49 protein-coding genes (2 of these 49 cut by a window edge) are annotated in these 57,671 nt (G+C 51.4%); 28 read left to right on the forward strand and 21 right to left on the reverse strand.

Translation table 11 applies throughout. From position 1 onward, the window contains the following. The 3 genes from B4923_RS16655 to B4923_RS16670 all read left to right on the forward strand — a co-directional run. Window positions 1-165, forward strand: partial view of a methionine ABC transporter ATP-binding protein gene (locus tag B4923_RS16655; RefSeq protein WP_109055491.1) — the final stretch only. 852 nt of this gene lie to the left of the window's left edge; only the last 165 of its 1,017 coding nucleotides appear in the window; the start codon falls outside the window, past its left edge; its stop codon occupies window positions 163-165. Next, the gene (locus B4923_RS16660; protein WP_109055492.1) at window positions 158-817 is read left to right on the forward strand and encodes a methionine ABC transporter permease; all 660 of its coding nucleotides are present in this window, start codon (window positions 158-160) and stop codon (window positions 815-817) included. Before B4923_RS16655 ends, B4923_RS16660 begins: the two co-directional genes overlap by 8 nt. Before the next feature lie 475 nt (window positions 818-1,292). Next, entirely contained in the window at window positions 1,293-2,498 is a 1,206-nt protein-coding gene (locus tag B4923_RS16670; protein ID WP_109055494.1) for a serine hydrolase, read from the forward strand. Between the two features lie 188 nt (window positions 2,499-2,686). Here the strand turns inward: B4923_RS16670 and B4923_RS16675 are convergent, their stop codons facing one another. After that, entirely contained in the window at window positions 2,687-4,375 is a 1,689-nt protein-coding gene (locus tag B4923_RS16675) for an aspartate:alanine antiporter (RefSeq protein ID WP_109055495.1), read from the reverse strand. A gap of 667 nt (window positions 4,376-5,042) precedes the next feature. On the opposite strand from B4923_RS16675, the gene B4923_RS16685 reads away from it, so the two are divergent. After that, window positions 5,043-5,432 carry an inner membrane protein YbjM gene (locus tag B4923_RS16685; protein ID WP_109055497.1) on the forward strand — a complete coding sequence of 130 codons (390 nt, stop codon included), beginning with the start codon at window positions 5,043-5,045 and terminating at the stop codon, window positions 5,430-5,432. A 66-nt stretch (window positions 5,433-5,498) separates the two neighbouring features. Here B4923_RS16685 and B4923_RS16690 read toward each other — a convergent pair whose 3' ends face one another. Beyond that, window positions 5,499-5,765: a GrxA family glutaredoxin gene (locus B4923_RS16690; RefSeq protein ID WP_109055498.1), complete on the reverse strand. Its 267-nt coding sequence runs from the start codon at window positions 5,763-5,765 to the stop codon at window positions 5,499-5,501. A gap of 241 nt (window positions 5,766-6,006) precedes the next feature. Between B4923_RS16690 and nfsA the strand changes: the two genes are divergently transcribed. The 9 genes from nfsA (at window position 6,007) to rlmC (ending at window position 14,949) form a co-directional block, all read left to right on the forward strand. After that, on the forward strand, window positions 6,007-6,726 hold the full coding sequence (gene nfsA / locus B4923_RS16695) for an oxygen-insensitive NADPH nitroreductase (RefSeq protein ID WP_109055499.1): 720 nt from the start codon (window positions 6,007-6,009) through the stop codon (window positions 6,724-6,726). 115 nt (window positions 6,727-6,841) lie between these two features. Continuing rightward, entirely contained in the window at window positions 6,842-7,753 is a 912-nt protein-coding gene (gene rimK / locus B4923_RS16700; protein WP_109055500.1) for a 30S ribosomal protein S6--L-glutamate ligase, read from the forward strand. A 203-nt stretch (window positions 7,754-7,956) separates the two neighbouring features. Further along, window positions 7,957-8,436, forward strand: a complete 480-nt coding sequence (locus B4923_RS16705; protein WP_109055501.1) for a type III secretion system chaperone family protein — start codon at window positions 7,957-7,959, stop codon at window positions 8,434-8,436. A 377-nt stretch (window positions 8,437-8,813) separates the two neighbouring features. Next, window positions 8,814-9,923, forward strand: a complete 1,110-nt coding sequence (gene potF, locus B4923_RS16710; RefSeq protein WP_109055502.1) for a spermidine/putrescine ABC transporter substrate-binding protein PotF — start codon at window positions 8,814-8,816, stop codon at window positions 9,921-9,923. 154 nt (window positions 9,924-10,077) lie between these two features. Continuing rightward, window positions 10,078-11,211, forward strand: coding sequence for a putrescine ABC transporter ATP-binding subunit PotG (gene potG / locus B4923_RS16715; protein WP_109055503.1), 1,134 nt, complete (start codon window positions 10,078-10,080; stop codon window positions 11,209-11,211). A gap of 14 nt (window positions 11,212-11,225) precedes the next feature. Next, entirely contained in the window at window positions 11,226-12,191 is a 966-nt protein-coding gene (potH, locus tag B4923_RS16720) for a putrescine ABC transporter permease PotH (RefSeq protein ID WP_109055504.1), read from the forward strand. After that, window positions 12,188-13,033 carry a putrescine ABC transporter permease PotI gene (potI, locus tag B4923_RS16725; protein WP_109055505.1) on the forward strand — a complete coding sequence of 282 codons (846 nt, stop codon included), beginning with the start codon at window positions 12,188-12,190 and terminating at the stop codon, window positions 13,031-13,033. The genes potH and potI overlap by 4 nt, the downstream gene beginning before the upstream one ends. 207 nt (window positions 13,034-13,240) lie before the next feature. Then, the gene (locus tag B4923_RS16730) at window positions 13,241-13,693 is read left to right on the forward strand and encodes a YbjO family protein (protein ID WP_109055506.1); all 453 of its coding nucleotides are present in this window, start codon (window positions 13,241-13,243) and stop codon (window positions 13,691-13,693) included. 125 nt (window positions 13,694-13,818) lie between these two features. Continuing rightward, entirely contained in the window at window positions 13,819-14,949 is a 1,131-nt protein-coding gene (rlmC, locus tag B4923_RS16735; protein WP_109055507.1) for a 23S rRNA (uracil(747)-C(5))-methyltransferase RlmC, read from the forward strand. Window positions 14,950-15,007: 58 nt separating this feature from the next. Here rlmC and artJ (B4923_RS16740) read toward each other — a convergent pair whose 3' ends face one another. The 5 genes from artJ (B4923_RS16740) to artP all read right to left on the reverse strand — a co-directional run bounded on the left by artJ (B4923_RS16740) (window position 15,008) and on the right by artP (window position 18,831). Continuing rightward, entirely contained in the window at window positions 15,008-15,739 is a 732-nt protein-coding gene (artJ, locus tag B4923_RS16740; protein WP_109055508.1) for an arginine ABC transporter substrate-binding protein, read from the reverse strand. Between the two features lie 215 nt (window positions 15,740-15,954). Beyond that, window positions 15,955-16,623, reverse strand: a complete 669-nt coding sequence (gene artM, locus B4923_RS16745; protein ID WP_109055509.1) for an arginine ABC transporter permease ArtM — start codon at window positions 16,621-16,623, stop codon at window positions 15,955-15,957. Then, the gene (gene artQ / locus B4923_RS16750; protein WP_109055510.1) at window positions 16,623-17,339 is read right to left on the reverse strand and encodes an arginine ABC transporter permease ArtQ; all 717 of its coding nucleotides are present in this window, start codon (window positions 17,337-17,339) and stop codon (window positions 16,623-16,625) included. The genes artM and artQ overlap by 1 nt, the downstream gene beginning before the upstream one ends. Before the next feature lie 11 nt (window positions 17,340-17,350). Then, complete coding sequence (artJ, locus tag B4923_RS16755) at window positions 17,351-18,082, reverse strand: arginine ABC transporter substrate-binding protein (protein ID WP_109055511.1); 732 nt, start codon at window positions 18,080-18,082, stop codon at window positions 17,351-17,353. 20 nt (window positions 18,083-18,102) lie between these two features. Then, a complete protein-coding gene (gene artP / locus B4923_RS16760; protein ID WP_211313970.1) occupies window positions 18,103-18,831 on the reverse strand; it encodes an arginine ABC transporter ATP-binding protein ArtP in 729 nt (242 codons plus the stop codon). 146 nt (window positions 18,832-18,977) lie between these two features. On the opposite strand from artP, the gene B4923_RS16765 reads away from it, so the two are divergent. Both B4923_RS16765 and B4923_RS16770 read left to right on the forward strand, forming a co-directional pair. Then, on the forward strand, window positions 18,978-19,301 hold the full coding sequence (locus B4923_RS16765) for a heavy metal-binding domain-containing protein (RefSeq protein ID WP_109055513.1): 324 nt from the start codon (window positions 18,978-18,980) through the stop codon (window positions 19,299-19,301). Between the two features lie 49 nt (window positions 19,302-19,350). Continuing rightward, entirely contained in the window at window positions 19,351-20,181 is an 831-nt protein-coding gene (locus B4923_RS16770; protein ID WP_109055514.1) for an N-acetylmuramoyl-L-alanine amidase, read from the forward strand. A gap of 2 nt (window positions 20,182-20,183) precedes the next feature. Here the strand turns inward: B4923_RS16770 and B4923_RS16775 are convergent, their stop codons facing one another. From B4923_RS16775 to B4923_RS16790, 4 genes are all read right to left on the reverse strand, one after another. Then, entirely contained in the window at window positions 20,184-21,617 is a 1,434-nt protein-coding gene (locus tag B4923_RS16775) for a DUF2867 domain-containing protein (RefSeq protein ID WP_109055515.1), read from the reverse strand. A 143-nt stretch (window positions 21,618-21,760) separates the two neighbouring features. Beyond that, window positions 21,761-22,768: an NADH oxidoreductase gene (hcr, locus tag B4923_RS16780; protein ID WP_109055516.1), complete on the reverse strand. Its 1,008-nt coding sequence runs from the start codon at window positions 22,766-22,768 to the stop codon at window positions 21,761-21,763. 60 nt (window positions 22,769-22,828) lie between these two features. Continuing rightward, entirely contained in the window at window positions 22,829-24,481 is a 1,653-nt protein-coding gene (hcp, locus tag B4923_RS16785; protein WP_211313971.1) for a hydroxylamine reductase, read from the reverse strand. 189 nt (window positions 24,482-24,670) lie between these two features. Then, on the reverse strand, window positions 24,671-25,570 hold the full coding sequence (locus tag B4923_RS16790) for a LysO family transporter (RefSeq protein WP_109055517.1): 900 nt from the start codon (window positions 25,568-25,570) through the stop codon (window positions 24,671-24,673). Window positions 25,571-25,867: 297 nt separating this feature from the next. Here B4923_RS16790 and B4923_RS16795 point away from each other — a divergent pair, with 297 nt between their 5' ends. Continuing rightward, complete coding sequence (locus B4923_RS16795; protein ID WP_109055518.1) at window positions 25,868-27,532, forward strand: ATP-dependent endonuclease; 1,665 nt, start codon at window positions 25,868-25,870, stop codon at window positions 27,530-27,532. Between the two features lie 118 nt (window positions 27,533-27,650). On the opposite strand, the gene cspD is transcribed toward B4923_RS16795, so the two are convergent. After that, complete coding sequence (cspD, locus tag B4923_RS16800) at window positions 27,651-27,872, reverse strand: cold shock-like protein CspD (protein ID WP_109055519.1); 222 nt, start codon at window positions 27,870-27,872, stop codon at window positions 27,651-27,653. Between the two features lie 343 nt (window positions 27,873-28,215). Between cspD and clpS the strand changes: the two genes are divergently transcribed. After that, the gene (gene clpS, locus B4923_RS16810; RefSeq protein ID WP_109055520.1) at window positions 28,216-28,536 is read left to right on the forward strand and encodes an ATP-dependent Clp protease adapter ClpS; all 321 of its coding nucleotides are present in this window, start codon (window positions 28,216-28,218) and stop codon (window positions 28,534-28,536) included. A gap of 29 nt (window positions 28,537-28,565) precedes the next feature. Further along, on the forward strand, window positions 28,566-30,845 hold the full coding sequence (gene clpA, locus B4923_RS16815) for an ATP-dependent Clp protease ATP-binding subunit ClpA (protein ID WP_109055521.1): 2,280 nt from the start codon (window positions 28,566-28,568) through the stop codon (window positions 30,843-30,845). Window positions 30,846-31,145: 300 nt separating this feature from the next. Here the strand turns inward: clpA and infA are convergent, their stop codons facing one another. The 5 genes from infA to trxB all read right to left on the reverse strand — a co-directional run bounded on the left by infA (window position 31,146) and on the right by trxB (window position 36,959). After that, window positions 31,146-31,364, reverse strand: a complete 219-nt coding sequence (infA, locus tag B4923_RS16820; protein WP_002211347.1) for a translation initiation factor IF-1 — start codon at window positions 31,362-31,364, stop codon at window positions 31,146-31,148. 116 nt (window positions 31,365-31,480) lie between these two features. Then, window positions 31,481-32,185 carry a leucyl/phenylalanyl-tRNA--protein transferase gene (gene aat, locus B4923_RS16825; protein ID WP_109055522.1) on the reverse strand — a complete coding sequence of 235 codons (705 nt, stop codon included), beginning with the start codon at window positions 32,183-32,185 and terminating at the stop codon, window positions 31,481-31,483. A 35-nt stretch (window positions 32,186-32,220) separates the two neighbouring features. Then, entirely contained in the window at window positions 32,221-33,987 is a 1,767-nt protein-coding gene (gene cydC / locus B4923_RS16830; protein WP_109055523.1) for a heme ABC transporter ATP-binding protein/permease CydC, read from the reverse strand. A 1-nt stretch (window position 33,988) separates the two neighbouring features. Next, window positions 33,989-35,755 (reverse strand): heme ABC transporter permease/ATP-binding protein CydD, encoded by a 1,767-nt coding sequence (gene cydD, locus B4923_RS16835; RefSeq protein ID WP_109055524.1) that lies wholly within the window; start codon window positions 35,753-35,755, stop codon window positions 33,989-33,991. Window positions 35,756-35,996: 241 nt separating this feature from the next. Next, window positions 35,997-36,959 (reverse strand): thioredoxin-disulfide reductase, encoded by a 963-nt coding sequence (trxB, locus tag B4923_RS16840; protein WP_109055525.1) that lies wholly within the window; start codon window positions 36,957-36,959, stop codon window positions 35,997-35,999. 527 nt (window positions 36,960-37,486) lie between these two features. Here trxB and lrp point away from each other — a divergent pair. The 6 genes from lrp (at window position 37,487) to B4923_RS16870 (ending at window position 46,490) form a co-directional block, all read left to right on the forward strand. After that, window positions 37,487-37,981 carry a leucine-responsive transcriptional regulator Lrp gene (gene lrp, locus B4923_RS16845; protein ID WP_109055526.1) on the forward strand — a complete coding sequence of 165 codons (495 nt, stop codon included), beginning with the start codon at window positions 37,487-37,489 and terminating at the stop codon, window positions 37,979-37,981. Window positions 37,982-38,097: 116 nt separating this feature from the next. After that, window positions 38,098-41,481, forward strand: a complete 3,384-nt coding sequence (locus B4923_RS16850; protein ID WP_109055527.1) for a DNA translocase FtsK 4TM domain-containing protein — start codon at window positions 38,098-38,100, stop codon at window positions 41,479-41,481. Between the two features lie 173 nt (window positions 41,482-41,654). After that, window positions 41,655-42,266 (forward strand): outer membrane lipoprotein periplasmic chaperone LolA, encoded by a 612-nt coding sequence (gene lolA, locus B4923_RS16855; protein ID WP_109055566.1) that lies wholly within the window; start codon window positions 41,655-41,657, stop codon window positions 42,264-42,266. Window positions 42,267-42,273: 7 nt separating this feature from the next. Then, window positions 42,274-43,617 carry a replication-associated recombination protein A gene (locus B4923_RS16860; RefSeq protein WP_109055528.1) on the forward strand — a complete coding sequence of 448 codons (1,344 nt, stop codon included), beginning with the start codon at window positions 42,274-42,276 and terminating at the stop codon, window positions 43,615-43,617. Window positions 43,618-43,723: 106 nt separating this feature from the next. Continuing rightward, entirely contained in the window at window positions 43,724-45,019 is a 1,296-nt protein-coding gene (serS, locus tag B4923_RS16865) for a serine--tRNA ligase (RefSeq protein WP_109055529.1), read from the forward strand. 319 nt (window positions 45,020-45,338) lie between these two features. After that, a complete protein-coding gene (locus B4923_RS16870) occupies window positions 45,339-46,490 on the forward strand; it encodes an MFS transporter (protein ID WP_109055530.1) in 1,152 nt (383 codons plus the stop codon). 102 nt (window positions 46,491-46,592) lie between these two features. On the opposite strand, the gene pflA is transcribed toward B4923_RS16870, so the two are convergent. The 4 genes from pflA to ycaO form a co-directional block, all read right to left on the reverse strand. Continuing rightward, a complete protein-coding gene (gene pflA / locus B4923_RS16875) occupies window positions 46,593-47,333 on the reverse strand; it encodes a pyruvate formate lyase 1-activating protein (protein WP_109055531.1) in 741 nt (246 codons plus the stop codon). A 349-nt stretch (window positions 47,334-47,682) separates the two neighbouring features. After that, complete coding sequence (gene pflB / locus B4923_RS16880; protein WP_109055532.1) at window positions 47,683-49,965, reverse strand: formate C-acetyltransferase; 2,283 nt, start codon at window positions 49,963-49,965, stop codon at window positions 47,683-47,685. Between the two features lie 64 nt (window positions 49,966-50,029). Further along, window positions 50,030-50,887, reverse strand: a complete 858-nt coding sequence (gene focA, locus B4923_RS16885) for a formate transporter FocA (RefSeq protein WP_109055533.1) — start codon at window positions 50,885-50,887, stop codon at window positions 50,030-50,032. Between the two features lie 465 nt (window positions 50,888-51,352). Then, a complete protein-coding gene (ycaO, locus tag B4923_RS16890; protein ID WP_109055534.1) occupies window positions 51,353-53,116 on the reverse strand; it encodes a 30S ribosomal protein S12 methylthiotransferase accessory factor YcaO in 1,764 nt (587 codons plus the stop codon). Window positions 53,117-53,406: 290 nt separating this feature from the next. On the opposite strand from ycaO, the gene serC reads away from it, so the two are divergent. The 4 genes from serC to rpsA form a co-directional block, all read left to right on the forward strand. Next, a complete protein-coding gene (gene serC, locus B4923_RS16895) occupies window positions 53,407-54,492 on the forward strand; it encodes a 3-phosphoserine/phosphohydroxythreonine transaminase (protein WP_109055535.1) in 1,086 nt (361 codons plus the stop codon). 89 nt (window positions 54,493-54,581) lie between these two features. Further along, window positions 54,582-55,868 (forward strand): 3-phosphoshikimate 1-carboxyvinyltransferase, encoded by a 1,287-nt coding sequence (gene aroA / locus B4923_RS16900; protein WP_109055567.1) that lies wholly within the window; start codon window positions 54,582-54,584, stop codon window positions 55,866-55,868. Window positions 55,869-56,040: 172 nt separating this feature from the next. Further along, window positions 56,041-56,718: a (d)CMP kinase gene (gene cmk / locus B4923_RS16905; protein ID WP_109055536.1), complete on the forward strand. Its 678-nt coding sequence runs from the start codon at window positions 56,041-56,043 to the stop codon at window positions 56,716-56,718. Between the two features lie 119 nt (window positions 56,719-56,837). Further along, a protein-coding gene (gene rpsA, locus B4923_RS16910; protein WP_109055568.1) for a 30S ribosomal protein S1 crosses the window boundary here: on the forward strand, window positions 56,838-57,671 show its 5' end (the start). It continues 840 nt past the right edge of the window; only the first 834 of its 1,674 coding nucleotides appear in the window; the start codon lies at window positions 56,838-56,840; its stop codon lies beyond the right edge, outside the window.

Here is a 57,671-nt window from a genome sequence, read left to right on the forward strand (position 1 = left end):
GGCGTCTCCGTTAATATCCTGCATGGCAAAATTGAATATATTGGCACCCGCGCGTTGGGCATTCTGGTGGCATTGTTAACGCATAATGCCGAGCCGGCCAAGGTTGAGGAAGCGGTGAAATACATTCAGGCAAGAACGGCTAACGTGGAGGTGCTGCATGGCTGATTTATGGGTCGATCTGATTGCCGCTTTCGGGGAGACATTCCAGATGGTGGGCATCTCAACGCTGCTTGCCATTATTGGTGGTTTACCGCTGGGGTTTCTTATCTATGTCACCGATCGTCACCTGTTCTGGGAGAACCGTGCGATTTATCTGCTCAGCACGGTGTTGGTGAATATCATTCGTTCTATCCCGTTCGTGATTTTGCTGGTGCTGCTGTTACCGCTGACGCAGATTTTGCTGGGTAATACCATTGGCCCGATTGCGGCGTCAGTACCGATGTCTGTCGCGGCCATCGCGTTCTATGCCCGGCTGGTGGATAGCGCGCTGCGTGAAGTGGATCCGGGGATTGTCGAGGCGGCAGAGGCGTTTGGCGCCAGTCCGTTGCGCATTATCTGCACCGTGTTATTACCAGAGGCTAAAGCCGGTTTATTACGCGGCCTGACGATCACGTTGGTGAGTCTGATCGGGTATTCGGCGATGGCGGGTATTGTGGGTGGTGGCGGCGTCGGCGATCTGGCGATTCGCTTTGGCTATTACCGTTATGAAACCCAGGTAATGATTATTACCGTTATCGCGTTGGTAGTGCTGGTACAGATTGTACAAACGCTGGGTGACTGGCTGTCAAAACGCGCGGACAAACGTGAACGGCGATAAGCTCGCGGTTTGGTGTATCGCTCCAGGCGATTTTTAATTCGCCCCATCTCTGGGGCTCACCCTTGAGGGCCGTCGCAAGCGACGTTGAAAATCGCTCCGGGCGATTTTTAATTCGCCCCCATCCATGGGGCTCACCCTGCGGGCCGTCGCAAGCGACGTTGAAAATCGCTCCCGGCGATTTTTAATTCGCCCCATCCCTGGGGCTCACCCTGCGGGCCGTCGCAAGCGACGTTGAAAATCGCTCCCGGCGATTTTTAATTCGCCCCATCCCTGGGGCTCACCCTGCGGGCCGTCGCAAGCGACGTTGAAAATCGCTCCCGGCGATTTTTTAGACCTTTTCATTTCTTTGACTATCTTTACAGATTGAATGGTTTCCCTGAGGGACATGACACGTTACCTTAAGATGTTGCTAAGGTTTTCAAAACATATTGAAAATTAAGTGTTTTTAACAACTTATGGATATCGCGGCGATCTCATGAAGACAACTATTTTCCTAACCAGGCTGAAATCCTTTACGGCGGGAACAGTATTACTCGTGGGGCTGTCCCCGACATTGCAGGCGGAGCAATTGCCCGCCGCGCCTCAGATTGAGTCTAAAGCCTTTATTTTAATGGATTATCACAGCGGCCAGGTGCTGGCGGAGTCCAATGCCGATGAGCGCCTTGATCCTGCCAGCCTGACAAAAATTATGGCGAGCTACGTGATTGGACAGGCGATTAAAGGCGGGAAAATTCGCCCGACGGACGAAGTCACGGTAGGTAAGGATGCCTGGGCGACAGGTAATCCGGTTCTGCGCGGTTCCTCGCTGATGTTTCTCAAACCAGGCGATCGAATCCCGGTGTCTGAGCTCAATAAAGGCATCATCATACAGTCCGGCAATGATGCCAGTATCGCGCTGGCGGATTTTGTTGCAGGCAGTCAGGATGCGTTTGTCAGTCTGATGAACAACTATGTCAACGCATTGCAGCTTACCAACACCCATTTCCTCACGGTGCATGGTCTGGATGCGCCGGGTCAGTATAGTACCGCCCGTGATATGGCTCTGTTGGGGCAGGCGCTAATCCGTGATGTGCCGGAAGAGTATGCGTTGCACAAAGAAAAGGAATTTACATTCAACAATATTCGTCAGCCGAACCGTAACAGGCTGCTGTGGAGCACAAATCTTAACGTAGACGGCATCAAAACCGGCCATACCAGCGGGGCGGGACACAATCTGGTGGCGTCCGCGACGGAAGGCGATATGCGTTTGATTTCCGTGGTGCTGGGAGCTGCGACCGACGGCATTCGCTTCCGTGAAAGCGAAAAACTGCTGACCTGGGGCTTTCGTTTCTTTGAAACGGTCACGCCAATAAAGGCCGGAGCGACTTTTACCACCCAGCGCGTCTGGTTTGGCACAGAGAAAGAGGCTCGGCTGGGCGTCGCTAATGACGCGGCTCTGACGATCCCTAAAGGGCAGATGAAAAACCTGAAGGCCAGTTTTACGCTGCTGCAACCTCAACTGTCTGCGCCGCTGACAAAAAATCAGGTGGTGGGCACCATTGATTTCCAACTTGATGGCAAAAGCATCGGACAGCGTCAACTTGTGGCGCTGGATGATATCCCAGAGTCCGGTTTCTTCAGCCGATTATGGGACACGGTGATGATGAAACTGCAACAATGGTTTGGCAGTTGGTTCGGCTAGTTGTCGGCGTGTAATTTATTCTGGCTTGGAAAAAGAAAAGGCCCATCGTTCTTGAACCTCAATGGCGTGAACGACGGGCTCCTCAATATGGGGATATCAAAGAAAAGCAGTGGCACTTATTCAGACTGCGACGCTAAGAAAAAGTTCTGCCTTTTCTGAGAAATGTTGGCGATTTTTTACATTCTCTATTAGCCTGGCAGCCCCGGCCAAATGATAACGATCAGTGAACCCGCCAGCGTCAATAAAACGTTGGCGATAGCGTAGGTTCCCGCATATCCCAACGCGGGAATATTACTGCGTGCGGTGTCGCTGATAATGTCCATGGCGGGAGCGCAGGTACGAGCTCCCATTATCGCACCAAACAACAATGCGCGGTTCATGCGCAGCACATAGGCCCCGAACAGAAAACAAACCACCACGGGCACCAGGCTGACAATCAATCCGGATACCAACATTTGTGCGCCGACATCGCCAAAGCTGCTGCCAATCGTGCTGCCTGCGCTTAATCCGACGCCTGCCATAAATACCATCAGACCGAATTCTTTCACCATATTCAGCGCGCCTTGCGGAATATAGCCGAACGTCGGGTGGTTGGCCCGCAGAAAGCCCAGCATGATCCCGGCGAACAGCAGACCGGCGGCATTGCCAATGCCGAAGGTAAAATTACTGAACTGGAATGTAATCAGGCCAATCATGATACCAATGATGAAGAAAGCACAAAAAGCCAACAGGTCGGTCATCTGACTGTGAATAGAAATAAAGCCGATGCGATCGGCGATGCTTTTTACCCGGCGAGCGTCGCCGCTAACCTGTAGCACATCGCCCTTGTTCAGTACGACGCCATCATCGATGGGCATCTCAATCTGGCTGCGGATAATGCGGTTGAGGAAACAGCCGTGGTCGGTCAACTTAAGCTGGCTGAGGCGTTTACCGACGGCATTATGGTTTTTCACCACGATCTCTTCGGTGACAATACGCATATCCAGCAGATCGCGGTCGAATACTTCTTTTCCATCGCGGAAATTCGGGTTTAGTCTGGCGTGAGCATCCGGGTAGCCCACCAGCGCGATTTCATCGCCGATTTGCAGCACGGCATCGCCATCCGGGCTCGCCAGAATGCCGTTACGTCGGATTCGCTCAATATAGCAACCGGTCTGACGATAGATTCCCAGTTCGCGCAGATTCTTGCCGTCGGCCCAGGCCACCAGTTCCGGACCGACACGATAGGCGCGGATCACGGGCAGATACACCTTCCTTTGGCTATCGGTATCCAGCCCGCGCTCGCGGGCAATTTGCTGGGCGCTGGTCGGTAGGTCCTGATGCTGTAGTTTTGGCAGGTAGCGTGCGCCGAAAATCAGACTCACCAGGCCAATCAGGTAGGTCAGGGCGTAACCGAGACTGAGGTGATCCTGCTCGATACCAAGCTGCGATCCCAGACTGGCCGTATTGCGTAGCGTATCGCCTGCACCGACCAGAACTGGCGTCGAAGTCATAGAACCGGCGAGCATCCCGGCCGTCAATCCGATGCCCCAACCAAAAAACTTGCCTAGTCCCAACGCTAAAATCAGTGCGCTTCCCACCATCACCAGCGCGAGCATTAAATAATTTTTACCGTCGCGGAAAAAAATAGAAAAGAAATTAGGTCCGGCCTCAACACCGACACAAAAAATAAATAACATAAATCCAAGGCTGAGAGCCTCGGTATTAATCGAAAAATGCTGTTGCCCGAGTAATAACGAGACGACTAAAACACCAATAGAATTACCCAGTTGTACCGAACCCAGGCGTAATTTTCCCAGGCAGAGTCCTAATGAAAGAACCACGAATAAAAGCAGAATGTAATTCCCGTTTAACAAATCAGCGACGTTTATATTCATGGCATGTAACTTGTTGTTTACCAGTAAGTTCTTGATATAAATGACTATAAAGGCTAAATTTAGTCATTGGATACGGCGGTTCCGTTAGTGCTGTTAAATAACCGTCAGCTGAAAGGAATCAGCCGCGTTTAGTATAAATTATTCAGCAAAATTGTTCAGTCAATAATTGTTTGTTAAATGATTGTGGTATCGCTATTTTAGCAATTTGTTGGTTTTACAACCAGTAGACGGTGAATAACGTTCAGAGATGTAATAAATCTGGTGGTTAATAAATAGTGAAAAGACCTCACTTTGTGTCATATCAGGGATATTCAGCCATCCATATTTTTTGTGCCGTATTTTTTATGCCCAATTGATTCATGAGCCTCGTAACGCGGCAAGCGAACGACAAATTAGTCGGGAACGAATTTGACCAGCCAACGGCCGGCCTGCGGAGAGAGACAGGATGTCTCTCATTCATTCTGATGAGCTTGGGTCAAGTGATTCGGACGATAAATCTGCCGCAGCAGATTCGAACGTTGCTTGCCGCGGCACCGAAAGGGCAAGACCCAAGGGGCCGGGAACAATGCAGCCAGGACGCTTGCAACTTGAACGATGGGCAGTCTTCCACCTTGGGTGTCAGACAAGTATGGCGTGGAGGTGTGTACCTATTTAAGGGAGGCAAAGTATGACAAACGATAAAGGTTGGGTTGGCGCCGCCTGCTGTTTTTTATTGTTTATCGTGGTTTTCTTGAGCCAGAAAATGGATGTGTCCGATGTGGTGGCAGGCGAAAACTTGCTTGGCGGTCCCGGCATGTTGCTCTTTTTGCTGCCCGGTGCGATTGCCAGCTGTCTGTCTGCTCAAGGTCGTTTGCTCTATCCGCTGGTTGGCGCGTTGGTGGCTATGCCGCTGTGTCTGGTGGTTCTGCATTTATGGCGTACACCGTTGGACTCTTTCTGGCAAGAGCTGGCTTATGTCCTGAGTGCTGTATTCTGGAGTGTATTGGGAGCGTTAGGGGTCTTGTTTCTGAATGGGATATATCGACGCTATTTGCACGGCAAGATTCGGGAAAGATGATGAGAATGCGCTGGCAAGGAGATAAAAACCAAAGGCACAACGCTGCGCCTTTGGTCATTGAGTCGGTTACTGCTGGAACAGACTGAGGTTTTCTTTGGCGTAAGCCTCGAAATCGGTGCAACCACCGATGTGTTTTTCATCAAGGAAAATCTGCGGTACGGTTTCAACGGGTTTACCGACAGTTTTGGACAGATCGTCCTTTGTGATCCCTTCCGCGTGGATGTCCACATAGCGGAATTTGAAGTCGTCACGTTGTTCCGTCAGCTTTTCTGCCAATTCTTTAGCGCGCACACAATAAGGGCAGCCAGGACGCCCGAAAATAACCGCGAACATGTAAACTCCTTAGTAAAATTAAGAAAATTCTTTCTAAAACTATTGGCGTAATACCTATCGTTATTGAGGATTACTATGCTCGTATTCCTTGATGAAAAAAAGCAGTAATTACCTGTTGTACTGATTTGTTTTATCTATGAGGGGACGAAACCGAAACGCAGGCGGGCGTTGGTCTGATCGGCAGTCTGGCATATAATCGTCAGCCGTAGGTATATGACTTAATATCTGAAGGATATGCAGAGTGACGCCGACTATTGATTTACTACAACGCCATCGTTCCATTCGTGCCTTTACTTCCCAACCGTTGACGGATGAACAGCGTAGCGCAATTATCGCGGCTGCCCGGAGTGCATCCAGTTCCAGTTTTTTGCAGTGTACTTCAATCATTCGTATTACCGATCCGGATGTGCGTCAAACGCTGGTTCATTATACGGGAGAACAGACGTATGTCGCGCAGGCTCCCGAGTTCTGGGTATTCTGTGCCGATTTTCACCGACATCTGGAAATTTTCCCCCAGGCTGAAACCGGACTGGCTGAACAGTTGCTGATTGGTTGCGTAGACACCGCCATTATGGCGCAGAATGCGCTGGTTGCGGCGGAGTCTCTGGCGCTCGGCGGGGTTTTTATCGGCGGCATTCGTAATAATATTGCCGATGTCACCACGTTGCTGAAATTGCCGCGCCATGTTTTACCGTTGTTTGGATTGTGCCTGGGATACCCGGATGCCGATCCGCTGTTAAAACCGCGTATGCCAGTGGCGATGCTGATGCACGAAAACGTTTATCAGCCGCTCGATCGCGAGAAATTAGCGGAATATGATCGACAAATGGTCGAGTATTATCTTCAGCGCACCGGCAATCGGCGCGATAGCTGGAGTGAGCATGTTCAGCATACGCTGAAAAAAGAACTGCGTCCGTTTATGCTGGACTACTTACATCAACAGGGATGGGTGATACGTTAGTATCTGCATACCCGCCATCTTTCAAGTTGCAGGGGCGAAAGGGGCAACGCTTGGCGTTGTTCAAAACGATAACGTTTTGTCCCGCATCTCGAAATCTATTGGGTATAGGACATTTATGAAGATAGCCATTCTGTCTCGTGACGGTTCGTTATATTCCTGCAAGCGTCTGCGTGAGGCAGCCGCAGAGCGCAGGCACAGCATTGATATCATCGATCCGCTGTCCTGTTATATGAATATCAATTCGGCTGCCCCCTCCATCCATTATCGTGGCCGTCGACTGGTCAAATATGATGCGGTAATCCCACGGATTGGTTCGCTTATTACGTTTTACGGCACGGCGGTGCTGCGTCAGTTTGAAATGCTGGGCAGCTATCCGTTGAATAACGCTGTCGCGGTGATTCGCGCCCGCGACAAATTGCATTCGCTACAATTGTTGGCGCGTGAAGGCATTGATTTGCCCGTCACGGGGTTTGCTCATTCCCCGGATGATACCGGTGATCTGATCGAAATGGTGGGGGGCGCGCCGCTGGTGGTGAAACTGGTGGAGGGCACGCAGGGGATCGGTGTGGTGCTGGCGGAAACCCGGCAGGCGGCGGAGAGCGTGATTGATGCGTTTCGGGGGTTGAATGCCCACATCCTGGTCCAGGAGTATATCAGGGAGGCGAAGGGTAGGGATATTCGCTGTCTGGTGATCGGCAATCGGGTCGTGGCTGCGATTGAGCGGCAAGCGAAATCGGGGGAATTTCGTTCCAATCTGCATCGTGGCGGTTCAGCCAGCAAGGTCAAGATTACGGCGCAGGAGCGTGCGATTGCGATCAAAGCGGCGAAAACGCTGGGTCTGAACGTGGCCGGCGTGGACATTTTGCGTGCCGCGCGAGGGCCGTTGGTGATGGAAGTTAACGCGTCGCCCGGTCTGGAAGGAATAGAAACGACTACCGGGCTGGATATTGCCGGTATGATGATTGAGTTTATCGAACAGCATGTGCGTTCGTTGGCGGCGTCATCCGCGCCAGTGGGCAAAACCTAGCTGTTGCATGCGGGTTGGTTTTGTTACTCAGCCCTTCGCCGGGGCCGCCGCCAGCGGCGTTCAAATCTGTTCCAGACGAATTTGTCCAGCGATGCCGTCTTCGTGCAACTCGAATTATTTAGGGTATACGATGGCATCGTAATCGAATATTCCGTAAGCTATGAGCCCTTTTTTAAGAATAGTCCAGTATGAGGCAAACAATCATGGATTCACTCATCGTGCCGGATCTGAATATGCTACGGCGGTGGCTGGATCAGTTGAACATTCTGTTTTTCGAATGTGATTCCTGTCAGGCACTCCATTTACCCCACATGCAGAATTTTGATGGCGTCTTTGATGCGAAAGTCGATCTGGTGGATAACGTCATCCTGTTTTCTGCGTTGGCGGAAGTGAAGCCCAGTGCGTTGATCCCTCTGGTGGGCGATTTAAGCCAAATTAATGCCAGTTCCCTGACCGTCAAAGCGTTTCTTGATGTTCAGGATGATAATCTGCCGAAACTTATTGTCTGTCAGTCATTTAGCGTAGCAGCGGGCATGACTCTGGAACAGTTCCGGCATTTTATGATGCAGTCTGAAGAACAAATTTCGATGATTATTCTGGAAGCGGGCGCCAATAATCTCCTGTTTATCAGCGATGATGAAGACACCTCTGCTGGAAGAACCTACTACACCAATCTGCATTGATGCTATTGCTGCCAACGGCAGCAATCAGTTTTACTTATTTCCTATCATCTATGGTTTATTCTACATTTTCTTCTTATTACCAGATATTCACCGTTATTTAAGGCTAAACGGCCGTATCACATAGATAAATTGTGAATAAATAATCGATAAAAGCCATTTTTTACTTCCGACTATGGTATGCGTGAGGCGCTGCGGTTATGCTTAATTTCAGTGACAGTCGGGCGTGAGATCCGTCTTTATATCTGTGTCTACTATGATTTTAGTGCATAGCCATTCACCGGTGTTTATCGTGACTGTTCACACTCAGGAAAAGTTCTGTATCGAGATGATACAAGTTTACTCCCATGAATCACCCCCTTGTATGGAGGAAGGAACGGATGTTCACCCAACGTAAAAAATGGCTTTCGGGTGTTGTTGCCGGCTTGCTGATGGCCGCGTCCGTCACCGCATCTGCGGAAGAGAAAACGCTGCATGTCTATAACTGGTCTGACTATATCGCGCCGGACACGTTACAGAATTTCCAGAAAGAAACGGGCATAAAAGTCGTTTATGACGTGTTTGACTCCAATGAAGTGTTGGAAGGCAAACTGATGGCTGGCAGCACAGGGTTTGATTTGGTCGTCCCCTCCGCCAGCTTTTTGGAACGTCAACTCGCAGCCGGGGTATTCCAGCCTTTAGACAAGAGTAAACTGCCGAATTACAAAAATCTGGATCCTGAATTGCTGAAACTGATTGCTCAGCACGATCCGGATAACAAGTACGCGCTGCCTTACCTGTGGGCGACTACCGGCATTGGCTACAATGTGGAGAAAGTCAAAGCGGTACTGGGGGCTGATGCGCCCGTCGACAGTTGGGATCTGGTATTGAAGCCGGAAAACCTGGAGAAACTGAAAAGCTGTGGCGTTTCCTTCCTGGATGCACCGGAAGAAATTTTCGCCACCGTGCTGAATTATCAGGGTAAAGATCCCAATAGTACTCAAGCAGATGATTACACCAAATCCGCAACCGATTTGCTGTTGAAACTGCGTCCGAGCATCCGTTACTTCCACTCATCACAATACATCAACGATCTGGCGAACGGCGATATTTGCGTGGCCGTAGGCTGGGCGGGCGATGTCATGCAGGCGGCCAACCGGGCGCAAGAAGCCAAAAACGGGGTCAATGTTCACTACAGTATCCCGAAAGAAGGCGCGCTGGCTTTCTTTGATGTCTTTGCCATGCCGGCCGATGCTAAAAACGTCGATGAAGCCTATCAATTCCTGAACTATCTGCTGAAGCCGGACGTGATAGCGAATATCAGCAACCATGTGTACTACGCCAGTGCGAATAAGGAATCGGTGCCGCTGGTAAACGAAGACATCCGTACTAATCCGGGCATTTATCCGCCTGAGGATGTTCGCGCCAAACTGTTTACGCTCAAAGTTCAATCACCGCAGATTGACCGTACGCGTACGCGCGCCTGGACGAGGGTAAAAAGCGGTAAATAAACGTTTTCCATTCTGATTCTATGTGATAAATAACAGGCGGCTAATACCCGCCTGTTCGCGCTATATATGTGTCACGACTTTTGGATGTACGAAGCAGCTTGTTTTGGCATCAAAAGTGGTGATTTGTTCTGCTTTTGCCGGAGAGCAATGCTAAGTGAATGATGCTATTCCCCGTCCCCAGCCCAAGCCTCAAAAAGCGGCTACCCCGTTGCTGGAAGTGCGCAATCTGACCAAATCGTTTGATGGTCAGGCTGCTGTTGATGACGTAAGTCTGACGATTTACAAAGGTGAGATATTTGCCTTGCTGGGGGCTTCCGGCTGTGGGAAATCCACGCTGCTCCGTATGCTGGCCGGTTTTGAACACCCGACTCAGGGACAAATCGTTCTTGATGGTCAGGATCTGTCACTGGTGCCGCCTTATCAGCGTCCCATTAACATGATGTTTCAGTCGTATGCGTTATTTCCCCATATGACGGTGGAAAAAAATATTGCCTTTGGTCTGAAGCAGGACAAGCTGTCGCGCCCGGAGATTAAGGATCGCGTCGAAGAGATGCTGACGCTGGTACACATGCAGGAATTTGCCAGCCGCAAGCCGCACCAGCTTTCCGGTGGTCAGCGTCAGCGCGTTGCGCTGGCGCGTAGCCTGGCAAAACGTCCGAAACTGTTGCTCCTTGATGAACCCATGGGCGCGCTGGATAAAAAGCTGCGCGACCGTATGCAGCTTGAAGTGGTCGATATTCTGGAGCGTGTTGGCGTGACCTGTGTCATGGTGACGCACGATCAGGAAGAAGCGATGACCATGGCGGGACGTATCGCCATCATGAACCGCGGCAAGTTTGTTCAGATTGGCGAGCCAGAGGAAATCTACGAGCATCCGAACACCCGTTTCAGCGCCGAATTTATCGGTTCGGTGAATATGTTTGAAGGCATGCTGACCGAACGTCGCGATGATGCGCTGATTATCCAAAGTCCGGGACTGGTGCATCCGCTGAAAGTGGATTCCGACGTTTCCGTGGTGGACGGCGTACCGGTTTACATTGCGCTGCGCCCTGAAAAAATCATGCTGTGCGAGACCATTCCGGCCGATGGCTGTAACTTCGCCGTCGGCGAGGTGGTGCATATTGCCTATCTGGGCGATCTGTCGATCTATCATGTCCGCCTCGCCAGCGGACAAATCATCAGTGCGCAGCTACAGAACGCCTACCGCTACCGCAAAGGCGCGCCCACCTGGGGCGACGAAGTGCGTTTGTGCTGGGATGCCGATAGCTGTGTGGTATTGACGGTGTAGTGAGGAATGACGTCATGACAATGTTTCCTGAACAACACACCGCGGAACCGCCTGGAAAAACCAGGGGACGTCTGCAACTACTGATGGCTCGCTGGCGTCAGGAGCACGGGCGCAAGCTGGTGATTGCACTGCCGTACCTGTGGCTGCTTTTGCTCTTTATGCTGCCATTCCTGATTGTTTTCAAAATCAGTCTGGCAGAGATGGCGCGGGCGATTCCGCCGTATACGGATCTGGTCTCCTGGATGGATGACAAACTGGATATCTCCCTCAATCTGGGGAACTATCTGCATCTGTTGGACGATCCGCTGTATTTTGAAGCCTATCTGCAATCGTTGCAGGTGGCGGCCGTCTCCACGCTGTGTTGTCTGCTTATCGGCTATCCATTGGCCTGGGCGGTGGCGCACAGCCAGTCTTCCACCCGTAACATTCTGTTGCTGCTGGTGATTCTGCCGTCCTGGACGTCGTTCCTGATTCGCGTCTATGCCTGGATGGGGATTCTGAAAAACAACGGTATTCTGAATAATTTCTTACTGTGGATCGGCGTTATCGACGAACCGCTGGTGATTCTGCATACCAATTTGGCGGTTTATATCGGCGTGGTCTATTCCTATCTGCCGTTTATGGTTTTGCCGATTTACACCGCGCTTACCCGGCTTGACTACTCCCTGGTCGAAGCATCGCTGGATTTGGGCGCGCGTCCGCTCAAAACCTTTTTCAGCGTGATTATGCCGTTGACCAAAGGCGGCATCATTGCGGGCTCCATGCTGGTCTTTATACCGGCGGTGGGGGAATACGTGATCCCTGAACTGCTCGGTGGGCCGGACAGCATCATGATTGGCCGTATACTGTGGCAAGAATTCTTCAATAACCGGGATTGGCCGGTGGCTTCAGCGGTAGCGATTATCATGCTGCTTCTGTTGATTATGCCGATTATCTGGTTCCATAAGCATCAGAGCAAAGCTACGGGGCATGCGGTATGAATAATTTACCGGTCGTTCGCCCACCGTGGCGCATTGTGATTCTGGTCCTTTGTTTTACCTTCCTTTATGCGCCGATGCTGATGTTGGTGATTTACTCTTTCAACAGCTCGAAGCTGGTTACCGTATGGGCGGGATGGTCAACGCGCTGGTATACCGAACTGTTCCACGATTCGGCCATGATCAGTGCGGTCGTCCTCAGCCTGACGATCGCCGCGGCTTCGGCCTCGATGGCGGTGATACTCGGGACGCTGGCGGCGGTGGTGATGGTGCGTTTTGGCAGTTTCCGTGGGTCTAACGGTTTTGCCTTTATGCTGACGGCTCCGCTGGTTATGCCGGATGTGATTACCGGCTTGTCGCTGCTGCTGCTGTTTGTCGCGTTAGGGCATGCCATTGGATGGCCTGCTGAGCGAGGCATGTTCACCATATGGCTTGCGCATGTGACTTTCTGTACGGCTTATGTCACGGTGGTGATCAGTGCGCGCCTGCGAGAGCTCGATCGTTCCATTGAAGAAGCGGCGATGGATCTTGGTGCTACGCCGCTGAAGGTCTTCTTTATCATCACGGTGCCAATGATTGCGCCAGCGCTGATTTCAGGCTGGTTACTGGCCTTTACCCTGTCGCTCGACGATCTGGTTATCGCCAGTTTTGTGGCTGGACCGGGTTCAACCACGTTGCCGATGCTGGTGTTCTCCAGTGTCAGAATGGGCGTTAATCCGCAGATTAACGCCTTGGCTTCTTTGATATTGTTAGTGGTAGGGATTATTGGTTTTATTGCCTGGTGGTTTATGGCGAGGGCCGAGAAGCAGCGCCAACGCGATATGCAAAAAGCGAGGCGCGGCTGATTTGAAGCGTCAACGAAAACCAGCCACACTGTGAATCAGTAACAGGTAACGCCGCCGTAAGGGGGCGTTACTGTTCTGAACGCGCGTTGATTTTATAAGGTAACGACTTTATCGTAATGATTTTATAAAGAAAATATCTCTGTGAGCGACAGAGAACATGGTTTTGTTTGAAGGGAGAACGTTGAAATTCTGTACACCAGGAAGGAAATAACTCAGCGAAAAGTGTACGCCCCGGTTCCTGTCATGGTGGCGGGGATCGCTATTATTGCGACCCGTTTTTTGGGAATTTTACTGTTGATATGGGAGTTGGGACCGAGCGGTCTGGGCGGGTGGATTGGCAATAGTGCCGAAGCCTGGGATTCAACGCTGGTGCTGTTGCTGTCGCTTATTATTGTCTGTATTGAAATCCGCTGTGGGTTCGTGGTGTTGTCCGGGGATAATTGGGGTCGTTGGGGGTATGTTCTCTGTCAGTGCCTGGTGACCCTGTATTTGCTGTTTGCCTCATTGAGTGAGTTTCTACCCGCGATATTCCATATTTCAGGGGAGAGTAACACCGCCGTCCTGCATCAGTTGATGCTTCAGAAAATACCGGATTTTTTGGTTATCGTGTTGCTGTTTTTACCCCGCCGGAGCAAACGTTTTTTTCTGCGACAGAAATAAGCGCCGTTACCCGCCGGATTTCAGGGTTCGCGCAAACCAGTCGGCCATACCTGAAAGATGAAGGGGATATTCCCCTGGGATGGTACAATCCTCACATTAGGTATTTATTCTGATAGTTAGATTCTATGCATTGTGCACGATACAGCATGGGAACCTGTCGTTCCTGTCAATGGCTGGAAAAAGCCTACCCGCAGCAATTGTCGGATAAACAACGGCACCTTGCCGATCTGTTGCAGCCGTATGCCGTTCAACAGTGGCTGCCAGTCTGTTCCTCGGCACAGTCGGCGTTTCGCAATAAAGCCAAAATGGTGGTCAGTGGCAGCGTTGAACGCCCGCTATTAGGGATGTTGCATCGCGACGGCACCGCTGTCGATCTTTGTGATTGTCCGCTTTATCCCGCCAGTTTTCTCCCGGTTTTCGAGGTTCTGAAAACGTTTATCGCCAAAGCCGGGCTGACACCTTATAACGTTGCGCGTCGTCGGGGGGAGTTAAAATACCTGTTGCTGACGGAGAGCGTTTCTCGTGGCACGTTTATGCTGCGTTTCGTTTTACGCTCGGAAACCAAACTCGCGCAACTTCGTGCCGCCTTGCCTTGGCTGCAACAGCAATTGCCGCAGCTTGAGGTGATTTCTGCCAATATCCAACCCGTCCATCAGGCGGTTATGGAAGGGAAGGCGGAGATTATTCTCAGTGATTCGTCGTCATTGGCCGAGCAGTTTAATCAGGTGCCTTTGTATATTCGTCCTCAGAGTTTTTTCCAGACCAATCCGCAGGTGGCTGCCGCGCTGTATGCCACCGCCCGCGACTGGGTAGCTGAACTGAACATTGCCAGCATGTGGGATTTATTCTGTGGCGTGGGCGGTTTTGGCCTGCACTGTGCGTCGCCACGGATACGCCTGACAGGCATTGAAATCAGTGCCGAAGCCATCGCCTGCGCGCGCCGTTCTGCGGAGCAACTGGGATTAACCCAGGTCGATTTTCAGGCGCTGGACTCCACGCGTTTTGCCGTCGCCAAAGCGGAAATTCCCGATCTGGTTCTGGTTAACCCGCCGCGTCGTGGTATAGGCAGCGAACTGTGTGCCTACCTGAGCCGTATGGCGCCGGCCTACATTCTTTATTCCAGTTGTAATGCCGAGAGCATGGCGAAGGATATGGATGAGTTGAAAAACTATCATGCATCACGCGTTCAATTGTTCGATATGTTCCCGCATACGGCACATTATGAAGTGTTGATGTTGTTGAAAAGAAGTGACTGATCAATGCGTCATGACTACGCGGCCTTTCGGGGGCCGCGTAGTTTGAACGGCGAGTAGATTACTGCGGGAACCACTTATCGTTAATGGCCTTATAGGTGCCGTCGGCTTTGATGGCATCCAGCGCCTTGTTCAGCTTTTCCAGCAGGGCGCTATCGTCCGGGCGGACCGCAATGCCCAGCCCCGTGCCAAAATATTCTGCGTCGGTGACATGTTCACCGACGGTTGCCAGATTGGGATTGGTTTTAATCCATTCGTTAACGACGGCGGTATCCCCGAATACGCCATCAATACGGCCGTTTTTCAGATCCAGTACGGCATTTTGATAGCTGTCGTAGGAAACGGTCTGTACTTCCGGGTGCTTGTCGTGCAGGTATTTTTGATGCGTGGTGCCGTTTTCCATACCGATACGTTTGCCTTTCAGTTCTGCAAAATCGGTGAATTTCCCTTTCTGCGCGATCACCACGGCAGAGTTGGCATAGTAGGGTTGGGTGAACGCCACCTGCTTACTACGTTCCGGCGTAATATCCATACCTGAAATGACCGCGTCATAGCGGCGGAATTTCAAGGCTGGGATCAGGCTATCAAATGCCTGATTGGTGAATGTGCAGGTTGCCTGCATCTGTTTGCACAGCGCTTTCGCCAGATCCATATCGAAACCGACGATTTCGTTATTCGCATCCAGCGATTCAAAAGGAGGGTAGGTTGCGGATGACGCAAAACGGATATTATCTGCCGCTGCGGCACTGAATGTCACCCCAGCCAGCAATGTGGCGATCAATAATTTTTTCATCTACCTGCTCCAGATTTTTTCTTTTAATCATACGAATAATTGCGCGGATGATTTCCGGCTTCACGATAGCTACCTTGCCAGTTAATGAATTTATATGCAAATAAAATGAGTAAAAAATCGTTTTATTGCTTAATAAAACATCGGAGCGCTATGGCTGGCCATAAAAAAGCAGGCTGTTGTCAGCCTGCCTGATAGCGTGCGTTGATGATGAGGAATCAGTTGCGGCGTTCAAACACCAGTGCGCGACGTTCGATTAAACGCATTAACAGAGTAAGTAACCCATTGACGCACAGATAGATAATTCCCGCGGCGCCAAAAACCATCACATCATAAGTGCGTCCATACATCAGCTGGCTGTAGCCCATCACTTCCATTAGCGTAATGGTGTAAGCCAGCGAGGTGCTTTTAAAAACCAGGACAACCTCATTTGAATAAGATGACAGGGCGCGTTTAAACGCAAAAGGCAGTAAAATTCGTAGCGTCTGCGGCTGCGACATGCCCAGTGCGGCACAGGATTGCCATTGTCCGGCTGGAATCGCCTTAACCGCCCCGTAAAACAACTGGGTGGTATAGGCCGCACTGTTCAGCGCCAGCGCCACCATCGCACAGAGCCACGGCTGTGAAAGCAGGCTCCATAACCAGGGAATTTGCTGGATAGACGTGAACTGACCGGGGCCGTAGTAAATCAGGAAAATCTGAACCAGCAACGGCGTCCCGGTGAACAGCGTAATATAGCCTTTCGCCAGGGTGGTAATCACCGGCGTTTTCAAGGTCAGAACGACGGTGAGCAACAGTGACAGTATCAGCGCCACGGCAATCGCCACGACTGTCAACGTCAGACTGGTATGCAGGCCTTTTAACAAATCAGGCAAATAAGCGAGCATCAGGAAGGCCTCCGCTCAAAACGCGTCGTCCGCAGCTCAATGCGTTTCAGAACGTACTGGCTTAACAGGGTGATGACCAGGTAAATGGCCGCAGCGATCATATACCAGGTAAAAGGTTCCTGTGTTCGTGTGGCAATGCTTTTTGTTTGCAGCATCAGGTCGTTCACGCTGATCAGCGAAACCAACGCGGTATCTTTCAACAATACCAGCCATTGGTTACCCAACCCCGGCAGGGCATGACGCCACATTTGCGGCATAATCAGGCGCATGAAAATCGCCGATTTACTCAGTCCCAGCGCCTGACCGGATTCCCATTGTCCTTGTGGAACGGCTTTCAGCGCGCCACGCAGCGTCTGAGACGCATAAGCGGCATACAGCAGCGCCAGGGCGATCACGCCGCACAAAAATGGACTGACTTCGAACATCTCAATATTCAGTTTTACCGGGATCTGCACCAGATAGAGATTCAGGGTAAAACCGTCTGCCAGCATCAGCAGCAATTGGGAAGAACCAAAATAGATAAACAGCACCACCAGAATTTCCGGCAGGCCGCGTAATAGCGTCACCAGTACGGTGCCACTCCAGCTTACTACTCTCCAGCGAGCGGTTTCCCAAATGGCAAACAGCATGGCAAGAATGAGCCCGAGCACCAGTGCACAAACGGCAAGGCCGACGGTCATCCCGGCGGCGCTTGCAAGAGGGTGAAATTCAATCATTGAGCGTCAGATTACTGCTGAAACCATTTTTTGTAGATGGTCTGATAGGTGCCATCCTGCTTGATTTTGTCGAGCGCATCGTTGAATTTCTTCACCAGCTCATCGTTGTTTTGACGCACGGCGATACCCAGACCGATACCGAAGTAGTCTTTGTCAGTAATGTTTTCGCCGACGGCAGACAGATTATCGTTCTGCTTTAACCACTCATTCACGACGGCGGTATCGCCGAACACGGCGTCAAGACGACCGTTTTTCAGATCAAGCACCGCATTCTGATAGCTATCGTAAGGCACGGTGGTGATCTCACTGTGCTTATCCATCAGGTATTTCTGATGCGTGGTGCCATTCTGTACGCCGACGCGTTTGCCTTTCAACGCGGTCACATCAGCCACTTTCTCTTTTTGCGCGATAAACAGGGCCGAGTTGTCATAGTAAGGCTGGGTAAACGCAACCTGTTGTTGACGTTCCGGCGTGATATCCATACCGGCGATAACGGCTTCAAAACGGCGGAATTTCAGGCCGGGGATCAGGCTGTCGAATGCCTGGTTGCTGAATGTGCAGGTTGCCTGTATCTCTTTGCACAGAGCGTTGGCAAGATCGATATCAAAGCCCTGGATGTTATTGCTGGCATCCACGAATTCAAACGGAGGATAAGAGGCTTCGGTCGCAAAGCGGATAGTCTCTGCGGCGCTGGCCGATGCGCTCAGACCCGCCAGGAGTGCTGCAACGATCAATTTTTTCATTGTAATTTTCCTGATATTAATCAATGTGATAAATAGCTGGCGAATTCAGGGGTCTGCGGCTGGGTAAAATGACCGGCATCCCCTTGTTCCACTATGCGCCCATTTTCCATATAGACCACCCGGCTGGCGGTCTTGCGTGCAAATTCGACTTCGTGGGTCACGATAACCTGTGTGATCCCGGTTTGCGTCAGTTCATGGATGATATTCACGACCTGCGCGGTAATTTCAGGATCCAGCGCGGCCGTCGGCTCGTCAAATAACAGAACCTGTGGTTCCATCATCAGTGCGCGGGCAATGGCCACGCGTTGCTGTTGGCCGCCAGAAAGATGAAGAGGATAACGATCGGCAAAATCATTCAGACGCAGACGGGTAAGCAACTTGTCGGCGCGCGCCTTTGCTTCATCTTTGCTTAACCCAAGCACGCGGCAGGGCGCTTCGGCCAGGTTTTGAGCGACGGTCAGGTGCGGCCACAGGTTATATTGCTGGAAAACCATGCCAACATTCTGACGTAATTCGCGGATAGCGTTATCGGCGGGAGCATGATTGAAATCAAACTGATTGCCGGCGATGGACAAATGGCCCGAACGCGGCATTTCCAGCAGGTTAAGTACGCGCAACAAGGAACTTTTACCTGCGCCGCTTGGACCAAGCAGAACCAGCGTTTCACCCGCCGGACAATCGAGTGTGATGTCAAACAGCGCCTGATGCGCGCCATAGAAACAGTTAATGCTGTTTAGTTGAATACTCATGCGTAAGAATTGAATAGACATTGATGCGGCGAATGTTAACGTCGGCAGTATAGTTATGCAATCGCCATGGGTTAAAATTTGTGAACAAGCGAATTATTGCTTAAATAATAGCACAAAATAGTCGCTTACGGTCTGAGGAGTCTATGATGCAATTGTCTACAACACCGAGTCTGGAAGGGTTTACCATTACGGAATATTGCGGTGTGGTGACCGGGGAAGCCATTCTGGGGGCGAATATTTTTCGTGATTTTTTCGCCAGTATCCGCGACGTGGTCGGGGGGCGTTCCGGTGCTTATGAGAAAGAATTGCGTAAAGCGCGGCAGATAGCATTTAAGGAATTGCAGATGCAGGCTGAGGATCTGGGCGCAAATGCCGTGGTGGGCATTGATATTGATTACGAAACGGTTGGTAAGGACAGCAGCATGTTGATGGTGACCATCAGCGGCACGGCGGTGAAAGTGCGCCGTTAATCATTGGTCAATCACCGATGGAGGAAAATAAATTGCAACGGGAAACGCCATGATTAAATGCATCACTCTGCTGATGCTGTTTGTACTGGCAGGATGCCAATCAGCTATGACCCCGCGGGAGCGGAATGAGTACCACCTGGTCACGACACATGAGTCCCGCGCTCAGGAATCGCGGGTTCGTTTTTTGGTGATTCACTATACGGCGGAAGATTTCCCGACGTCCCTGAATATACTGACGGATGAACAGGTTAGTTCACATTATCTGATCCCGGCTAATCCGCCGTTGGAGAAGGGAAAACCCGTTGCCTGGCAACTGGTGCCAGAATCACAGGCTGCGTGGCATGCCGGCGCCAGCAGTTGGCGTGGATTTACCCGTTTGAATAATTCATCGATTGGCATCGAACTGGAAAATCCGGGTTACCAGCGAACGCTGACCGGCATCCGCTGGACGCCATTTCCTCCGGCGCAGATTGCGCTACTGACGGCGATAGCCCGCCAGATTGTCGCACGTCATCAGATTGCGCCACAAAATGTGGTGGCCCACAGCGATATTGCTCCGCTGCGTAAACAGGACCCCGGCCCGCTTTTCCCGTGGAAAGCGCTGGCTCAGGCGGGGATTGGCGCCTGGCCGGATGAATCAAGGGTATCGTTTTATCTTGATGGCCGGCCGTTTTCACAGCCGGTGGATGCCGGAAGTTTACTGGATAAGCTGGCGCGCTACGGTTATCCGCTGTCCAATGACATGGCGAACCGTCAGAAACAACAGGTCATTGCCGCGTTTCAAATGCATTTCCGCCCGCAAAACTATCAGGGACAAGCGGATGCGCAAACCGAAGCCATTGTGGATGCCCTGCTGGAAAAATATGGCGCGGCGCGGTGATATCAGACGGATTCTTCCGCCAGTGCGGCAATTCGCGCAGCCATGCCGCGAAAAATAAACAGATGGGCCGGCATCATCAAAAACCAGTAGACCAGCCCGTTAAAACCGGCGGGATGCCAGCGGGCCCTGACGTCCAGCGTGCGGTGGGCGCCTTGATCGGTAATGGTAAACGTGAGCTTACCCAGTCCCGGCGCTTTCATACCAAATAACATGACCAACTGCCGCTGTGGTTTGATGGAGATAACTTTCCAGCCGTCAATTTTATCGCCGATTTCCAGCGTAGGCCGGTCAGGGCGTCCGTAAGTCACGCCGTTACCGCTGAGATCGTCCAGCCTGGCGCGTAAATTCCACAGCATGTTGGCATAGAAATAACCTTCTTTGCCGCCGATCCGCTGGATAACCTGCCACAGTGCCTGACTGGACGCCGGGGTATCGAGAGTATGTCCTGCCTGCCTGGGATAAAATCCGTAGTCCGGTTTCCAGCGGGCGCGGACTTCCGTATCGTTACCCCAGCCGGCGCGCTGGGTGCTTTCCATTTCGCCTTGCAGCGTAATACGCACCGCCTGATCGAAGGTAATCAGCGTTTGCGGGATCAGCGCCTGCAACGCGGCCCCATCCGCCTGAAGATCGTGTTTCAGTCCCTGAATGAGCGCGCGGGCAATAGTGGGAGGAACGGACGTAATCAGATGCAGAAACCAGACGGAAACCAGATGTGTCGGCATAGGAATGGGGATCAATACGCGGCGTTTGCCGCTGATCGCGATAAAACGCTCAAACATGGTCTGATAGCTGATATATTCCGGGCCCACCGCGTCCATAATGCGATTTCCCGGTGCCGGATGATGGCGGATTTCAGTCAGATAAACCAACAGGTTTTCCAGCGCAATAGGCGAGGATTTGGAACGGACCCAGCGTGGCGGCGTCAGCACTGGCAAGTTGTACACCATATCACGCATGATCTCGAAAGCGGCTGAACCCGCGCCGATGATAATGCCGGCACGCAGCTCCGTTACCGGAATGCCGCTGCTGCGCAGAATATCTCCGGTGATTTTTCGGGCCGCCATGTGGGGTGAACTGTCATTTTTCGCCTGTAGCGACCCCAGATAGATAATCTGCTTTACCCGGCTGGTGGACAGTGCCAGTAACAGGTTCATGGCTGCGATGCGTTCTTTGGCGATGAAATTTTCACCGTCCCCCATACTGTGGACCAGATAATAGAGCGTTTCCGCGCCCCAAAGTCCTTCTGCCAGCGTATCCGGTTGGCACAAATCAACCTGCCGACAGTCGACCCCCGGCCAATGTTGCTCGTCAATGGCTTCTACCTGACGCGCCGCGGCAATCACTGGCTGTCCTTGCTGACTGAAACGTTCGGTCAGGTGGCGGCCAATATAGCCACTGGCGCCCAGAATCAGAATCGGAGCGGATTGGGATGTCATCACGGATAGGCTCCACGTTACATATAACGATGCGGTTTATTACTATAGCCGGGAACGGGAAAAACAGCAGCAACGCGATTTGGAGGTGAATGATGGTGGCGCTACCACCATCATGGCTGCACGCGCTGATAGCGCGGTGATGATCAGGCCAGAACGGTATCACCCTGTAGTTGACAGCTACAGGCCAGTACATAGCCCTGAGCGATCTCGGCAGGCGTTAAGGTCATCATGCTGGTCGTGGTGTAATCCCCGGACAGCACGCGGGTTTTGCAACTGCCGCAGACGCCCGCGCGACAGGCCGCCAGCACCGGCAATTTGTTGGTCTCCAACGCAGCCAGCAGGCTAATACCGACCGGAACACGCAGCGTTTGCAGCGGACGACTGATGGTCAGCGTCAACAGTTTGCCGTCGCTGTCAACCGCTTCGTCAACCGTATGGAATTGTTCTTTGAAGAAACGTTCAGCAGGTACGCCGAACTGTCGGCAGAACATTTCAACTTGCTTCATATAAGGCTCAGGACCGCAGGTCATCACGGTTCGGCTGGCAACATCCGGCACCTGTTGGGATAGCAGTTCCTGACTGATGCGACCGGTCAGAAAGCCGGCGGCGGCATCATCTTCTGCCACCAGCGTCAGGCGTAAGCGCTGTGGGTAACGCTGTACCAGCGCTTGCCATTCGTTTGCAAAGATCACCTGTTGTGGACTGCGTACGTTAAAAATCACCTGAATATCGGTTTGGGGTTTATGCGCCAGCAGCCAGCGGCACATCGACATGATCGGGGTAACGCCGCAACCCGCCGCCGCCATCAAATAACGATCGCCGCCGGCATTGGCGCAGGTAAACTCGCCTTGCGCATCAGACAGCCACAGATAATCGCCCGGTTTAAGCTGCCGGGTTAACCAGCGTGAACCGATGCCGTCGTCCAGTCGTCGCACCGTCAATGTAATAAAACGGCTCAGGCCCGGAGAGGAAGACAGCGTATAAGCTCTTAGCGTATCAGCCCGGTTGGCGATGCTGACCAGCGCATACTGCCCTGGCTGATAGGGATAAACATCATGATTAATCAGAGAAATTGTCCAGACGTCGGACGTTTCCTGAGTAATCGAGTGCACCTGCATGCGATTTGGGCAAAGCGGTGTCGGCATGGTCATAACAAATCTCCATAAGAAAGCGGATCGGCACTGATGACGCCGCCGACCCGCGCTAATTCATCAGGCGGCCAGAATAGCGTTCATATCCTGTTCAACGGTGGTGATTGGCCGCATGCCAAATTTCTCGTTCAGAATGGCCAGCAGATTTTCTGTCAGGAATCCCGGTGCGGTCGGGCCGGTATAAATATTTTTCACACCAAGCGACAGCAGGGTTAGCAAAATGACGATGGCTTTTTGTTCAAACCAGGACAGCACCAGACTGAGTGGCAGATCGTTTACGCCACATCCCAGTTTTTCAGCCAGCTTCACGGCCAGAATAATGGCGGAGTAGGCATCGTTGCACTGACCGACATCCAGTAGGCGAGGCAGGCCTTCCAGCGTACCGAAATCCAGCTTGTTGAAGCGGTATTTGCCGCAGGCCAGCGTCATGATCAGGCAATCATCCGGCACATTGACGGCAAAGTCGGTGAAATAACTGCGCTCTTCGCGGCTGCCATCACAGCCGCCGACCAAAAAGACGTGGCGCAATTTCTTTTGTGCCACCAGATCAATCACGGTATCGGCGGCGCTTAACAGGGTTTCCCGGCCAAAACCGACGGTGATCCGGTGTTCAATTTCACTGTAAGGGAAGCCGCTCAGGCTTTGTGCCTGAGCAATCACCGCGCTGAAATCATCGCCTGTCAGATGATTCACGCCCGGCCAGCCAACGATGCTGCGTGTCCAGATGCGATCGCCGTAGTTGCCGACATTCGGGTCGATAATACAGTTGGACGTCATGACGATGGCGCCGGGAAATTTGGCGAATTCTGTTTGCTGGTTCTGCCAGCCGCTGCCGTAGTTGCCGACCAGATGCCTGAATTTTTTCAGTTCCGGGTAACCGTGAGCAGGCAACATTTCGCCATGCGTATAGATATTGATCCCGGTTCCTTCCGTCTGCTCCAGCAGCATCCGTAAATCTTTGAGATCATGGCCCGAGATCAGAATGGCTTTACCCGCGACGGGACGGACGTTGACGGAGGTGGGGGTGGGATGGCCATAGGCTTCTGTCTCGCCGCGATCGAGGATCGCCATCACGTTGAAGTTCATCTGGCCGATCCCCATCGCGTTATTCAGCAGGGTATCCACATCACCGGGTTGTGTGCCTAGCCAGGCCATAAAAGCATGATATTGCGCGTAAATGGTTTCGTCGTATTGACCCAGCACATGAGCATGTTCCATGTACGCCGCGGCCCCTTTCAGCCCGTACAGGCAGAGCATACGCAGACCATGGATATCATCACCGACGTTGACTTTATCACTGTCCAGCGCGAAATCAGCCGCCTGTTGCAACAACGTCGGGATATCGTTCCCCGCCAGTTGCAGTTCCGCCATGGGGTGATCGACCATCGCCTGTTCGTCCAGCAGACGACAGCGAACCGCCAGCGATTGACGCAGCACGATCGCTTCCCGTGCATAGCCAATAATCCGCTGTGAATCGAAGTTAACGTTAGTCAGTGTGGAGAAAAAGGCGCGTGGGGCAAAGCTGTCGATATCATGATCGATAAGATCCAGTTCGCGGGCTTTCAGCGCCCAGGCGGATAGCCCCTGTAACACGGCGACCAGAAGGTCTTGCAGATCGGAAGTTTCTGCGGTTTTACCACACATGCCCTGAGCATAAGAGCAGCCATTTTTCGCCGGGGTACGAATTGTTTGTTCACATTGCACGCAAAACATAATGACGTCCTTTTTTAAAGTTGCATTTAAAATGCTTGTTTAAAAGCATAGAGGGTCGCGACATATCTAAAAAGGCTTTTTTAATGCAACGTTAAATAACTTTGATTTAGCGCAATTTTGAATGTGGACAATGAAAATGACTCTCAATCACTGTCCGACAGAACGGGGAAAACATCATGCAACGGCAGGCTATGATGAAAACAGCGCCATCAGTACCGGTGCGGCAAGGCTCAACAAAAAGCCATGTACAATGGCTGCCGGAACCATATCTACGCCGGCGCTGCGTTGTAACACTGGCAACGTGAAATCCATCGACGTCGCGCCACAAAGCCCAAGTGCGCAGGAACGGTTACGTTGTGCCAGGGCGGGAATCAAGATAATCGCCAACAACTCACGCGCCAGATCGTTAAAAAAGGCCGCACTGCCGATCACTGGACCAAGGGCGTCAGTCAGCAGAATGCCGGATAACGAATACCAGCCATAGCCGGACGCGATCGCCAGCCCGGTTTTGAATGGCAGGCCGAGAACCCAGGCGGCGAGTAAACCGCCCGCCAGAGCACTGATACCGACAACCAGCGCAACCGTCATGCCTCGACGGTTCAATACGATCTGGCGCAGCGTCATCCCACTGTTGCGTAACTGGATACCTACGAAAAACAGCAATAAAATCAGCGCATATTCACTTCCCTGACTGGCATAGATCAGACCCGTCCATTGGGTTAATCCCAGCAGAAAACCGCCAAATACGACCAGACACAGCTTTAACGAGTCCAGAATCATATGCAGGCGTGAGGGAGGAGTCTCCTGCTCGAATTTTCCCGGCCAGACATCATGTTTGCCCCATAGCCACAGAGACATGGCATTAGCGGCAATGATGCAAACAAAGAAAACGGCGGCATAACGAAAAATCAGTAACAGATTACTGCCGAGATTATCCAGAAAAGCCAGACTGATCCCCATTAAAAACAGAATGACGTACACCATCCAGCTCAGCAGTTGGTTAATTGACTGTAATGTTTTTTTCGCGCGTAAAGGCACCAGATAGCCAAAGATAAGCGGCAGTAAAATAATTAATAATCCCGAATACATCACAGAATTGACGTCCTTAAACAGAAAAGCGGATAACCGGAGGGGAAAAAGACATAATCTATTAAAATTAAACAATTAATCATCGCGAGTAAAGTGTCGGCAGGGAGAAGAAGCGAAACGTTCAGATAATCCATTGGCAACGTAGGTGGCAAATCTGTCAGGATCAGATTTAGAGCTTGCTTACTGTGTCCTAAAAGGCTGGATAAGGATATCAACCTATCGGTGGCTTGAGAGATAAAGGATTGTGGGGGGATGATGATTACGCCGCCACCAGCGAAACGAAAACAGGAGATACGGATGTATCTGGAAAATATAGAGATACTGGGGTTCCGGGGCATTAACCGCCTGTCATTAATGCTCGGTGATAATACCGTATTGATTGGTGAGAACGCCTGGGGGAAATCCAGCCTGCTTGATGCGCTGTCGTTGTTGTTGGCCCCAACATTGCCCCTTTACCATTTTGATTTGCAGGATTTCTATTTTAATCCGGGTGATGAAAACAGTCGCGAACGCCATTTGCAGATCATTTTCACCTTCTGCGAAGCAGGGCCAGGGCACCACCTTGCACCGCGTTATCGTCCGCTCAAGCGTGTCTGGGTCGAAGGCCAAGAGTCGCTACACCGGATTTTTTATCGTCTGGAAGGTGAGGTAGATGAAAGTCAGGTCGTCTTTACCTGGCGCAGTTTTCTTGATGCCGAAGGGCATCCCATTAAACTGAACGACATTGATGGGCTGGCGCGGGAAGTCATTCGTCTCCATCCCGTGCTGCGTCTGCGGGATGCCCGTTTTATACGGCGCTTGCGGACAGGAACTCTGGCTGCCACCATGGATAACAGCAATGAAAAGCTGGCGCAGCAGTTCGAGCAACTGATGCGTGAACTTGCTCACAATCCGCAGAAGCTGACGGATAAAGAGCTGCGCCAGGGGCTGGTAGCGATACAACAGCTGCTGGAACACTATTTTTCTGAACAGGGATCGGTCACCAGTGAACGTCATCATCGGCATGAGCGGGCGCATAACGGTAAATCATGGCGTTCTCTGGATAACATCAACCGGCTGATTGCCGAGCCGAATAGCCGCAGCCGTCGGATTATTCTGTTGGGGCTTTTTTCCACGCTGCTACAGGCTAAAGGGTCGGTGGCGCTGGATCCGCATTCCCGTCCTCTTCTGCTGATCGAAGACCCTGAAACTCGACTACATCCGATCATGTTGTCGGTGGCGTGGGGATTACTGATGCAATTGCCGTTGCAGAAAGTCACCACAACAAATTCCGGCGAACTCCTGTCGCTGGTGCCGATGGAGCAGGTATGTCGCCTGGTGCGGGAATCTTCCCGCGTGGCGACGTTCCGCATTGGTCCGCAGGGGATGAGTGCGGAAGATAGCCGCCGCATTGCTTTCCATATCCGCCTTAATCGCCCGGCGTCACTGTTCGCCCGATGCTGGTTGCTGGTTGAAGGGGAAACCGAGGTCTGGATGCTCAATGAACTGGCGCGCCAGTGTGGCCACCATTTTGAAGCGGAAGGCGTTAAGGTGATCGAATTTGCCCAGTCGGGACTCAGACCGTTGGTGAAATTTGCCCGACGGATGGGCATCGAGTGGCATGTGCTGGTGGATGGCGATGAGGCGGGGAAAAAGTATGCGGCTACGGCGAAAAGTATGCTATCTCATCAGCAGGGGGACAGCGAACGGGATCATCTGACGGTACTGCCTGCGCTGGATATGGAGCACTATATGTACCGCGAGGGGTTCAGCCATGTTTACCATCGAATTGCGCAACTGCCGGAAAAAGTTCCGCTCTCCATGCATAAAATCATCGTCAAGGCGATTCATCGCTCGTCAAAACCGGATTTGGCGATCGAAGTAGCAATGGAAGCGGCATCCATGGGCGGTGATGCGATCCCGCCATTGATTCGCAGCATGTTTTCCCGCGTGTTATGGCTGGCCCGCGGCCGGGCCGATTAGCGCATTACGAATGGCGAAGCGCCGGAGCGCAAATAAAAAATGCTGGCCGCTTGCAGGCCAGCATTTTTGTCTTACCCGGCTAAATGTCACTATTTGTTGAGGGGTAAGACGGTGAGGGTCAGGAAACAGCTTCGCTCACCAGGGGGACAATCAGACTGGCATGATTACCTTTCGGTCCTTGGTGAACATCAAATCTGACAACCTGCCCGGCTTTTAGCGTTCGATATCCGTCCATTTGAATAGTTGAGTAGTGAGCGAAAATATCTTCGCCGCCGCCTTCAGGACAGATAAAGCCAAAACCTTTGGCATTATTGAACCATTTAACAGTACCTGTCTCCATGCATCGACATCCTTCGCAAGAGTGTTCTTTATAAGTAAGGTGAGGTTATTTGGTTAAAGTGAATACGAATTGATTAAAACCTCATCAATTCAACAGTACACTTTAGTGAAATCGATCCCGGCGTCAAGCGATCCGCATTTGAGGGGCGGAGGGAGTTTTTCAAAGTTTGATGCAGGTAACGCTATTGGTGGCGGTGGTTCAAGGGGGCGCAGAAAATTCGCGAGATAACAGAGATTGAATTTTGGCTTTCCGGCCACCATTTCATTACCCGGATGGAAAAATAAAAACCATACGTGCTACTGTAAATACAGGGTAATGATATTGAGATGACATTGGGCAGAGAATGGGAAACAACGGAACGTGGTCACAGTCGGAACAGCAGACTGCCGACCAATACAAAGAAAAACTACAGCCTCCATCGATGTATAAAGTGCTGTTAAACAACGATGATTATACACCGATGGAATTTGTTATTGACGTTCTGCAAAAGTTCTTTTCTTATGATATTGAACGTGCAACGCAACTGATGCTGACTGTTCATTATCAGGGAAAGGCGATTTGTGGTGTATTCAGCGCTGAAGTGGCCGAGACTAAAGTTGTACAAGTAAATCGTTATGCCAGAGAAAATGAGCACCCGTTGCTCTGTACGCTGGAAAAAGCCTGAAGTCAGGCAATTTATTGGGGGAGGTGCCTATGCTCAATCAAGAACTGGAACTCAGTCTCAATATGGCTTTCGCCAGAGCGCGTGAGCACCGACATGAGTTTATGACCGTGGAGCATTTGCTATTGGCTCTGCTCAGTAATCCGGCCGCGCGTGAAGCATTGGAAGCCTGTACGGTAGATTTGGCCGCCTTGCGCCAGGAGCTTGAAGCTTTTATCGAACAGACCACGCCTACATTACCGCAGAGCGACGAAGAGCGTGAAACGCAGCCGACGCTCAGTTTCCAACGGGTGTTGCAGCGCGCGGTTTTCCACGTTCAGTCATCAGGGCGCAGTGAAGTATCCGGGGCGAATGTGCTGGTGGCCATTTTCAGCGAGCAGGAGTCGCAGGCCGCCTATCTGTTGCGCAAACATGATGTCAGCCGTCTCGACGTAGTGAACTTTATTTCACACGGGACGCGTAAAGAAGAATCCGGGCAGGCACCTACCCCGGAAAACCCTGTCAATGAAGAACAGGCCGGAGGGGAAGACCGTATGGAAAACTTCACCACCAATCTGAATCAACTTGCCCGCGTTGGCGGTATCGATCCCCTTATTGGCCGGGAACGGGAACTGGAGAGAACCATTCAGGTGTTGTGCCGCCGTCGCAAGAATAACCCGCTGTTGGTGGGGGAATCTGGCGTGGGTAAAACGGCGATTGCGGAAGGTCTGGCATGGCGGATCGTGCAGGGCGATGTCCCTGAAGTCATGGCCGATGCCACGCTTTATTCTCTCGACATTGGTTCTCTGCTGGCAGGAACGAAATACCGCGGTGATTTTGAAAAACGTTTCAAGGCGTTGCTGAAACAGCTGGAACAGGATCAAAACAGTATTCTGTTTATTGACGAAATTCATACCATCATCGGCGCAGGCGCGGCGTCGGGTGGTCAGGTCGATGCGGCAAACCTGATAAAACCACTGCTCTCCAGCGGTAAGATTCGGGTTATCGGTTCTACAACCTATCAGGAATTCAGCAATATCTTTGAAAAGGACAGAGCGCTGGCGCGGCGTTTCCAGAAAATTGATATCACTGAACCCAGCGTGGAAGAAACCGTACAGATTATTAACGGGCTGAAACCGAAATATGAAGCTCACCACGACGTGCGTTACACGGCGAAAGCGGTGCGCGCGGCAGTCGAACTGGCGGTGAAATACATCAACGATCGTCATTTGCCCGACAAGGCGATTGATGTCATCGACGAAGCGGGGGCCCGCAGTCGCCTGATGCCGATCAGCAAACGTAAGAAAACGGTCAATGTGGCGGATATCGAATCTGTTGTCGCGCGTATTGCCCGTATTCCGGAAAAAACCGTATCCGCCAGCGATCGCGATGTGCTGAAAAATCTGAGCGATCGTCTGAAAATGCTGGTATTCGGCCAGGATAAAGCCATTGAAGCGCTGTCTGAATCCATCAAGATGAGCCGGGCGGGACTGGGGCATGAGCGTAAACCGGTTGGTTCTTTCCTGTTTGCTGGGCCGACAGGCGTGGGTAAAACGGAAGTGACCTTGCAGTTGGCCAAAGCGTTGGATATTGAACTGCTGCGGTTTGACATGTCTGAATATATGGAGCGCCACACCGTCAGCCGTCTGATAGGCGCGCCTCCGGGATACGTTGGTTACGATCAGGGCGGTCTGCTGACGGACGCGGTGATTAAACATCCGCATTCGGTGCTGCTGCTAGATGAAATCGAAAAAGCGCATCCAGACGTGTTTAATCTGTTGTTGCAGGTGATGGATAACGGCACGTTGACGGACAATAACGGACGCAAGGCCGACTTCCGCAATGTTATCGTGGTGATGACCACCAATGCCGGCGTACGGGAAACTCAGCGTAAATCCATCGGGATTATCCATCAGGATAACAGCAGCGACGCGATGGAAGAGATCAAGAAAGTGTTTACGCCGGAATTCCGTAACCGTCTTGATGGCATTATCTGGTTCAACCATCTGTCCCCTGAAGTTATTCAGCAGGTGGTGGATAAATTCATTGTTGAGCTACAGGCACAGTTGGATGCGAAGGGCGTTTCACTGGAAGTCAGCGATGACGCTCGCGACTGGCTGGCGGAGAAAGGCTACGACAAAGCCATGGGGGCTCGTCCGATGGCCCGCGTTATGCAGGAAAACCTGAAAAAACCGTTGGCCAACGAACTGCTGTTTGGTTCATTAGTTGACGGTGGTTCCGTCAAGGTAGAACTGGATAAGGCGACTCAGCAGTTAACTTATGGTTTCCTGAGTGCGCAGAAACGTAAAGCGGACGAAGGGGCTGTTCATTAATGCATAATGGTGTGAGCTGACACCATCCGTCGTACTTAAAAAGGTGATGCTGACGCGTCACCTTTTTTATGGCGGGCGTCCTTCGGGCCGTCGCTAGCGACGTTGAAAAACGCTCCCGGCGTTTTTTTATATGGCGATGAATGAATCGATGACCATATCAAGGTATAAGCCCGGTTGGTTTTATTCCCGATTTTCATTAATAAGTCGCCCACAAACACAACAACCCTTGCCGATAACGGAAAGGGCTGCGGAGATGGAACATCCTCGGAGATCGCTGTACGTCAGCGATGGGCGAACCGGTTAACGGCTGCGGAAGACAATGCGGCCTTTGCTCAGGTCGTACGGGGTCAGCTCTACAGTGACTTTGTCACCCGTCAGGATGCGGATATAGTTTTTACGCATTTTACCGGAGATATGAGCGGTAACCACGTGCCCGTTTTCCAATTCAACGCGGAACATGGTATTGGGCAGCGTATCAAGCACGGTGCCTTGCATTTCAATATTGTCTTCTTTGGCCATCGAATCCTCTAGGTCTAACTACCTTTGTTTTTAACCGGCAAGATAATGCCGAAAAACCCACATTATGTAAAGAAGCGTTCATAAACTGAGTATTATTTACGAACGACGCATCAATCCTACGGTGTCGGTTCAGCCAACGTTTGCGGCAACCAACAACGGTCATCTACAGGGGTATCCCGCAGTTGAAAAAGACATTGCAAAAAGCGTTCGCGGGGTATTTCACAAACGCCCAGCGAGGCAGTATGTGAATTCAGTACCTGACAATCAATCAGCGAGCCGCCATGATGAACAAAATGTTGCTGAAATGTCAGCAAAGCATACTTGGAGGCGTTATCTGTCCGACTGAACATCGACTCGCCGCAAAACAAACTGCCTTGCGCAATACCGTATAGCCCACCAACAAGTGCGCTATTCTGCCACACTTCGATGGAATGTGCTTGTCCAGACTGATGAAGTTCGCGATAAGCCGAGATAATTTCCGTTGTGATCCAGGTTCCACCCGCATGTTCGTTGGCGCATGCAGTAATAACTTCATTAAATGCATGATTTATGGTGATCTTAAGATCATGATTACGCAGAAATTTCTTCATACTGCGGCTGATATGAAATCCATTGGGAAATAAAACGGCGCGAGGGTTTGGGGACCACCACAAAATAGGCTCGCCGGGGGAGTACCAGGGAAAAATACCTTGCCGATAAGCCATCTTTAGCCGATCCGGGGACAGATCGCCGCCAAAAGCCAATAGCCCGTTAGGTTCATCCAGGGCGTTAGACGGGTCGGGAAAGTAAAGCGAGTCAGGAGAAAGCTGATACAGTCGCATAATATTCCGGGTATAAGATAAAAAGTGGCGTCTTGCTAAGCCTGGTGAGCATTGACGTTCTGACGAAATTGCCAGTAACGGCCTTGCCGCTCCATCAGCGCCCGATGACTGCCGTCCTCAATGATTTGCCCGCCATCCATTACGCAGATGCGATCCATGGATTCGAGTTCATACAGGCGATGGGTAATCACAATTAGCGTTTTTCCGGCACAATGCTGACGCAGTAACCGCAAAATACGCCGTTCAGTTTCGGCATCCAGACCTTCCGTCGGTTCATCCAGAAGCACCAACGGCGCGGAGTGCAACAATGCTCGTGCGAGTCCGATACGGCGCTGTTCTCCACCGGAAAGCTGACGCCCGCCTTCGCCATACCAACTATTCAGCCCGTCGTTTTCCAGCAGCTTATCCAGGCCGACCTGCTGCAACACGGCAGCAAGCCGTTCGTCATTCGCATCTGGCGCGGCAAGTAACAGATTGTCGCGCAGCGTGGCGCTGAAAATATGGACACGTTGGGGGACGACGCTCATCATGGCGCGTAATTCCTCTTCCGCCCAGGAAGAAAGAGGCTGACCGTTCAATGCTATTTCACCCTGTCCAGCGTCCCACGCTCGGGTGAGGAGTTGTAGCAGAGTGGATTTACCGCACCCGGTACGGCCAAGCAGGGCAATGTGTTCGCCTGCGCGTATAGTCAATGAGATCCCCTGTAAGGCAGGCAATGGCTGCCCAGGGTAGGTAAAGCCGACGTTATGTAATGCAAGGGACGCCCCGGCAACGGTTGGCGGCCCCTGCGGTGGGAATGTCACCATCGGCGCCTGACGAATGATGTGATCGACGCGGGTGGCAGAGGCGATAACCTGCCCCATATGCTGAAAAGCGCCGGCAACCGGGGCTAACGCTTCAAAAACGGCCAGCGAGGCAAAAACAAACAGCGCGATCAGCGCGCCGGGCTGGGTATCGCCTCCCACGCCGGCAGCCGCAAGCCAGAGAATAAGCGTCACGGTCAATCCGCTGCACAGAATCATAAGTGCCTGTGACAGCCCCGCTAAATTGGTTTGCTGCTGTTGACGCCGTAACCATTGGCTTTCTAATCTTGCTAACTGCTGGCGGAAGAGGGATAAGGCGCCAAATACCGTCAGTTCAGCCTGACCCTGTAACCAGGTCGTCAATTGAATACGATATTGCGCCCGCAGGGTTGTTAAATCCTGCCCGATGGTTTTGCCAGCCCGATAAAACGCCACGGGCAGGATCAGCAACAGCGCCAGCGTAATGGCGCATAGCGTCAACGCCAGCGAAACGTCCAGCCAGATGAGTCCGTAGGTAACGATGAGAATGACCAGTAATGCGCTGACCAGCGGCGAAATGACGCGCAGGTATAAATGATCAAGCGTGTCGACATCGGCAACCAGCCGATTTAATAATTCAGCTTGGCGGAATTGAGCGATCCCGCCTGGAGACAACGGCAGGATGCGGGAAAAAGTAAAGACGCGCAGCTGCTGTAATACGCGAAAGGTTGCATCGTGACTGACCAGCCTTTCGGCGTAGCGTCCCGCCGTTCGGGTAATCGCCGCGCCTCTGACGCCAGCCGCCGGCAGCATATAATTGAACGTATAAAGCCCGGCAACGCCGGCCAAAGCGGCACCGGCCAAAAACCAGCCGGACAGGGCGAGCAGACCGATGCTCGCCAGCAGGGTGACAATGGCCAAAATAATACCCAGGCTTAATCGCCAGATGTGCCGACGGTAGAGAGTAAGAAAGGGTTTTAAAACCTGTCTTGTGGTTCGCGGTATCGAGGTGCGGGACATATCAAAGCTCTCCCTGTCGTTGCGCCATCAGATCGGCAAAGGCGCCGGATTGTGTACTGAGTGACAGATAATCTCCCTGCTGAATCAGACGACCGTCATCCATGACCCAGACGGCATCGTAATCGATGGTGTCATGCAACTGGTGGGTCACCAACAGCGTTGTCTGGTGGCGAGAAGCCTCGTTTAAAGCGCCCATTACGCGCCGTTCGCTGTGGGCGTCCAGACTGGCGCTGGGTTCATCAAGCAGCAGCAGGGCGCATGGTTTGAGCAGCGCGCGCGCAACGGCGATACGCTGTGCCTGACCGACCGAAAGTCGGGCGGCGCCATCGCCAATTGCGGTTTCCAATCCTTGCGGCAGCTGTGGGAGGAATTCGTGCACATAGGCACGTTCAATCGCCTGCTGTAGCTCTTCGTCGGTTGCCTGCGGTTTACCCAGCAGAATATTCGCACGTAGCGTCTGCTCAGGCAGGTGAGGATTTTGTCCGACCCAGCTTAACTGTTTCCGCCATGAGTCCGGAGACAGGGTATTCAATTCTATGCCGTTAACGGTGAGCGAACCGCGATAGGGCAGAAACCCCAGTAATACATTTAAAAGAGAGCTTTTCCCCGCACCGCTGATACCGACCAGCGCAATACGTTTCCCCGCATTTACCGTAAATGTCAGCGGTTGAGTCAATGGCGTGCCGGTTGACGCCAGCACCACCAGATCGGTCGCGCGAATTTCAATTGGGCCATGACTATGGAATTCCTGTTTGCCAAAGCCGACCGTTTCTCCTTCCGTAGCCAGAAAGGTCACCAGTGATTCTGCCGCGCCCACCGCTTGCGCTTTCGCGTGATAGTACGTGCCCAGATCGCGTAATGGCTGGAAAAACTCCGGCGCCAGAATCAGCACTAAAAATCCGGCAAAGAGCGTGACTCCGGCTCCGTAGTGACCAAAATTCAGCTCTCCCAGATAAGAGAAACCAAAATAAACGGCTACCACCGCAATGGAAATAGAGGCAAAAAATTCCAGCACGCCCGATGAAAGAAAGGCCATGCGCAGGACTTCCATCGTCCGGCTGCGAAATTCTTCAGAAGCTTTACTGATGTGAGCGGTTTCTGCACGACCACGATTAAACAACCGCAGCGTTTCCAACCCACGCAGACGGTCAAGGAAATGACCGCTCAACCGGGCCAGAGCCTGGAAATTACGCCGGTTGGCATCGGCCGCGCCCATGCCCACCAATGCCATAAATAAAGGAATCAACGGTGCGGTGAGTAGCAAAATCAAGCCGGCAGCCCAGTTGATGGGGAAAATGGCGATCAGAATAAGTACCGGGATCAAGGCGGCCAGATACATTTGTGGAAGATAACGGGAATAGTAATCCTGCATATCTTCCACCTGTTCCAGAATCATGGTGGCCCAGCTTCCCGCCGGTTTTCCCTGTACCCAGGCGGGGCCTAACTGTTGCAATCTATCCAACACCAACTTGCGGATTTGCTGCCGCACCGCTTGTCCGCATATAAAACCGACACGTTCACGCAACAGGTTGTTGAGGGCGCGGAGTAAAAAGGTTGCACCGAGTAGTAAAAAATAAGTAAGCAGTGATTCTCGAGGCGTGTGTTCAATAATCAAGGCATGGAGCAACGTAGCCAGCAGCCATGCTTGCACCACGATTAATGCGCCACTCAAAAAACCGAGTAAAAGTGAAAAGCGTAACCAACGCTGCGCCAGCTTGCTTTGTTGCCGAAGCCAATGGGTCAGTTCTTGTTGTCTGGTTTTTTTCATCAGGCACCAGGTCGTCGTGTTGCATAAATAGTGGTAATGGAAAAATAATGTTTACATAACCGTTAGTTAACAAATTTATCCACTGACACTCAGAATGCGGTCATGTTACCTCGACAACGACGGGCTGCAAATCAAAAGGACGAGTGAAATGGGGGGAATGATCAATTTTTGCGTGATGGCGGAGAAAAAAGAATAATGCATCCGGGAAAGATAAGCGCGACCCGGATGCAAGGGGAGGGGATTATTTTGCTGCGGTCAAACCGTCCAGATATCGTTCTGCATCCAGTGCGGCCATACAGCCTGTGCCAGCAGAAGTAATGGCCTGACGATAGATGTGGTCCATCACATCGCCTGCGGCGAAGACGCCGGGAATGCTCGTCTGGGTCGCATTGCCGTGAATTCCTGACTGTACTTTGATGTAGCCGTTTTCCAGTTCAAGCTGACCGCCGAATATCGCGGTGTTGGGGCTGTGGCCGATGGCAATAAAGACGCCGGCCAATTCCAGATCTTCTGTCGTGTCGCTGTTCGTATCGCGTAAGCGCACACCGGTAACGCCCATATTGTCACCGAGAACTTCATCCAGCGTGCGATTGGTATGAAGAACGATATTGCCGTTTTTTACTTTATCCATCAGTCGGTCAATCAGGATTTTTTCTGAACGGAAACTGTCGCGGCGGTGGACCACATGCACTTCTGCCGCAATGTTGGATAAATAGAGCGCTTCCTCAACGGCCGTGTTCCCTCCGCCAACAACCGCCACTTTCTGGCCACGGTAGAAGAATCCGTCACACGTCGCGCAGGCGGAAACGCCTTTGCCTTTGAACGCCTCTTCGGAAGGAAGACCTAAATAGCGTGCTGATGCACCCGTTGCGATAATCAGCGCATCACAGGTGTACTCGTCGCTATCGCCGAATAAACGGAACGGACGCGTTTGCAAATCAACGCGCTGGATGTGATCGAACACAATCTCGGTATTGAATTTTTCAGCGTGGGCGTGCATACGCTCCATCAGCAGCGGACCGGTCAAATCGTCTGCGTCACCGGGCCAGTTCTCCACTTCGGTCGTGGTCGTCAACTGACCGCCTTTTTCCATACCGGTGATCAATACCGGGTTGAGATTAGCCCGTGCAGCATAAACCGCGGCAGTGTATCCAGCCGGGCCTGAACCCAGAATCAATAGCTTGTGGTGTTTAACGGTACTCATGAGTTCCTCATTTCACGATGACGGACAATGGCAGTGATTGTAAGGAAATTACCGGAGTAAAAAAAGTATGAGGAAAAATTGTTAGCTATTTGTTTAATCGCTGATAGCTATTGGGGCACAATATGCTGATAGAACAACCACATTCATAAGTAAAATGATTGAAAGTAGGTCTTAAGCGCGTTTTATCTTATTTAATCTGGCACTTTCTTCTGATTTTAGTTGTTTTGCTTTGACAATCGGCTGGGCTTTTGCGAAAACATCTGGGTAAGAGGAAATTTTTTGTATGTGAACAGTTAAAAGCTCGGCTTTTCATTCATGTGCTGTCCGGCTGGTCTTTGCGCCATGGAAACATCGTTCTTGTCGGTTCTGATATTGACTAAACAGACAGAGCGATGACGGGCAAGTGCAGAAAGATAATGACTTTTGATATACAAAATAGACAGCGGGTCTTCTTTAGGGCGGCTCTGATACATTGAAATCTGTCGGAGTGTAGCAGGTGCAGGGAAAAGTGAAGAGAGACAATAATAATGGTAGACACTAAAAAACGACCAGGAAAAGATCTCGATCGTATTGATCGTAACATCCTGAACGAATTACAAAAAGATGGACGCATTTCCAATGTCGAGCTTTCCAAACGGGTAGGATTGTCGCCGACACCTTGCCTGGAGCGCGTGCGCCGCCTGGAAAGACAAGGGTTTATTAACGGCTATACAGCGCTGCTGAACCCACATTATCTGGATGCTTCGCTGCTGGTGTTCGTTGAAATAACGCTAAACCGCGGTGCGCCGGATGTGTTTGAACAATTCAATTCGGCAGTGCAAAGGCTGGAGGAAATTCAGGAGTGCCATCTGGTCTCCGGCGACTTTGACTATCTGCTGAAAACACGTGTGCCGGATATGTCCGCTTATCGTAAACTGTTGGGTGAGACGCTGCTGCGTCTGCCGGGAGTGAACGATACGCGTACCTATGTGGTGATGGAAGAAGTTAAACAGAGCAATCGGTTGGTCATTAAGACACGATAAATGCATGGGTGCAAAACCCGATAAATTCAGCTACACTCCTGTGAATTTATACAGTTCCAGCGCCGGGGTTTTCTCGGCGCTTTGTCATAAACCTTTACAGGCCCCTGGAGAGACGCTTGAGCCAGGAATATACAGAAGATAAAGATATTACCCTGAAAAAACTCAGCGGTACCCGACGTTTGCTTGAAGCGATTTTGATCGTAGTGGCGCTTTTTGCCGTTTATCTTGGTGTCGCCTTACTCAGCTTCAGCCCTTCCGATCCCAGTTGGTCACAGACTGCATGGCATGAGCCCATACACAATCTTGGCGGGGTGGCGGGTGCCTGGATGGCTGATACCCTGTTTTTTATTTTTGGTGTGTTGGCTTATGCCATTCCGCCGATCATGTTATGCCTGTGCTGGGCGGCGTTCCGTCAGCGCGATAACCAGAATTCCGTCGATTACTTTACTTTTTCCCTGCGCCTGATTGGTACATTGGCGCTGATTCTTACGTCTTGCGGTTTGGCCGCGCTGAACGTTGACGATCTTTACTATTTTGCTTCCGGCGGCGTATTGGGAAGCTTGCTGAGTAGCTCCATGGTTCCCCGTTTTAACAGTATGGGCGCGACCTTGATTCTTTTGTGTGTCTGGGCCGCCGGGCTGACGCTGTTTACCGGCTGGTCATGGCTGACGATTGCGGAAAAAATAGGTGCGGGCGTGCTGGGATGTTTGACCTTTATGTCTAACCGTTCGCGCCGTGATGACGATGATGTTCCTGAATCTTCGCCAGCGACAGAATCGGTCGAACAGGCTGATTCTCCGTCCGATGATGATGTGCTTTTTTCTGCCCCTTCTGTTGCTGAAACGCTGACGGCTGCATCCACGCAGAATAATGAGTCCGACATCACCGTTGCGGATTTGAATGCTGACACGCCGGTTTCAGCGCCTCAGGCATCTGTTGAGCCAGCGGCAATGACGCCGGGGCAACCAGCGGATCAACAATTCGCGTCACCGCAAAAGATTGACACCGATCCTTCGATGAATCCGCCGTTGTATTCGTTTGAATTGCCTTCTTCTGCGGAGGAGCATCATGGCCGTGCCGATGCGTATGCGCCGTACGGTAGTAAGGATGTACCGCCGATCACTCAGCCATTGGCAATACCGCCTGCCGAACAGAGGCCGAACCTGGCACAAGCCGAAGCCGTTGTGGCGGCAGGAAGTGCCGCATATAAGGCAAACAATACCTTTATGCCTGCTTTCACCGCAACGGGCGGTGATGATGACAATCCGCAGGTGAAGCAAGGTGACGGTCCGGAACTGCCCCGTCCGAATCCGGTACGTATTCCGACTCGTCGTGAACTGGCCTCCTACGGCATCAAATTGCCGTCACAGCGATTGGCGGAAGAGCAGGCGAAGCAGGCTCACCCCCGGCATGAACTGGAAGACGTTAAACAGGCCGACCTCGGGGGAGCGGATGAGCAGGACGATATCGCTTTGCAGGAAGCAGCATTGCAGCAGCAATATATCGAACAGCAGCGTCAACGTTATGGTGAAGATTATACCCAGCGGGAAGAGGATGAAGACGCCTTGCTACAGGCTCAATTGGCTAACGATTTCTCTGCTCGGCAGCAGAGCCGCTATGGTCATGCAGACGCGCATGCTGTAGATGAACGTTCATCCTATGCGCAGGAGGCGGATAACAAGGACATCGATGAAGGGCATGCCGCTCAGCGTCAAGAGCCGGTATTGGATGAGCGTGTGCTGGCGGCGTTATCGACCGAGCGTCGTGAATTCGGATTCTCGCCGTATGCGGATCTGGTTGACGATACGCCGAGTGAGCCGTTATTCACGCCTTCAGTCCAACCGCAGGTGGGTGAGCCATCCGTCGAGGATGATAATGCTGTGGCCGGCGACAGTGCGGAGTCATATCCAGCTACGGATGAGCCACAGGAAGAACCAACGACTGCTCGCCAGTCCATCATGGATAGCCTGATTCATCCTTTCCTGATGCGTAACGATCAACCGTTGCAAAAACCGACAACCCCGTTGCCGACGTTGGATTTATTGACGCCTCCGCCAGTCAGCGAAGCGCCGGTAGACAATTTCGCGCTTGAGCAAACCGCTCGCTTGATTGAGGCCCGGTTGGCGGATTTCCGGGTAAAAGCTGATGTTGTCGATCATCATCCTGGGCCGGTGATTACCCGGTATGAGCTGGATCTGGCGCCAGGCGTGAAAGCGGCGCGAATCTCCAATTTGTCCCGGGATCTGGCGCGTTCTCTATCTGTGGTCGCCGTGCGTATTGTCGAAGTGATTCCAGGAAAAACTTTTGTAGGACTGGAATTGCCGAACCAGCATCGCCAAACGGTCTATCTGAGAGAAGTCTTGGATTGTGCCCGCTTCCGTGATAATCCATCGCCGCTGACGATCGTGTTGGGCAAGGATATTGCCGGGGAGCCGGTGGTGGCCGATCTCGCGAAAATGCCGCATTTGCTGGTTGCCGGTACGACTGGTTCCGGTAAGTCGGTCGGCGTTAACGCGATGATCCTCAGCATGCTGTACAAAGCGACGCCGGAAGACGTGCGCTTTATTATGATCGACCCGAAAATGCTGGAGCTTTCTGTTTACGAAGGCATCCCGCATTTGCTGACGGAAGTTGTGACGGATATGAAAGACGCCGCTAACGCATTGCGTTGGTGCGTGGGAGAAATGGAACGCCGCTACAAACTGATGTCGGCGTTGGGGGTGCGTAATCTGTCCGGCTATAACGAGCGGGTTAAAGAAGCGGATGCGATGGGGCGTCCGATCCCCGATCCTTTCTGGAAGCCTGGCGATAGCATGGACATGACGCCGCCCGTACTGGAAAAGCTGCCGTATATCGTGGTGATGGTCGATGAGTTCGCTGATCTGATGATGGCGGTTGGTAAGAAAGTTGAAGAACTGATTGCCAGGCTGGCGCAGAAAGCCCGTGCGGCCGGTATTCATCTGGTGCTGGCGACACAGCGTCCTTCGGTTGATGTCATTACCGGTCTTATCAAGGCCAACATCCCGACGCGTATCGCCTTTACCGTATCAAGTAAAATTGACTCGCGTACCATTCTCGATCAGGGCGGCGCAGAATCTTTACTGGGGATGGGGGATATGCTTTACATGGCGCCTAACTCATCAATACCGGTACGCGTTCACGGTGCTTTTGTCCGCGATCAGGAAGTGCATGCGGTGGTTCAGGATTGGAAAGCCCGCGGACGGCCCCAATATATTGATAATATCGTCAGCGGCGGTGATGAGGGTGAAGGCGGCGGCTTTGGTCTGGATGGGGATGAGGAACTCGATCCCTTGTTTGATCAGGCGGTGGCGTTTGTGGTTGAGAAACGCAGAGCGTCTATCTCCGGTGTACAGCGACAGTTCCGCATAGGTTATAACCGCGCCGCACGGATCGTCGAACAGATGGAGGCGCAAGGGATTGTTAGCTCGCCGGGCCATAACGGTAACCGTGAAGTGTTGGCTCCCCCGTCAATGGAGTAAAGAATTAAGGGCTGCGTTTGCAGCCCTTATGCAAAGAAGCGTAAAAGCCGCAATTAGCAGACAATTCACCTATCACAGCCCGAGTCGCTTCAGCTAAAGTATTGACCACACGACGAGTCTGATGTTTCACCATGGTGACTCGTGATATCAGAGAATTCGAAGGATTTTGTATGATGAAGAAATGGTTAGTCGCCGGTTGCCTGGTGTCGGGTATGACCTCGGCGGCAGTCTATGCCGATGCGGCCGGGGATTTGCAAAGCCGACTCAATAAAGTAAACAGTTTTCACGCCAGCTTCAGCCAAACGGTGACCAGCGCGGATGGCGCCGCCGTTCAGGAAGGTGAGGGAGAGTTGTGGTTGAAGCGTCCCAATTTGTTTAACTGGCAGACGACTTCTCCGGATGAAAGTGTACTGGTTTCTGATGGTAAAACGTTGTGGTTTTACAACCCCTTTGTTGAACAAGTCACCGCAACCTGGTTGAAGGATGCGACAGGGAATACGCCATTTATGCTGATTACCCGCAATGATGCCAGCGATTGGCGTCAGTATCAGGTACAGCAGAAAGGGGACGATTTCGAATTAACGCCGAAGTCCGCCAGCGGGAATCTGAAACAGTTCGCAATCAGCGTGACGCCTGGCGGAACGATCAAGACATTCACTGCGACGGAACAGGATGGACAGCGCAGTACTTACGTGCTGAAAAATCAGCAAAATAGCGTGGTTGATTCAGCGAAATTTACTTTTACTCCACCGAAAGGTGTGACACTGGACGATCAGCGTCAGTGAGGTCTGAGTGAGTAATCTGTCACTGGATTTTTCCCACAATGCATTCCAGCCGCTGGCCGCACGTATGCGGCCAGCGACATTGGGTCAGTATATAGGCCAACAACATTTGCTTGGCGCAGGTAAACCTTTACCGCGGGCGATTGAAGCGGGCCAACTCCACTCAATGATTCTATGGGGACCGCCAGGTACGGGGAAAACCACGTTGGCAGAATTAATCGGTCATTATGGAGAGGCCGACGTTGAGCGGATCTCGGCAGTGACATCCGGTATCAAAGAAATTCGTGAAGCGATTGAACGAGCGCGACAGAATCGCAATGCCGGACGCCGGACGATCCTGTTTGTTGATGAGGTTCATCGATTCAATAAGAGTCAGCAGGATGCTTTTCTGCCGCATATTGAAGATGGCACGATCACGTTCATTGGTGCGACGACTGAAAATCCGTCTTTCGAACTCAACTCCGCACTGTTATCACGCGCCCGCGTATATTTGCTGAAAGCGCTGACGACGGAAGATATTGAGCAGGTATTGCAGCAGGCGATGGCGGACGATGAGCGAGGATATGGCGGACAGAATATTGTGCTACCGGATGAAACCCGCCGTTTGTTGGCTGAACTGGTCAATGGTGATGCCAGAAGAGCGCTGAACAGTCTGGAAATGATGGCTGATATGGCGGAGGTGGATGCACAAGGCACCCGCACGTTAACGCCATCATTGCTTAAAGAAGTCTCTGGCGAACGCAGCGCCCGCTTTGATAATAAAGGCGATCGTTATTACGATCTGATTTCCGCTTTGCATAAATCGGTCAGGGGATCGGCGCCGGATGCCGCCTTGTATTGGTATGCGCGTATTATTACGGCAGGTGGCGATCCGTTGTATGTGGCCCGTCGCCTATTGGCGATTGCCTCCGAGGATGTCGGGAATGCCGATCCTCGAGGAATGCAGGTGGCGATTGCCGCATGGGATTGTTTTACCCGTGTAGGGCCGGCAGAGGGAGAGAGAGCCATTGCACAGGCCATCGTTTATCTGGCGTGTGCGCCGAAAAGTAATGCGGTTTACACTGCTTTCAAAGCCGCCATGCACGATGCCAGTGAAAAGCCGGATTATGATGTTCCCGAACATCTGCGCAATGCCCCCACGCGTCTGATGAAGGATATGGGGTTGGGTGCGGAGTATCGCTATGCCCATGATGAACCTAACGCTTATGCTGCCGGAGAGAACTATTTTCCGTCGGAAATGGCGGAAACTCGCTATTACACCCCGTCATCGCGTGGGCTTGAAGGTAAAATTGGTGAAAAGCTCGCCTGGCTTGCCGCTCAGGATCAAAATAGCCCGACAAAACGCTACCGCTGAACTAAGCGTTGCGGTAAGGTTAACAGGACATTTTCTGCAATCCGACGAGATATGATTTGCCGGATTCGATAACATTTCATTTGATAATCATAAGCACAGGATTAGCATGCTCGATCCCAATTTACTGCGTAATGAGCTAGACGCAGTCGCCGAAAAGCTACTGGCTCGCAGAGGCTTTAAACTGGATGTGGATACCCTGCGTAAGCAGGAAGAACGCCGTAAAGTTCTACAGGTAGAAACTGAAAATTTGCAGGCTCAGCGTAATTCCCGATCGAAAGAGATTGGTGCAGCGAAAGCGCGTGGTGAAGATATTGAACCATTGCGTCGCGAAGTTAACGAGTTGGGTGAGAAGTTGGATGCAGCTAAAACAGAGCTGGACCAATTGCAGAATGAAATCCGTGATTTGGCGTTGACGATCCCTAATATGCCGGATGACGCGGTGCCCCTGGGTAAAGATGAGCTCGATAACAAAGAAATCAGCCGTTGGGGTGAGCCCCGTACGTTCGATTTCCCTGTACGCGATCATGTGGAACTCGGAGAGATGGCCGATGGGGTTGATTTCGCCGCCGGTGTAAAATTAACCGGCGCTCGTTTTGTTGTGATGAAAGGACAGGTTGCCCGCCTGCATCGTGCGCTCTCTCAGTTTATGCTGGATCTGCACACTCAGCAGCACGGGTATCAGGAGGCATATGTGCCTTACCTGGTCAATCACGCGACGCTGTACGGCACGGGGCAGTTGCCAAAATTTGGCGAAGACCTGTTTCATACCAAACCGTTAAGCGAAGAAGCGGAGACCAGCAACTATGCGCTGATCCCTACGGCTGAAGTTCCGCTGACGAATCTGGTTCGTGATGAAATCCTGGAAGAAGAATCATTACCCCTGAAAATGACGGCACATACGCCATGTTTTCGCTCGGAAGCCGGTTCCTATGGCCGTGACACCCGTGGGTTGATCCGTATGCATCAGTTTGACAAAGTTGAGCTGGTACAGATTGTTCGTCCAGAAGATTCCATGCAGGCGCTGGAAGAATTAACCACCCATGCAGAAACCGTATTGCAGTTGTTGAAATTGCCGTACCGCAAAGTATTGCTGTGCACCGGAGACATGGGATTTGGCTCCAGCAAAACCTATGACCTGGAAGTATGGTTGCCGGCGCAGGATACGTATCGTGAGATTTCTTCCTGTTCCAATATGTGGGATTTTCAGGCTCGCCGTATGCAGGCGCGTTGCCGTAGCAAGAGTGACAAGAAAACGCGCCTGGTACATACCCTGAATGGTTCAGGGCTGGCGGTAGGCCGTACGCTGGTTGCCGTACTTGAGAATTATCAGCAGGCTGATGGGCGAATTGAAATTCCTGAAGTATTGCGTCCTTATATGAGCGGTCTGGAATTTATTGGCTGATTTATATTGTTCTATAAAAAAAGCGCCTTTAGGGCGCTTTTTTTATGCTATGGCTCGGCGATATTTTTTAATCGAGAAAGTTATTTTTCTGCTTCGTCAGGCGGCCTGCGTTTTATTTTAGCCGCCAAATGTATTTAAAATCATAATTATATAAATACCCTTTATGGGCAAGTGGATAGCACCGTCGTGTTATTGATTAATTATTTAAATCAATGTGATTACACAGTCTGTTTTTCCCATTTTGTCCGCATTGACTTTTAAATAGGTAGTGGCATGATGCGCTCACTTTTCTCTTGGTTGTCTGGTTATCCACTTCATTATGCCTGCTTACTCTCACCCAGTGCGCTTTTTGCTCTGCGGTCTTTTGCTGCTGACGGTTTGTATTGCTGTACTGAATACGCTGGTACCACTTTGGCTTAATTATCAACACATCCCTGTCTGGCAGGTGGGTATGGTTGGTTCGTCTTATTTCACCGGCAATCTGGTTGGGACATTATTTGCGGGTAAGCTAATCCGAGGTTATGGGTTTAATCGTAGTTATTATTTTGCCGCCGTGCTGTTTGGTATAGCCGCTATCGGGTTGGGTATTTCCGTTGATTTCTGGAGCTGGCTATTCTGGCGTTTCCTAGCCGGGATAGGATGCGCTCTGATATGGGTCGTGGTTGAAAGCGCGCTGCTTTGCAGCGGTACCCCTTCCCAGCGCGGACAACTATTGGCCGCCTACATGATGGCCTATTACCTTGGCAGCGTGATTGGACAACTGCTGCTCGGTGCTTTACCGACGCAGCTGTTGAGTGTGTTGCCCTGGGTCACCGCGTTAATTATTCTGGCGATATTACCCTTGTTGTTCACTAGAATTCCGGGGCCAACCACCCAGGAACGTCGCGTGAATGTGTGGCAGATGCTCAAATATCGAAGCGCCAGACTGGGGGTGCACGGCTGTGTGATTTCCGGGGTGATTTTGGGATCGCTGTACGGCTTAATGCCGCTCTATCTTTCGCATCAGGGGATGAGTGATGCGCAGGTCGGTTATTGGATGGCGTTGTTGATTAGCGCGGGTATAGCGGGTCAATGGCCCGTCGGACGAATGGCCGATCGATATGGCCGTCTGCTGGTACTGCGGGTGTTGGTCTTTGTGGTGATTATTGGCTGTCTTGCGATGCTGAGTATTAGCCACTATGCCATGGCGCCAGCGCTGTTCATGCTTGGGTGCGCCGGGTTCACGCTTTACCCGGTGGCCATGTCGTGGGCGTGCGAGAAGGTGCACCCAGACGAACTGGTGGCAATGAATCAGGCATTATTGCTGAGTTATACCCTTGGTAGTCTGTGCGGCCCAAGTCTTGCGGCAGTGTTGATGCAAACGTATTCCGACCGGTTGCTGTTTGTGCTGATTGCCATGGTGGCGGTGTGTTATCTGGTCATGCTGCTTAAAAAAGCGGATCACCATCCGACGCCGCTGGCCGCTGCCTGAGTCTGTTATTTCAAACTGGCCAGAGAGCGCTGGCCAGCTTCAACTGCGGGGCAATGCAGGGGAGAGCCGGCCTTCTGAAAAGAGGGCGACACCATTATCGCATCAGTACATGATCTTATGTCCGTAGCCTTCTAAAATCGCTTTGACGCGATCCATCGTATCGGCCTTGGGCGGTTTGACGCCGTCCAGTTTGTATTCTTCGCCCATGGCTATCCATTTATGCTTGCCGAGTTCGTGATAGGGCAGTAATTCGATTTTTTCGATATTGGACATATCTTTTGTGAATTCACCCAGCATATGGGCAGATTTGTCATCGTCAGACCAGCCCGGAACAACAACATAGCGGATCCAGGTACGCTGATTACGTTTTGCCAGATAACGGGCGAAGTCCAGCGTTCGATGATTTGATACGCCCACCAGATTCTGGTGAATATCGTCGTTCATCTGTTTCAGATCGAGCATGACAAGATCGCTAACGTCCAGTAACTCATCAATAACCGGCTCATAACGACGTACAAAGCCATTCGTATCCAGACAGGTATTAATGCCTTCTTCCCGACAGGCCCGGAACCAGTCGCGCACGAACTCCGCCTGTAGAATCGCTTCCCCACCTGAAGCCGTCACGCCGCCGCCGGATGCATTCATAAAATGCCGATAGGTCACGACCTCTTTCATCAACTCTTCGACAGTAATTTCTTTGCCACCGTGCGTATCCCAGGTATCCCGATTGTGACAATACAGGCAACGCATCAGGCAGCCTTGAAAGAACACAATGAAGCGAATTCCGGGACCATCAACGGTACCGCAGGATTCAAAAGAGTGGATGCGACCGATTGTTGACATTGCGAGGTTTTCTCCAAGTTTGACCGATCAATAGCGGTCTTTATGAGCGCAGTCATAAGTCGTTAGACGGCTATCCTGTCAGTAAGCCTGACAGCGCACGTCCATTGGCTTGATGCTGTGTCGAATCTGTTTTGCCAGCCATCCACATCATTGCTGTGATAGGACGCGTAGCGGGCTGGCAAAACAGGTTTAATATTATAGGGTTAACGAGGCAGTCTGCATACTGTGGTTATCGTTACGCTATGGTTGCTACCGGTTGATCCGTTTTAGGTCACGATCTGAAAGGTGAGAAAAAGGCCCCACAGTCGTGGAGCCTTTATTTTACGCCCTTTCAGACAGTCAGGGAAACTTACATTGACTGAGTGAAAGTACGAGTAATCACATCTTGCTGCTGTTCTTTAGTCAGTGAGTTGAAACGCACTGCATAACCAGATACGCGGATGGTCAACTGCGGATATTTTTCCGGGTTTTCCATGGCATCAAGCAGCATTTCACGGTTCATCACGTTAACGTTCAGATGCTGACCGCCTTCGATGCTGGCTTCATGGTGGAAGTAACCATCCATCAGCCCAGCCAGGTTGGCTTTACGAACATCATCATCTTTACCCAGTGCGTTTGGCACGATTGAGAAGGTATAGGAAATACCATCCTTCGCGTAGGCAAACGGCAGTTTGGCAACGGATGTCAGTGAGGCAACCGCACCTTTCTGGTCACGACCGTGCATCGGGTTGGCGCCTGGGCCGAATGGCGCGCCAGCACGACGCCCGTCAGGGGTGTTACCTGTTTTCTTACCATATACCACGTTGGAAGTGATGGTCAGAACAGACTGAGTTGGCGTCGCACCGCGATAGGTATTCAGTTTCTGAATTTTCTTCATGAAACGTTCAACCAGATCGCAAGCCAGTTCATCGACGCGAGCATCGTTGTTACCGAACTGCGGATATTCGCCTTCGATATCAAAGTCAATCGCCAGACCGTCTTCGTCACGGATTGGTTTAACTTTGGCGTACTTGATGGCGGACAAGGAGTCGGCAGCAACAGACAGACCTGCGATACCACATGCCATCGTACGGAATACGTCACGATCGTGCAGAGCCATCAGTGATGCTTCGTAGCTGTACTTATCATGCATGTAGTGGATGATGTTCAGCGCGGTGACATACTGTTTAGCCAGCCAATCCATGAAGTGATCCATACGTTCCATCACTTCGTCAAAGTCCAGCAAATCGCCTTTGATCGGTTCAGATTTCGGACCAACCTGCATTTTCATTTTTTCGTCCACGCCGCCGTTGATGGCATACAGCATGGTTTTCGCCAGGTTGGCGCGGGCGCCGAAGAACTGCATTTGCTTACCAACGACCATTGGGCTTACGCAACAAGCAATGGCATAGTCATCATTGTTGAAGTCAGGGCGCATCAGGTCATCATTCTCGTATTGCAGAGAAGAAGTATCGATGGACACTTTAGCTGCGTATTTTTTAAAGCTCAGCGGCAGTTTTTCAGACCACAGAATGGTCATGTTCGGTTCCGGAGACGGCCCCATCGTGTACAGGGTGTTCAGGAAACGGAAGCTGTTTTTGGTTACCAGCGTACGGCCATCAAGACCCATACCAGCCAGAGATTCGGTTGCCCAAATCGGGTCACCAGAGAACAGTTCATCATATTCAGGCGTACGCAGGAAACGAACCATACGCAGTTTCATGATCAGGTGGTCAATCAGTTCCTGAGCGTCTTCTTCAGTGATTTTGCCAGCTTTCAGATCGCGTTCGAAGTAGATATCCAGGAAGGTGGATACGCGACCGAAGGACATCGCCGCACCGTTCTGCGATTTAACCGCGGCCAGATAGCCGAAGTAGGTCCACTGTACCGCTTCTTGCGCAGTCGTTGCCGGGCCAGAAATGTCACAACCGTATTTGGCGGCCATTTCTTTGATTTGGTTCAGTGCATGATGCTGATCGGCAATTTCTTCACGCAGACGAATGGTCGCTTCCAGATCTTCACCGTTTTCCAGTTTGGATTGCAGAGAAGTGAACTGAGCGAACTTGTCTTTCATCAGGTAGTCGATGCCGTACAGCGCTACGCGGCGGTAGTCACCGATGATACGACCACGGCCATAAGCATCAGGAAGACCAGTCAGAATGCCTGATTTACGACAACGCAGGATGTCAGGGGTATAGACATCAAAAACGCCCTGGTTGTGCGTTTTACGGTATTCGGTGAAGATTTTTTTCAGTTGAGGATCCAGTTCACGGCCATAAACCTTACAGGAACCTTCAACCATTTTGATGCCGCCAAATGGGATCAGGGCGCGTTTCAGCGGAGCATCAGTTTGTAAACCAACAATTTTTTCCAGGCTTTTATTGATGTAGCCGGCATCGTGGGAAACGATGGTTGCAGCAACGTTGGTATCAAAATCAACAGGCGCGTGTGTACGGTTTTCCTGTTTGATCCCTTCCATAACGCTGTCCCACAGCGAAGAAGTCGCTTTGGTGGCGCCAGCCAGGAAAGACTCATCACCTTCATACGGCGTGTAGTTTTTCTGAATGAAGTCACGAACGTTAACTCCATCCTGCCATTCACCTTTGCTAAAACCTTGCCATGCGTTGGCCAATTTTTCATTCAGCTCGGTCATTTTACACCTACCTTTGATATGGATTTCTTAGAACCCGATGTTGCGTGTTGCGGTCAATAGCACCTTAGTGCTTGTCTTCACCGCGCAAATAAATTACCCAGTATGTTAATCCTACCAGTAAACCACCACCGATGATGTTCCCAATGGTTACAGGGATCAGATTAGCGGTAATGAAATGGCTGACGGTTAAATGCTCAAACTGAGATGGCACCATGCCGATGGCATGCCAGAATTCTGGTGCTGCGAAGTTTTTGATTACGATCCCCATGGGAATCATGAACATATTCGCGATACTGTGCTCAAAACCACTGGCGACAAACATGGCGACTGGTAAAATCATCGCAAACATTTTGTCGGTAAGGGTGCGGCCGGAATAGCTCATCCACACGGCCAGACAGACCATCAGGTTTGCCAGAATCCCCAGACACAGCGCTTCGACAAATGTGTGCTCAAGCTTGTGTTCCGCCGTTTGCAGGACGTTGAGCCCCCATGCGCCATTAGAGACCATATGTTCGCCAGAGAACCAGATCAGAGCAACAAAAAACAGTGCGCCAAACAGGTTACCGATATAGACATTGATCCAATTACAGGCTAGTTGCTTCCAGGTGATACGTCCACTGGCTTTGGCAATGACGATCAGTACGGTAGAAGTGAATAAGTCTGCGCCACAAACGACGACCAGCATTAACCCCAGAGAGAAACAAATACCACCGATCAATTTGGCGATGCCAAAAGGTATCGTCGCCGTACCGGTAGTAGAGGTAATATAAAAGACAAAGGCAATCGAAATAAAAACGCCCGCAGTAATTGCTAAATAAAAGGTTGTCCACGGATGCTTCGTTGCTTTATAGACACCGGCATCTTCGGCGACTTTTGCCATTGCGGCCGGTAGTAATAGCGTAAAGGGGTTGTCAGCTTTCACACTAACTCTCTCTTAAAAATTATCAGCGTTGAGATACTAACAAAGCAGTATACGGCAAAAATTGACGTGGATCATGTTGCGCTAAACTGGTCGGTGCTCCAGTGCATCAGGAAAGGGCTTTTTACTGATTAAATTATTGATTATTAAAAAGAAAAAATATTTTAAACTTTACAAAAAGATTTGAAGATAAAGGGGGCTACCACCCGATTTAGCGTTAATGAAAATAATGTTTTGTGTATTTTAAGTACCCTCTGGTTGATGTAATTTAATTAAATATTTACCGTTTAATAACAATATGTCTTTTATGTGCCTTATTGTCAGAAAAATACGTTTTATCAATAAAAATAGCCCTTGTAAAATAAGGGCTATTTAAGTCTTTTTGATAAATTATGGCAAGGTTAAATAAGCGCGTGGAGCGCTGTTGTCGCTGCCGCCTTTGTTATTGTCCATCGGCGAATAGCCGTATTATTTGATCTGCCAATACCGGCGTTTCGCCTGTTGCAGCTTCTCGTAAGCGGCCAGCAGAGACTGGTGGGCGGGTAAGGTAGTGAAGTCATCATCCACTGCGAAAAGGCCGTAGAAACTTTGCTCGCCATTGATGGCGGCACTGGCGGCATCGACCGTTTCACGTCCGTACATTTTGACAAAAGCATCATAATATTCGGTGGAGTCGCGCTCAGGTTCCATCGCCAAAAGCAAGAGTGTTTGCAGGCAACGATAATAATTGCTGCGTGATGCCGTAAAGACAGAATCGTTGAAATCCTGTGTCCATTCGGTCCAGATTAATGCTTGCTCCAGATCGCCGCCTGCCAGTGCCAGCATCGCTTTCAGCTCGCCGACACGCAGCGTGAACCAGCCGTTATCCTTGCCGGTTGCGATACCCAATAGTTCGCGCACGCGGGTGAAGTCATCAAAGCCTTCGTCATCCAGTCGCTGGATCAACGCCAGATATGCTTCTTTTTCCCATTGGCTGTCAGGCAGGGCAAGTAGCGTTTCGCGCAGGTGTGCCCCCATGCTGTTGTTCGCTAACAGCAGATCTTCGGCAGGATAAATATCTGACATACCAGGAACCAGTATGCGACAAGCGTAAACGGACAGGTGTTCATAGTCAGCGATGTAAACTTCTTTACCTTCCTGCTGGAAAATGGCCATCAGTATGGCAAATTCTTCTTCGGTGGTGCCGCTGAAACTCCAGTCAACGAACGCATAGTCGGCCTGGTTTTTGAACATATCCCAGGAAATCAGACCGCTTGAGTCGATAAAATGGGTTTCCAGATTCGCGTGTTCGGCGACTTCTTCGTCGTCGAATGTCGGCGGGGTGAAAACGTCCAGATCTTTCAGGCCGCGGCCTTGTAACAGTTCGGTCACGGTACGCTCAAGCGCGACGCCAAAATCAGGATGCGCCCCGAACGAAGCGAAACAGGTGCCGTTGGCCGGGTTAAATAGTACAACGCAAATAACCGGATATTTTCCACCCAGCGATGCATCGTAAGCGAAAATCGGGAAGCCTTCTTTTTCCAGCGTGGCAATCGCTTCCACAACGCCAGGATAGCGGTTCAATACGTCTTGCGGAATTTCCGGCAGGCTAATGGATTCGGCAATGATACGGTTTTTAATACTGCGCTCAAAAACCTCTGACAGCCCCTGAACGCGGGCTTCATTGGCGGTGTTTCCTGCCGACATACCGTTGGAAACATAAAGATTGCCGATGATGTTCATCGGAATATAAACGGTTTGCTGGTCGGACTGACGGGTAAACGGCAGGGCGCAAATGCCGCGCGCGTCGTTGCCGGATTGCAGGTCGATCAGGTTACTGGCGCTCAGCTCTTGTTGCGGATCGTAGAACTCACGCAGGCGGGTATCCAGAATACCTTCAGGCAGCGAATCATCCGCAGGGATCGGGAACCATTTTTCATTCGGATAATGAACGAATTCACCATTCGCAATGGTTTTGCCCAGGTAGAAATCGGCAAAAAAATAGTTGGTCGACAGCCGCTCGAAGTATTCCCCTAACGCCGAAGCCAGTGCGGCTTTCTTGCTGGCGCCTTTGCCATTGGTAAAACACAGTGGACATTCACGATCGCGAATATGCACGGACCAGACATTTGGCACCGGGTTCAGCCATGAGGCTTCTTCGATGTTGAACCCCAGGTCTTGGAGCTGTTGTTGAAAACGGGCGATGGAGTCTTCCAGGGCGGCGTCTTTTCCTGGGATAAATGTTTGGGTCATGGTTTCCACTTAGGTATGTATTAACAGGAGGTGCATAATACGGGCTTTTTAACTCGGACTCTATTTATTCTAAACACTTTGATAACAGAGAGTGTTTGTCCGGTAACATGGCGTTTTATTTGCCAACGTGTTTTGTATGATAGAGAGCAATAAGCGTTGCAGCCGCGAGTGACGAGTGATAAAACCGATAGCAGGGTAAAACAGTGCGTCTAGCGCGGTGGGTTTATAACCCGCGTGTTTATAACACTTGTGATAAAACAGTCGCTATTTTTCAGATGTGGTGAGGGGAAATGACTCAGGTTTTTAATTTTAGCGCCGGTCCAGCGATGCTGCCGGTTGAAGTATTACGTCGGGCTGAGCAGGAATTATGTAACTGGCATGGGCTGGGTACATCGGTAATGGAAATCAGCCACCGTAGTAAAGAATTTATGCAGGTTGCGGTCGAATCCGAACAAGATCTGCGCGATCTGCTGAAAATTCCCTCCAACTATAAAGTCCTGTTTTGTCATGGCGGAGCCCGGGCGCAGTTCGCTGCTGTTCCGCTCAATCTGCTGGGGGATAAATCTCACGCAGATTACATCGACGGTGGTTACTGGGCGCACAGCGCGATTAATGAAGCAGAAAAATACTGTACTCCCAATATCATTGATGTAAAAACCCGCGTGGACGACTTGCGCGGCGTGAAGCCGATGAGCGAATGGCAATTGTCTGATGATTCCGCTTTCGTGCACTATTGCCCGAATGAAACCATTGATGGTGTGGCGATTGAAGAAATGCCTGACTTCGGCGACAAGATTGTCGTGGCGGACTATTCATCCAGCATCCTGTCTCGTCCTATTGATGTCAGTCGTTATGGCGTCATTTACGCAGGGGCGCAGAAGAACGTTGGCCCGGCGGGGTTGACGCTGGTCATCGTGCGTGACGATTTGCTGGGTAACGCGCGTCGTGAATTGCCTTCTATCCTCAATTATCAGATTCTGGCTGATAATGCTTCCATGTTTAACACCCCGCCGACATTTGCCTGGTATCTCTCTGGTATGGTCTTCAAATGGCTGAAAGAGCAGGGCGGCCTGGTGGAAATGGAAAAACGCAATAAGGATAAGGCGAATCTGCTTTACGGCGCCATTGATAACAGTAATTTCTATCGTAATGATGTCGCACCAGCCAACCGCTCCCGTATGAACGTGCCGTTCCTGCTGGCCGATGCCGCGCTGGATAAGGTGTTCCTTGAGGAAGCCCAGACTGCGGGACTGCACGCGTTGAAAGGACACCGTGTGGTTGGTGGTATGCGCGCCTCCATCTACAACGCAATGCCAATTGAAGGCGTCAAAGCACTGACCGATTTCATGGCTGACTTTGAGCGTCGCCACGGTTAATGGTCTAATGGCGTCCAACGCCTGCTTTTTTGAAAACCCCGGCTAAACCGGGGTTTTTGTGTTCACGATTGGAGAATATGTTTCACATGCTGGAATCCCTGACTCTACAGCCTATTAAACTGATTAACGGCACGCTTAACCTCCCGGGTTCAAAAAGCGTATCAAATCGCGCGCTTTTACTGGCCGCCTTGTCTGAAGGAACCACCCGGCTGACCAACCTGCTGGATAGCGACGATGTTCGCCACATGCTGAATGCGTTGAAAACATTGGGTGTGAACTATCAGCTTTCTGCCGATCGCACGCAGTGTGAAATTACCGGTCTGGCTGGCGTATTGAAATCATCCCAACCTACCGAACTGTTTCTGGGGAATGCCGGAACGGCGATGCGCCCATTGGCGGCGGCCCTTTGCCTGAGCGAAGGCGATATCGTGCTGACGGGTGAGCCGCGGATGAAAGAACGTCCGATTGGGCACCTGGTTGATGCGTTACGTCAGGGCGGCGCGAAAATTGATTATCTCGAACAGGAAAATTATCCGCCCCTGCGCTTGCGCGGCGGCTTCCGGGGCGGCGAAATCAGCGTTGATGGCAGTGTTTCCAGTCAGTTTCTCACCGCACTTCTGATGATGGCGCCACTGGCGGCACAGGACACACAGATCAGCATTCAGGGCGATCTGGTTTCCAGGCCGTATATCGATATCACGTTGCACATGATGAAAACGTTCGGCATTGACGTACGCAATGAGAACTACCAGCGATTCTCGGTGATCGGCCGCCAGCAATACCGTTCTCCGGGGGATTATCTGGTGGAGGGGGATGCCTCTTCTGCGTCTTATTTTCTGGCCGCCGCGGCAATTAAAGGGGGGACTGTGCGTGTCACCGGCGTAGGCCGTGGGAGTGTGCAGGGGGATATCCGTTTTGCCGATGTGCTGGAAAAAATGGGCGCGCAGATCCGCTGGGGGGATGACTATATCGAATGCCAACGTGGCGAACTCCATGCCATTGATATGGATATGAACCATATCCCGGATGCCGCCATGACCATCGCGACCACGGCGTTATTTGCTCAGGGCGGAACCACGACGCTGCGCAATATATACAACTGGCGGGTCAAAGAGACCGATCGCCTGACCGCCATGGCGACTGAATTGCGTAAAGTCGGCGCCGAGGTTGAAGAGGGTGAGGATTATATTCGCATCACGCCGCCAGCCGCGCTGAAGTTTGCGGAAATCGGCACCTATAACGATCACCGGATGGCTATGTGCTTTTCTTTGGTCGCCCTGTCTGATACACCGGTCACCATTCTTGATCCAAAATGTACGGCCAAGACGTTCCCGGACTATTTTGAACAACTGGCTCGCCTAAGCGTACAGCCATAATAAACAGGCCCGGAAATCGGGCCTGATTCTTTCCGAATGTCCGTTCCGACAAGATCAGGCGCAGTCTTATTTTTCCCGTCGATATAACCTTTCTCGTCATTGATGCGTATAATGAAGCACCGTAATGTCTAAAACGACATCAACGGGATTTCCCAGTGTAAAGGAGAGAAAGATGGCGGTGACTGCACCGGTGATTACGGTTGACGGACCGAGTGGCGCAGGTAAAGGTACGTTGTGCAAAGCGCTGGCAGAAGCTTTACAGTGGAATTTACTGGATTCAGGGGCGATTTATCGTGTTCTGGCCCTGGCTGCTTTACACCATCAGGTGGATATTGGTTCGGAAGAGGCGCTGGTTCCATTGGCTTCTCATCTGGATGTTCGCTTTATTTCAGAAGACGGGCTGCTGAAAGTGATTCTAGAAGGTGAGGATGTCAGCAATGAAATCCGCACTGAAACAGTAGGTAATACGGCCTCCCAGGCCGCGGCGTTTCCCCGGGTTCGTGAAGCATTATTGCGTCGGCAGCGCGCTTTTCGCGAAGCGCCGGGGCTGATTGCCGATGGTCGCGACATGGGAACCGTCGTGTTTCCGGACGCGCCGGTGAAGATCTTCCTGGATGCAAGCGCAGAAGAACGCGCGCAACGACGCATGCTACAGTTGCAGGAGAAGGGCTTTAGTGTTAACTTTGAACGTCTTTTATCCGAGATAAGGGAACGGGATGACCGTGACCGTAATCGGGCCGTCGCGCCTTTAGTGCCTGCTGCTGACGCATTGGTGCTGGATTCGACGGGAATGACGATTGATGAAGTGATTGCGCGCGCACTGGCTTATGCCCGTGAAGTTTTAGCGTAACGATCGCATATAACCGAATTTTTACCTCGCTGTAAGGACGCACAGCGGGGCATGTTAAACAACCCCATCGAGCAGGACGCCAGATGGACGTTAAATTAAAGACTCCTAAGATTATCAACATGACTGAATCTTTTGCTCAACTCTTTGAAGAATCCCTGAAAGAAATCGAAACCCGTCCTGGTTCCATCGTTCGTGGTGTTGTGGTTGCTATTGATAAAGATGTCGTACTGGTTGACGCCGGTCTGAAATCTGAATCCGCCATTCCGGTAGAGCAATTCAAAAACGCACAGGGCGAACTGGAAATTCAGGTTGGCGATGAAGTAGACGTAGCGCTGGACGCTGTTGAAGACGGCTTCGGTGAAACGCTGTTGTCTCGTGAGAAAGCTAAACGTCATGAAGCATGGCTGATGCTGGAAAAAGCTTACGAAGAAGCTGCAACGGTTACCGGTGTTATCAACGGTAAAGTTAAGGGTGGTTTCACTGTTGAGCTGAACGGCATTCGCGCGTTCCTGCCAGGTTCTCTGGTAGACGTTCGTCCGGTACGTGACACGCTGCATCTGGAAGGCAAAGAGCTTGAGTTCAAAGTTATCAAGCTGGATCAGAAACGCAACAACGTTGTTGTTTCCCGCCGTGCAGTTATTGAATCTGAAAACAGCGCTGAACGCGATCAACTGCTGGAAAACCTGCAGGAAGGCATGGAAGTTAAGGGTATCGTTAAGAACCTTACCGACTACGGTGCATTCGTTGATCTGGGTGGCGTTGACGGCCTGCTGCATATCACTGATATGGCTTGGAAACGTGTTAAACATCCGAGCGAAATCGTCAATGTGGGCGATGAAATCACGGTTAAAGTGCTGAAATTCGACCGCGAGCGCACTCGTGTTTCCCTGGGCCTGAAACAGCTGGGCGAAGATCCATGGGTCGCTATCGCCAAGCGTTACCCGGAAAGCACT

The sequence above is a fragment of the Brenneria roseae subsp. americana genome, assembly GCF_003115815.1.
GTDB lineage: Bacteria > Pseudomonadota > Gammaproteobacteria > Enterobacterales > Enterobacteriaceae > Brenneria > Brenneria roseae.

What these genes read in the sequence shown, in the direction of transcription:
- clpS (WP_109055520.1), top strand. Translation starts at nt 28,216, where the DNA reads ATGGGAAACAACGGAACGTGGTCACAGTCGGAACAGCAGACTGCCGAC.
- B4923_RS16775 (WP_109055515.1), bottom strand. Translation starts at nt 21,617, where the DNA reads ATGACATCCCAATCCGCTCCGATTCTGATTCTGGGCGCCAGTGGCTAT.
- B4923_RS16670 (WP_109055494.1), top strand. Translation starts at nt 1,293, where the DNA reads ATGAAGACAACTATTTTCCTAACCAGGCTGAAATCCTTTACGGCGGGA.
- B4923_RS16685 (WP_109055497.1), top strand. Translation starts at nt 5,043, where the DNA reads ATGACAAACGATAAAGGTTGGGTTGGCGCCGCCTGCTGTTTTTTATTG.
- hcr (WP_109055516.1), bottom strand. Translation starts at nt 22,768, where the DNA reads ATGACCATGCCGACACCGCTTTGCCCAAATCGCATGCAGGTGCACTCG.
- B4923_RS16795 (WP_109055518.1), top strand. Translation starts at nt 25,868, where the DNA reads ATGTATCTGGAAAATATAGAGATACTGGGGTTCCGGGGCATTAACCGC.
- rlmC (WP_109055507.1), top strand. Translation starts at nt 13,819, where the DNA reads ATGCATTGTGCACGATACAGCATGGGAACCTGTCGTTCCTGTCAATGG.
- cmk (WP_109055536.1), top strand. Translation starts at nt 56,041, where the DNA reads ATGGCGGTGACTGCACCGGTGATTACGGTTGACGGACCGAGTGGCGCA.
- B4923_RS16705 (WP_109055501.1), top strand. Translation starts at nt 7,957, where the DNA reads ATGGATTCACTCATCGTGCCGGATCTGAATATGCTACGGCGGTGGCTG.
- artJ (WP_109055511.1), bottom strand. Translation starts at nt 18,082, where the DNA reads ATGAAAAAATTGATCGTTGCAGCACTCCTGGCGGGTCTGAGCGCATCG.
- potH (WP_109055504.1), top strand. Translation starts at nt 11,226, where the DNA reads ATGACAATGTTTCCTGAACAACACACCGCGGAACCGCCTGGAAAAACC.
- lrp (WP_109055526.1), top strand. Translation starts at nt 37,487, where the DNA reads ATGGTAGACACTAAAAAACGACCAGGAAAAGATCTCGATCGTATTGAT.
- ycaO (WP_109055534.1), bottom strand. Translation starts at nt 53,116, where the DNA reads ATGACCCAAACATTTATCCCAGGAAAAGACGCCGCCCTGGAAGACTCC.
- hcp (WP_211313971.1), bottom strand. Translation starts at nt 24,481, where the DNA reads ATGTTTTGCGTGCAATGTGAACAAACAATTCGTACCCCGGCGAAAAAT.
- B4923_RS16790 (WP_109055517.1), bottom strand. Translation starts at nt 25,570, where the DNA reads ATGTATTCGGGATTATTAATTATTTTACTGCCGCTTATCTTTGGCTAT.
- cydD (WP_109055524.1), bottom strand. Translation starts at nt 35,755, where the DNA reads ATGAAAAAAACCAGACAACAAGAACTGACCCATTGGCTTCGGCAACAA.
- lolA (WP_109055566.1), top strand. Translation starts at nt 41,655, where the DNA reads ATGAAGAAATGGTTAGTCGCCGGTTGCCTGGTGTCGGGTATGACCTCG.
- cspD (WP_109055519.1), bottom strand. Translation starts at nt 27,872, where the DNA reads ATGGAGACAGGTACTGTTAAATGGTTCAATAATGCCAAAGGTTTTGGC.
- rimK (WP_109055500.1), top strand. Translation starts at nt 6,842, where the DNA reads ATGAAGATAGCCATTCTGTCTCGTGACGGTTCGTTATATTCCTGCAAG.
- potF (WP_109055502.1), top strand. Translation starts at nt 8,814, where the DNA reads ATGTTCACCCAACGTAAAAAATGGCTTTCGGGTGTTGTTGCCGGCTTG.
- artJ (WP_109055508.1), bottom strand. Translation starts at nt 15,739, where the DNA reads ATGAAAAAATTATTGATCGCCACATTGCTGGCTGGGGTGACATTCAGT.
- B4923_RS16765 (WP_109055513.1), top strand. Translation starts at nt 18,978, where the DNA reads ATGCAATTGTCTACAACACCGAGTCTGGAAGGGTTTACCATTACGGAA.
- clpA (WP_109055521.1), top strand. Translation starts at nt 28,566, where the DNA reads ATGCTCAATCAAGAACTGGAACTCAGTCTCAATATGGCTTTCGCCAGA.
- B4923_RS16675 (WP_109055495.1), bottom strand. Translation starts at nt 4,375, where the DNA reads ATGAATATAAACGTCGCTGATTTGTTAAACGGGAATTACATTCTGCTT.
- potI (WP_109055505.1), top strand. Translation starts at nt 12,188, where the DNA reads ATGAATAATTTACCGGTCGTTCGCCCACCGTGGCGCATTGTGATTCTG.
- artQ (WP_109055510.1), bottom strand. Translation starts at nt 17,339, where the DNA reads ATGATTGAATTTCACCCTCTTGCAAGCGCCGCCGGGATGACCGTCGGC.
- serC (WP_109055535.1), top strand. Translation starts at nt 53,407, where the DNA reads ATGACTCAGGTTTTTAATTTTAGCGCCGGTCCAGCGATGCTGCCGGTT.
- artP (WP_211313970.1), bottom strand. Translation starts at nt 18,831, where the DNA reads ATGAGTATTCAACTAAACAGCATTAACTGTTTCTATGGCGCGCATCAG.
- cydC (WP_109055523.1), bottom strand. Translation starts at nt 33,987, where the DNA reads ATGTCCCGCACCTCGATACCGCGAACCACAAGACAGGTTTTAAAACCC.
- B4923_RS16770 (WP_109055514.1), top strand. Translation starts at nt 19,351, where the DNA reads ATGATTAAATGCATCACTCTGCTGATGCTGTTTGTACTGGCAGGATGC.
- aat (WP_109055522.1), bottom strand. Translation starts at nt 32,185, where the DNA reads ATGCGACTGTATCAGCTTTCTCCTGACTCGCTTTACTTTCCCGACCCG.
- trxB (WP_109055525.1), bottom strand. Translation starts at nt 36,959, where the DNA reads ATGAGTACCGTTAAACACCACAAGCTATTGATTCTGGGTTCAGGCCCG.
- pflB (WP_109055532.1), bottom strand. Translation starts at nt 49,965, where the DNA reads ATGACCGAGCTGAATGAAAAATTGGCCAACGCATGGCAAGGTTTTAGC.
- B4923_RS16690 (WP_109055498.1), bottom strand. Translation starts at nt 5,765, where the DNA reads ATGTTCGCGGTTATTTTCGGGCGTCCTGGCTGCCCTTATTGTGTGCGC.
- pflA (WP_109055531.1), bottom strand. Translation starts at nt 47,333, where the DNA reads ATGTCAACAATCGGTCGCATCCACTCTTTTGAATCCTGCGGTACCGTT.
- artM (WP_109055509.1), bottom strand. Translation starts at nt 16,623, where the DNA reads ATGCTCGCTTATTTGCCTGATTTGTTAAAAGGCCTGCATACCAGTCTG.
- infA (WP_002211347.1), bottom strand. Translation starts at nt 31,364, where the DNA reads ATGGCCAAAGAAGACAATATTGAAATGCAAGGCACCGTGCTTGATACG.
- serS (WP_109055529.1), top strand. Translation starts at nt 43,724, where the DNA reads ATGCTCGATCCCAATTTACTGCGTAATGAGCTAGACGCAGTCGCCGAA.
- B4923_RS16660 (WP_109055492.1), top strand. Translation starts at nt 158, where the DNA reads ATGGCTGATTTATGGGTCGATCTGATTGCCGCTTTCGGGGAGACATTC.
- B4923_RS16870 (WP_109055530.1), top strand. Translation starts at nt 45,339, where the DNA reads ATGCCTGCTTACTCTCACCCAGTGCGCTTTTTGCTCTGCGGTCTTTTG.